This is a genomic window from Sporolactobacillus putidus, from assembly GCF_014647035.1.
In the GTDB taxonomy this organism is placed as follows: domain Bacteria; phylum Bacillota; class Bacilli; order Bacillales; family Sporolactobacillaceae; genus Sporolactobacillus; species Sporolactobacillus putidus.
This window is the reverse complement of sequence record NZ_BMOK01000003.1, coordinates 56,726-114,396: the sequence shown is the minus strand read 5'-3', so window position 1 is coordinate 114,396 and position 57,671 is coordinate 56,726. Positions and strand designations below refer to the sequence as shown.

General features: G+C 48.1%; 62 protein-coding genes and 1 riboswitch (2 of these 63 running past the window's edge). Of the genes, 6 read left to right on the top strand and 56 right to left on the bottom strand.

Features of this window, described 5'->3' with window-relative positions; genetic code table 11:
- Positions 1-170, bottom strand: the 5' end (the start) of a protein-coding gene (bcaP, locus tag IEX81_RS04700) for a branched-chain amino acid transporter BcaP (protein ID WP_188801914.1). Its footprint begins 1,261 nt before the window's first position; the window shows 170 of its 1,431 coding nt (coding positions 1-170); the start codon lies at positions 168-170; the stop codon falls past the left edge of the window.
- A 293-nt stretch (positions 171-463) separates the two neighbouring features.
- Positions 464-1,378: a 5'-3' exonuclease gene (locus IEX81_RS04695; RefSeq protein WP_188801913.1), complete on the bottom strand. Its 915-nt coding sequence runs from the start codon at positions 1,376-1,378 to the stop codon at positions 464-466.
- 343 nt (positions 1,379-1,721) lie between these two features.
- On the opposite strand from IEX81_RS04695, the gene IEX81_RS04690 reads away from it, so the two are divergent.
- Complete coding sequence (locus tag IEX81_RS04690) at positions 1,722-2,384, top strand: ABC transporter ATP-binding protein (protein ID WP_188801912.1); 663 nt, start codon at positions 1,722-1,724, stop codon at positions 2,382-2,384.
- Positions 2,371-3,150: an ABC transporter permease gene (locus IEX81_RS04685; protein ID WP_188801911.1), complete on the top strand. Its 780-nt coding sequence runs from the start codon at positions 2,371-2,373 to the stop codon at positions 3,148-3,150. Before IEX81_RS04690 ends, IEX81_RS04685 begins: the two co-directional genes overlap by 14 nt.
- Positions 3,151-3,214: 64 nt before the next feature.
- Here IEX81_RS04685 and IEX81_RS04680 read toward each other — a convergent pair whose 3' ends face one another.
- From IEX81_RS04680 to IEX81_RS04505, 36 genes are all read right to left on the bottom strand, one after another.
- Complete coding sequence (locus IEX81_RS04680) at positions 3,215-3,700, bottom strand: QueT transporter family protein (protein ID WP_188801910.1); 486 nt, start codon at positions 3,698-3,700, stop codon at positions 3,215-3,217.
- Positions 3,701-3,709: 9 nt separating this feature from the next.
- Positions 3,710-3,758, bottom strand: a riboswitch (PreQ1 riboswitch).
- Between the two features lie 124 nt (positions 3,759-3,882).
- The gene (locus tag IEX81_RS04675; protein ID WP_188801909.1) at positions 3,883-4,566 is read right to left on the bottom strand and encodes a zinc metallopeptidase; all 684 of its coding nucleotides are present in this window, start codon (positions 4,564-4,566) and stop codon (positions 3,883-3,885) included.
- A gap of 82 nt (positions 4,567-4,648) precedes the next feature.
- On the bottom strand, positions 4,649-5,431 hold the full coding sequence (locus tag IEX81_RS04670; RefSeq protein WP_188801908.1) for a sporulation protein YpjB: 783 nt from the start codon (positions 5,429-5,431) through the stop codon (positions 4,649-4,651).
- Positions 5,432-5,624: 193 nt separating this feature from the next.
- Positions 5,625-6,161 carry a YpiB family protein gene (locus tag IEX81_RS04665; protein ID WP_188801907.1) on the bottom strand — a complete coding sequence of 179 codons (537 nt, stop codon included), beginning with the start codon at positions 6,159-6,161 and terminating at the stop codon, positions 5,625-5,627.
- A gap of 72 nt (positions 6,162-6,233) precedes the next feature.
- Positions 6,234-7,484: a tetratricopeptide repeat protein gene (locus IEX81_RS04660; RefSeq protein WP_188801906.1), complete on the bottom strand. Its 1,251-nt coding sequence runs from the start codon at positions 7,482-7,484 to the stop codon at positions 6,234-6,236.
- Positions 7,485-7,644: 160 nt separating this feature from the next.
- Positions 7,645-8,940 (bottom strand): 3-phosphoshikimate 1-carboxyvinyltransferase, encoded by a 1,296-nt coding sequence (gene aroA, locus IEX81_RS04655; RefSeq protein WP_188802094.1) that lies wholly within the window; start codon positions 8,938-8,940, stop codon positions 7,645-7,647.
- Between the two features lie 12 nt (positions 8,941-8,952).
- Positions 8,953-10,056: a prephenate dehydrogenase gene (locus IEX81_RS04650; protein ID WP_188801905.1), complete on the bottom strand. Its 1,104-nt coding sequence runs from the start codon at positions 10,054-10,056 to the stop codon at positions 8,953-8,955.
- Positions 10,038-11,132 (bottom strand): histidinol-phosphate transaminase, encoded by a 1,095-nt coding sequence (hisC, locus tag IEX81_RS04645; RefSeq protein WP_188801904.1) that lies wholly within the window; start codon positions 11,130-11,132, stop codon positions 10,038-10,040. The genes IEX81_RS04650 and hisC overlap by 19 nt, the downstream gene beginning before the upstream one ends.
- Entirely contained in the window at positions 11,080-11,955 is an 876-nt protein-coding gene (gene trpA / locus IEX81_RS04640) for a tryptophan synthase subunit alpha (protein ID WP_188801903.1), read from the bottom strand. The genes hisC and trpA overlap by 53 nt, the downstream gene beginning before the upstream one ends.
- Positions 11,955-13,190 carry a tryptophan synthase subunit beta gene (gene trpB, locus IEX81_RS04635; protein WP_188801902.1) on the bottom strand — a complete coding sequence of 412 codons (1,236 nt, stop codon included), beginning with the start codon at positions 13,188-13,190 and terminating at the stop codon, positions 11,955-11,957. The genes trpA and trpB overlap by 1 nt, the downstream gene beginning before the upstream one ends.
- Positions 13,168-13,839 carry a phosphoribosylanthranilate isomerase gene (locus tag IEX81_RS04630; RefSeq protein WP_308424062.1) on the bottom strand — a complete coding sequence of 224 codons (672 nt, stop codon included), beginning with the start codon at positions 13,837-13,839 and terminating at the stop codon, positions 13,168-13,170. The genes trpB and IEX81_RS04630 overlap by 23 nt, the downstream gene beginning before the upstream one ends.
- The gene (gene trpC, locus IEX81_RS04625) at positions 13,817-14,611 is read right to left on the bottom strand and encodes an indole-3-glycerol phosphate synthase TrpC (RefSeq protein WP_188801901.1); all 795 of its coding nucleotides are present in this window, start codon (positions 14,609-14,611) and stop codon (positions 13,817-13,819) included. The genes IEX81_RS04630 and trpC overlap by 23 nt, the downstream gene beginning before the upstream one ends.
- Positions 14,604-15,629, bottom strand: a complete 1,026-nt coding sequence (gene trpD, locus IEX81_RS04620; RefSeq protein ID WP_188801900.1) for an anthranilate phosphoribosyltransferase — start codon at positions 15,627-15,629, stop codon at positions 14,604-14,606. Before trpD ends, trpC begins: the two co-directional genes overlap by 8 nt.
- Before the next feature lie 284 nt (positions 15,630-15,913).
- Positions 15,914-16,996 carry a 3-dehydroquinate synthase gene (aroB, locus tag IEX81_RS04615; protein WP_188801899.1) on the bottom strand — a complete coding sequence of 361 codons (1,083 nt, stop codon included), beginning with the start codon at positions 16,994-16,996 and terminating at the stop codon, positions 15,914-15,916.
- The gene (aroC, locus tag IEX81_RS04610; protein WP_188801898.1) at positions 16,996-18,162 is read right to left on the bottom strand and encodes a chorismate synthase; all 1,167 of its coding nucleotides are present in this window, start codon (positions 18,160-18,162) and stop codon (positions 16,996-16,998) included. Before aroC ends, aroB begins: the two co-directional genes overlap by 1 nt.
- A gap of 4 nt (positions 18,163-18,166) precedes the next feature.
- The gene (locus IEX81_RS04605) at positions 18,167-18,952 is read right to left on the bottom strand and encodes a CheR family methyltransferase (protein WP_229727472.1); all 786 of its coding nucleotides are present in this window, start codon (positions 18,950-18,952) and stop codon (positions 18,167-18,169) included.
- Positions 18,953-18,984: 32 nt separating this feature from the next.
- Positions 18,985-19,404, bottom strand: a complete 420-nt coding sequence (ndk, locus tag IEX81_RS04600; RefSeq protein ID WP_188801897.1) for a nucleoside-diphosphate kinase — start codon at positions 19,402-19,404, stop codon at positions 18,985-18,987.
- Between the two features lie 153 nt (positions 19,405-19,557).
- The gene (locus IEX81_RS04595) at positions 19,558-20,526 is read right to left on the bottom strand and encodes a polyprenyl synthetase family protein (RefSeq protein WP_188801896.1); all 969 of its coding nucleotides are present in this window, start codon (positions 20,524-20,526) and stop codon (positions 19,558-19,560) included.
- A 146-nt stretch (positions 20,527-20,672) separates the two neighbouring features.
- The gene (locus tag IEX81_RS04590; RefSeq protein WP_188802092.1) at positions 20,673-21,401 is read right to left on the bottom strand and encodes a demethylmenaquinone methyltransferase; all 729 of its coding nucleotides are present in this window, start codon (positions 21,399-21,401) and stop codon (positions 20,673-20,675) included.
- 7 nt (positions 21,402-21,408) lie between these two features.
- The gene (locus IEX81_RS04585) at positions 21,409-22,194 is read right to left on the bottom strand and encodes a heptaprenyl diphosphate synthase component 1 (RefSeq protein ID WP_188801895.1); all 786 of its coding nucleotides are present in this window, start codon (positions 22,192-22,194) and stop codon (positions 21,409-21,411) included.
- Between the two features lie 180 nt (positions 22,195-22,374).
- Positions 22,375-22,584: a trp RNA-binding attenuation protein MtrB gene (gene mtrB / locus IEX81_RS04580; protein ID WP_229727490.1), complete on the bottom strand. Its 210-nt coding sequence runs from the start codon at positions 22,582-22,584 to the stop codon at positions 22,375-22,377.
- A 49-nt stretch (positions 22,585-22,633) separates the two neighbouring features.
- Positions 22,634-23,200 (bottom strand): GTP cyclohydrolase I FolE, encoded by a 567-nt coding sequence (gene folE / locus IEX81_RS04575; protein ID WP_188801893.1) that lies wholly within the window; start codon positions 23,198-23,200, stop codon positions 22,634-22,636.
- Between the two features lie 201 nt (positions 23,201-23,401).
- Positions 23,402-23,674, bottom strand: a complete 273-nt coding sequence (hbs, locus tag IEX81_RS04570; RefSeq protein WP_188801892.1) for a non-specific DNA-binding protein Hbs — start codon at positions 23,672-23,674, stop codon at positions 23,402-23,404.
- A 216-nt stretch (positions 23,675-23,890) separates the two neighbouring features.
- Complete coding sequence (spoIVA, locus tag IEX81_RS04565) at positions 23,891-25,378, bottom strand: stage IV sporulation protein A (RefSeq protein WP_188801891.1); 1,488 nt, start codon at positions 25,376-25,378, stop codon at positions 23,891-23,893.
- 339 nt (positions 25,379-25,717) lie between these two features.
- A complete protein-coding gene (locus IEX81_RS04560) occupies positions 25,718-25,981 on the bottom strand; it encodes a stage VI sporulation protein F (protein WP_373292332.1) in 264 nt (87 codons plus the stop codon).
- Between the two features lie 69 nt (positions 25,982-26,050).
- Complete coding sequence (locus IEX81_RS04555) at positions 26,051-27,094, bottom strand: NAD(P)H-dependent glycerol-3-phosphate dehydrogenase (RefSeq protein WP_188801889.1); 1,044 nt, start codon at positions 27,092-27,094, stop codon at positions 26,051-26,053.
- Positions 27,095-27,186: 92 nt separating this feature from the next.
- A complete protein-coding gene (gene plsY / locus IEX81_RS04550) occupies positions 27,187-27,798 on the bottom strand; it encodes a glycerol-3-phosphate 1-O-acyltransferase PlsY (protein WP_188801888.1) in 612 nt (203 codons plus the stop codon).
- Positions 27,799-27,804: 6 nt separating this feature from the next.
- A complete protein-coding gene (der, locus tag IEX81_RS04545) occupies positions 27,805-29,121 on the bottom strand; it encodes a ribosome biogenesis GTPase Der (RefSeq protein ID WP_188801887.1) in 1,317 nt (438 codons plus the stop codon).
- Positions 29,122-29,467: 346 nt separating this feature from the next.
- Positions 29,468-30,628, bottom strand: a complete 1,161-nt coding sequence (gene rpsA / locus IEX81_RS04540; RefSeq protein WP_188801886.1) for a 30S ribosomal protein S1 — start codon at positions 30,626-30,628, stop codon at positions 29,468-29,470.
- A 96-nt stretch (positions 30,629-30,724) separates the two neighbouring features.
- On the bottom strand, positions 30,725-31,312 hold the full coding sequence (locus IEX81_RS04535; protein ID WP_188801885.1) for a lysophospholipid acyltransferase family protein: 588 nt from the start codon (positions 31,310-31,312) through the stop codon (positions 30,725-30,727).
- Positions 31,309-31,986 carry a (d)CMP kinase gene (gene cmk, locus IEX81_RS04530; RefSeq protein ID WP_188801884.1) on the bottom strand — a complete coding sequence of 226 codons (678 nt, stop codon included), beginning with the start codon at positions 31,984-31,986 and terminating at the stop codon, positions 31,309-31,311. The genes IEX81_RS04535 and cmk overlap by 4 nt, the downstream gene beginning before the upstream one ends.
- Before the next feature lie 87 nt (positions 31,987-32,073).
- Positions 32,074-32,760 carry a flagellar brake protein gene (locus IEX81_RS04525; protein WP_188801883.1) on the bottom strand — a complete coding sequence of 229 codons (687 nt, stop codon included), beginning with the start codon at positions 32,758-32,760 and terminating at the stop codon, positions 32,074-32,076.
- Positions 32,761-32,885: 125 nt separating this feature from the next.
- Positions 32,886-34,214: a germination protein YpeB gene (ypeB, locus tag IEX81_RS04520; RefSeq protein ID WP_188801882.1), complete on the bottom strand. Its 1,329-nt coding sequence runs from the start codon at positions 34,212-34,214 to the stop codon at positions 32,886-32,888.
- Between the two features lie 12 nt (positions 34,215-34,226).
- A complete protein-coding gene (sleB, locus tag IEX81_RS04515; RefSeq protein WP_188802091.1) occupies positions 34,227-35,015 on the bottom strand; it encodes a spore cortex-lytic enzyme in 789 nt (262 codons plus the stop codon).
- A gap of 339 nt (positions 35,016-35,354) precedes the next feature.
- Positions 35,355-36,635, bottom strand: a complete 1,281-nt coding sequence (locus IEX81_RS04510; protein WP_229727471.1) for a Glu/Leu/Phe/Val family dehydrogenase — start codon at positions 36,633-36,635, stop codon at positions 35,355-35,357.
- A gap of 147 nt (positions 36,636-36,782) precedes the next feature.
- Complete coding sequence (locus tag IEX81_RS04505) at positions 36,783-37,409, bottom strand: genetic competence negative regulator (protein WP_188801880.1); 627 nt, start codon at positions 37,407-37,409, stop codon at positions 36,783-36,785.
- A 525-nt stretch (positions 37,410-37,934) separates the two neighbouring features.
- On the opposite strand from IEX81_RS04505, the gene IEX81_RS04500 reads away from it, so the two are divergent.
- The 3 genes from IEX81_RS04500 to IEX81_RS04490 are packed head-to-tail and all read left to right on the top strand — an operon-like array spanning position 37,935 to position 39,037.
- Entirely contained in the window at positions 37,935-38,165 is a 231-nt protein-coding gene (locus tag IEX81_RS04500) for a spore coat associated protein CotJA (RefSeq protein ID WP_188801879.1), read from the top strand.
- Positions 38,162-38,431 carry a spore coat protein CotJB gene (locus IEX81_RS04495; protein ID WP_188801878.1) on the top strand — a complete coding sequence of 90 codons (270 nt, stop codon included), beginning with the start codon at positions 38,162-38,164 and terminating at the stop codon, positions 38,429-38,431. The genes IEX81_RS04500 and IEX81_RS04495 overlap by 4 nt, the downstream gene beginning before the upstream one ends.
- 36 nt (positions 38,432-38,467) lie before the next feature.
- Positions 38,468-39,037: a manganese catalase family protein gene (locus IEX81_RS04490; protein ID WP_188801877.1), complete on the top strand. Its 570-nt coding sequence runs from the start codon at positions 38,468-38,470 to the stop codon at positions 39,035-39,037.
- 84 nt (positions 39,038-39,121) lie between these two features.
- Here IEX81_RS04490 and IEX81_RS04485 read toward each other — a convergent pair whose 3' ends face one another.
- From IEX81_RS04485 to IEX81_RS04470, 4 genes are all read right to left on the bottom strand, one after another.
- Positions 39,122-39,568 (bottom strand): DUF2663 family protein, encoded by a 447-nt coding sequence (locus IEX81_RS04485; RefSeq protein ID WP_188801876.1) that lies wholly within the window; start codon positions 39,566-39,568, stop codon positions 39,122-39,124.
- A gap of 205 nt (positions 39,569-39,773) precedes the next feature.
- The gene (locus IEX81_RS04480) at positions 39,774-40,835 is read right to left on the bottom strand and encodes a helicase-related protein (protein WP_188801875.1); all 1,062 of its coding nucleotides are present in this window, start codon (positions 40,833-40,835) and stop codon (positions 39,774-39,776) included.
- A complete protein-coding gene (locus tag IEX81_RS04475) occupies positions 40,766-41,308 on the bottom strand; it encodes a DEAD/DEAH box helicase (protein WP_188801874.1) in 543 nt (180 codons plus the stop codon). The genes IEX81_RS04480 and IEX81_RS04475 overlap by 70 nt, the downstream gene beginning before the upstream one ends.
- Entirely contained in the window at positions 41,274-42,374 is a 1,101-nt protein-coding gene (locus tag IEX81_RS04470) for a YpbB family protein (protein WP_188801873.1), read from the bottom strand. Before IEX81_RS04470 ends, IEX81_RS04475 begins: the two co-directional genes overlap by 35 nt.
- Positions 42,375-42,549: 175 nt before the next feature.
- Here IEX81_RS04470 and IEX81_RS04465 point away from each other — a divergent pair, with 175 nt between their 5' ends.
- Positions 42,550-42,798: a ferredoxin gene (locus tag IEX81_RS04465; RefSeq protein WP_188801872.1), complete on the top strand. Its 249-nt coding sequence runs from the start codon at positions 42,550-42,552 to the stop codon at positions 42,796-42,798.
- Between the two features lie 235 nt (positions 42,799-43,033).
- Here the strand turns inward: IEX81_RS04465 and IEX81_RS04460 are convergent, their stop codons facing one another.
- From IEX81_RS04460 to IEX81_RS04395, 14 genes are all read right to left on the bottom strand, one after another.
- Positions 43,034-43,681 (bottom strand): bifunctional 2-keto-4-hydroxyglutarate aldolase/2-keto-3-deoxy-6-phosphogluconate aldolase, encoded by a 648-nt coding sequence (locus tag IEX81_RS04460; RefSeq protein ID WP_188801871.1) that lies wholly within the window; start codon positions 43,679-43,681, stop codon positions 43,034-43,036.
- A 16-nt stretch (positions 43,682-43,697) separates the two neighbouring features.
- Positions 43,698-45,335, bottom strand: a complete 1,638-nt coding sequence (gene ilvD, locus IEX81_RS04455; RefSeq protein ID WP_188801870.1) for a dihydroxy-acid dehydratase — start codon at positions 45,333-45,335, stop codon at positions 43,698-43,700.
- 51 nt (positions 45,336-45,386) lie between these two features.
- A complete protein-coding gene (gene gntK, locus IEX81_RS04450) occupies positions 45,387-46,931 on the bottom strand; it encodes a gluconokinase (RefSeq protein WP_188801869.1) in 1,545 nt (514 codons plus the stop codon).
- Positions 46,932-47,205: 274 nt separating this feature from the next.
- Positions 47,206-47,889, bottom strand: a complete 684-nt coding sequence (locus tag IEX81_RS04445; RefSeq protein WP_229727488.1) for a GntR family transcriptional regulator — start codon at positions 47,887-47,889, stop codon at positions 47,206-47,208.
- Between the two features lie 291 nt (positions 47,890-48,180).
- Complete coding sequence (locus IEX81_RS04440; RefSeq protein ID WP_188801867.1) at positions 48,181-48,894, bottom strand: transaldolase; 714 nt, start codon at positions 48,892-48,894, stop codon at positions 48,181-48,183.
- Between the two features lie 63 nt (positions 48,895-48,957).
- Positions 48,958-49,857, bottom strand: coding sequence for a phosphogluconate dehydrogenase (NAD(+)-dependent, decarboxylating) (gene gnd / locus IEX81_RS04435; RefSeq protein ID WP_188801866.1), 900 nt, complete (start codon positions 49,855-49,857; stop codon positions 48,958-48,960).
- A 334-nt stretch (positions 49,858-50,191) separates the two neighbouring features.
- Positions 50,192-51,985 (bottom strand): ATP-binding protein, encoded by a 1,794-nt coding sequence (locus IEX81_RS04430; protein WP_188801865.1) that lies wholly within the window; start codon positions 51,983-51,985, stop codon positions 50,192-50,194.
- Positions 51,982-52,704: a response regulator transcription factor gene (locus IEX81_RS04425; RefSeq protein ID WP_188801864.1), complete on the bottom strand. Its 723-nt coding sequence runs from the start codon at positions 52,702-52,704 to the stop codon at positions 51,982-51,984. The genes IEX81_RS04430 and IEX81_RS04425 overlap by 4 nt, the downstream gene beginning before the upstream one ends.
- A gap of 389 nt (positions 52,705-53,093) precedes the next feature.
- Positions 53,094-53,828, bottom strand: coding sequence for a pseudouridine synthase (locus tag IEX81_RS04420; protein WP_188801863.1), 735 nt, complete (start codon positions 53,826-53,828; stop codon positions 53,094-53,096).
- A 120-nt stretch (positions 53,829-53,948) separates the two neighbouring features.
- A complete protein-coding gene (locus tag IEX81_RS04415; protein WP_229727470.1) occupies positions 53,949-54,482 on the bottom strand; it encodes a spore maturation protein in 534 nt (177 codons plus the stop codon).
- Entirely contained in the window at positions 54,483-55,076 is a 594-nt protein-coding gene (locus IEX81_RS04410) for a nucleoside recognition domain-containing protein (protein ID WP_188801862.1), read from the bottom strand.
- On the bottom strand, positions 55,073-56,218 hold the full coding sequence (locus IEX81_RS04405) for a D-alanyl-D-alanine carboxypeptidase family protein (RefSeq protein ID WP_229727469.1): 1,146 nt from the start codon (positions 56,216-56,218) through the stop codon (positions 55,073-55,075). Before IEX81_RS04405 ends, IEX81_RS04410 begins: the two co-directional genes overlap by 4 nt.
- Positions 56,219-56,469: 251 nt before the next feature.
- Positions 56,470-57,072: an SMC-Scp complex subunit ScpB gene (gene scpB, locus IEX81_RS04400; protein ID WP_308424061.1), complete on the bottom strand. Its 603-nt coding sequence runs from the start codon at positions 57,070-57,072 to the stop codon at positions 56,470-56,472.
- A protein-coding gene (locus IEX81_RS04395; protein ID WP_188801860.1) for a segregation/condensation protein A crosses the window boundary here: on the bottom strand, positions 57,035-57,671 show its 3' portion. The gene runs 152 nt beyond the window's last position; only the last 637 of its 789 coding nucleotides appear in the window; its start codon lies beyond the right edge, outside the window; its stop codon occupies positions 57,035-57,037. The genes scpB and IEX81_RS04395 overlap by 38 nt, the downstream gene beginning before the upstream one ends.

Here is a 57,671-nt window from a genome sequence, read left to right as displayed (position 1 = left end):
CCCGCGTTCTTCGCGGCAACGACACCTGTCAGGACAAAAATACCCGTTCCGATCACAGCCCCCACGCCGAGCATCGTTAAATCGAACGCTCCTAACGCTTTCTGAAGACTTTTTTTGCCGCTTGCCTGCCGGATCATGTAATCCAGAGACTTCTTTCTGAACAATTCCATTTCTAAAATCTCCTTCTGAATAAAAATGCAGTCAACCCATCCACACTGGAGAAGCCATATATCACTGTTTGCTTTTTGAAGCAACAGTGAATTTTCTGATTTTATTTATGCTGTACCTCTTTTCAAGTTTAGGGATTCGCTTCATTGAGTTGTAACTGTCATTCTACATAAACAGACTTTTTTTGTAAAGGCCACTTGTAAAATCAGACCGAAATAAACGCCGCATGCCATTTATTCCGGTCTGAAGAAAAAGAAAGGGTCTATTCAATTCAATGATGTTACGAATATCCCGGTCAGTTCGTTCCGTCAAACAAACTGGTCTGCATTCCCCAGCGAATATCGACGAGGTCATGGCCGACCATCTTCATTCCCATCATCCTGACTTTCTCAATAAAAGCTCTTGGCACCCCGTGAAAGGACGCTTCGTCCATTGAAAAGGAAATAGGAGCGTCACATTGAATTTCAGCCAGTCTTCGTGATAGATGAAACATGTCCAGATCCGTGGCGATTTTCTTCTTCTGACCGGTCGGGAGCAGATCCAGATGATCGAGCAGCGCATCCATATTGCCAAACTGCTTGATTAATTTAAATGCGGTTTTCTCACCGATACCGCGGACACCCGGATATCCATCGCTTGAGTCCCCCATTAACGCTTTGACATCAATGAACTGGCGGGGGGAAATCCCGAATTTTTCAGTAAATGAGCGTTCCGAATAACTGCGATAATTGCCATAACCTTTTTGCAGGAGATGAACGCCGATATGATGATCAAGCAGCTGCAGAAGATCGCGGTCTCCGGTAATGATTGAGACGTCGGCATCATCCTGTAGCTTCTTGGCAATCGTTCCGATGCAGTCATCCGCTTCAAAACCTTCCAAACCGATGTTCGGGATTTTAAAAGCTATGGTCATTTCCTTGGCCAGATCAAACTGCGGAATCATTTCGACTGGGGGTGCGGCCCGATTAGCCTTATAACCGTCAAAAAGATCGTGCCGGAAAGTCTTTTTTCCCATGTCCCAGCAGACGGCTACATGTGTCGGTTTGCGGTTCTCTAACGCCAGGAGCAAATGGCGCAGAAACCCCTGTACACCATTCGTCGGTATCCCCTTCTCATTGATCATCAGTTGGCCGCTCGGCGCTGTCGCATAGAATGCTCTGAAAAGCAGGGCCATTCCGTCTACAAGCAGTAATCTTGGTCTTTCCGTCAAAAAATCTCCCCATTTCATTTTGCTCTTAGGCTATTATAACATAACAATATTTAAAAACAGGGAGCGTGCGTTAAGCAGACCGGAGAATGGTCACAATGGTGTCAACCGCTTCAGTGTGACCATTTGGGATATACAGAAAGCCGGCTGATTTTTGATCAATGGTTTCAAAACAGCTTCAAAAGCGTTATGATTTATGAGTGACCCTTTGAGTTCTTCTTATATGGTGCTCTCTGCTTTAATTTGAAAGAGATTGTGTTCATCGAATGGCAGACACCGGTAAAAATTTAAAATCGATTGTCCTGCAGATCCTATTTAAGGGACTTCAAAAGAAAAGGTGAGTCTGATGAACGAGAGTACATTCCATATTCATCAATTGCACTACAAAAATATCCTGTCGATCGACGATCTGTCGATCCCGTCCGGAATGATTACCTGTATTATCGGAGAAAGCGGGAGCGGAAAAACGACTCTGCTCAAAATGCTGAACCATATGATCAGTCCGGAATCAGGCGACATTGAAATTGAGGGCCGGTCGGTTTTTGAATGGAACCCGGTTGAACTTCGCCGCGAGGTTGTCATGATGGCCCAGACACCGGTCATGTTCGGAGGGACTGTAAAGGACAACCTCCTGATTGGTCTGCGTTTTTCAGAAAAACCTGCCGTTACGGATGCTCGTTTGAAAAAAGTGCTTAAGGATGTGCATCTGGACAAAGCGCTGGATGAGGAAAGTGATGCACTTTCCGGCGGAGAAAAACAGCGTGTCTCCCTTGCGAGGATCCTGCTTCTCGATCCTCCCGTTCTTCTCCTTGACGAACCTTCATCCGCTCTAGACGAAGAAACCACGCAGTTCATCATGAAAAAACTAGCCGAATTTGTGAAAAACAATAAGAAAACTCTTGTTATGATCACACATTCCACCGCCGTTGTCAGGGCATTTGCAGATCATATCATCGAAATAAATAAAGGACAAGTTGTGAGGGAGAGTGAACATATTGAGCAGCAATGATCTCACACTTTGGCAGCTCGTTTCCGCCTACATTTTCATTTTGATATTATTAATTATCGTGAAGGTTAAAGGGATTCAGCGAGAGAAAGAAATATTAATCTCTTCTGTCCGCATGACCATTCAGCTGATGATCGTCGGTTACATTCTCGCATATGTCTTCGGCAACGCCAATCCCGTTTTTACGCTCGTTATCCTTGCACTCATGTTAATCTTCGCTATTTACAACATTTACCAACGGGCTAAGATACCGTTGAATAAAGAACTGAAAAAGAAAATCGCTTTGTCAATGACCGTCGGTGTGATCGCGACGCTCATTTATTTTATCCTTGTAACCCTCAACGTGAAGCCGTGGTACAATCCAAGATATGTCATTCCCATTGCCGGTATGATTATCGGAAATACGATGACGGGTGTTTCGCTTGGCGTCAACACATTGCTCGAAGGCATGCATACGAAAAAACAAATGGTTGAATCCGCACTGATGCTCGGAGCTAAACCTAATGAAGCATCACGTCCGATTATCAACCAGGCCTTTGACAGTGCCATGCTGCCGACGATCAATTCCATGGTGGGTATGGGCATTGTCTTTCTTCCAGGGATGATGACCGGCCAGATCATCGGCGGGGCTTCCCCGATACAGGCCATTCGCTATCAAATCGCCGTTATGCTCGGCATCGTCGGGGGCGCATCCCTTACTGTTCTTCTGTTCGTTCAGATCGGGTATAAAGCCTTTTTCAACAGCCGCTGCCAGCTTCGCGAGAAATAAAAAACCATTCGGATCTATTGTACAAAAAGCGCCTTGCAGTAAGGCGCTTTTTGTTTAACGAATATCAAATGCGTTTGTCAAAGTGGATGCGCTGATTCACAGTATACATAATCGGTGCACCTACGAGCATGACGGAAAACTCACCGGCTGCCGCAGTCAGCCAGGTCCAGAAAAACGGAAGATGGAGAACAATGTTCAGTTCCCATGCAATAATACACATGGTCAGCGTAAAAACGCCTGTATTTATCAACAATCGTGACCAAATATGCCTGACATATTTTGAACAGATGATCGTCGTTAGAAGAGCGATCACCGACTGTCCCGTCCCGAAAATAAGATCGTAAGGCAATAGCGGCGAAAAAAGAAGATTTCCGATAAATACGCCGCAGACGATGCCAATGAAATATTTTTTATTAAACACGACCAGATGATTCAGCATTTCTGAAATTCGGAACTGGATAGCTGAAAAACTGATCGGCTGAAGAAAAAAGGTCAGCACAATGTAGAGAGCTGCCAATATCGCATTCACAATCAGTGTCCTGAGTTTCATCCAAGAACTTCCCCCTTAGTTTTTTGATAAACGTGGGATGGTTTCGAACCACGTGGGTCTATCATTGCTTTAATTTTTTGACCGTTAATTATCGATCTTTCTTTCAAACAAAATAAAAACTGCCGGACCTTGGCGAAAAGACAGGCAGTTGATTATAAAAACTGAATGTTCCCGTGTGAGCGTCAGTTTTCCCGGTTGTTTGAAAGAGCAATCATTAAAATGAAGCGAACAAGTTCCATTGCGGATACGAGTGCTGCAGCGACGTATGTCATTGCTGCAGCAGAAAGCACTTTTCTTGCCTGTTTCTGTTCGCCGTTCTGCACAATTCCCAGGTTCACGATTTGTTTCAGAGCACGGCCGGACGCATCAAATTCGACGGGAAGTGTGACAAGCTGGAAGAGAACCGCCGCAGCGAAAAAGATGACGCCGAGTGTCGCCAACTGCATAGCGCCAAAAAGAAAACCGGCTAAAATTAAAAAATAAGACAGATTCGACCCGATGTTTGCTACTGGAACAAGAGCACTTCTGATACGCATGAACGTGTAGTCATTTGCATCCTGAATCGCGTGACCCACTTCGTGAGCGGCAACAGCCGTTCCTGAAATCGTCGCGCTGTTATAGATGTCTGTCGACAGATTGACCGATTTGTCACGCGGGTCATAGTGATCTGTCAGCGTTCCATCCACTTCACGAACCGACACATCATAGAGTCCGTTGTCGTCCAGAATCTTCCTCGCTGTCTGCGCGCCGGTCATTCCGGTTGAATTCTCGACCTGGGCATATTTTGAATACGTTGATTTAACACGCATCTGCGCCCAAAGCGGAACCAGCATCAGAACGGCCATGTAAACCAAGAATTGTATCATGCTTATTCCTCCATATCATCTATACAGTCAATTTTAGTCAAATGTCGACTTTTTGTCAAAATTCGGGATATGCACTGTGCAGTCATCGTATTTCTTTTCTGCGTTTAAATCGTTCTCCAAAGTACTTGCGAAGCGAAACATAGATAAGCACAAACAACAGGAAACTGCCGACGGCCAGGATTAGCGGGGAAAGACTGTCGATCGTCGAAGCAGGTGATCTGTCGAAAACACCTGCCAGTTCCTTCTCGATCAAAGTCAGTTGTTGAATACGCATTTTGTCCTGAATCGTGCTCATGCGCTGATCGGCGAAAGCATTCACACTTTTGTTGACCACGATTACACCTTCGGGATTGCCGTCAATCATCATAGAAGGATAAATGAGTGCGTAACTGTCAAGAAACTGGTTCAGTTCTGCTTGAAAGCCTGGATAATCCTGATTTTTCAATGATGTTTGCATTCCCTTAATCGGCCCTAAAACCTGAGACCGCATGGCTTTCCACAGAGGACTGCCGCTTGTGGTCAGCGCATCAACACAAAGGCGCAGCGCAATGGCCGCATCCCTGATCTCGCTGGAATTACCCCCTGAATCAAGCAGAATTTTCAGCCGGAGCGCGACTGTGCCGACGATCCGTCCATCCTCGTCGGGATAAGCCGTCTCCGAAGTGCTCCAGGTTCGATCAAATTCACTTAATAGATTTTTCGCTGCATCCTCCTGATTTGCATCCGCATACTGGAAAATCCGATCGGACAGATTATTCAGTTCCTGCTCGTGAATATTCTTATCGGATGTCCGGGCATATCCATAATGAGGACCTATAAAAAAGAACATGAGGCAGAGTAGAACAGCCGCAAATTCAGTTTTCATCGCTTGCCCTCCCTTTCTTCCTTACGACATTATATGAAAAAAGGGACAAGAGTAGACCGGTGTTCATGGGACACCGGTCGTGAGGAGGCAATTTCAATGAACTGAATCAGAAATCAGACAATTTTGAACGCTAACCATCATAACTTCCTCATCCATAAGAGCGCAACGATTCGTTATGGAACAAAAGAAAAGTTTAACTTCTGAGTGCTCTTAGTCGTTCGGTCAGTTGATAAAATCGCTCGGCATCGCCCCGGTCGAGCGCATCATTGATCTCCTCATACAGTTTTTTTTCCGTGTAAGCTCTTTCGGCAGCTCCTGCAGCATCTTCAGCTGCCCGCCCATATTTTTTATGCACCGTTTCATCCATATTCGGATTTTCCTCAAGAACCGAAAAATACTCGGGATAATAACGCGCCGACGAAAGATCAACTTTGACATAAACCGCCTCATCCTGATTCAGTCTGAGGTCATGGAAGGCTTTTTCCGGATCACTTGTACGAACGGTCGCTTTAGCATATTCAAAGTCTTCAGGACCGTTCTTTTTTTCGGAAATCGTCATCGCCCGGTTGCATCCTGTTATGCTATCCACAAAATGGATCAGACCCAGCAGCTTTTCATTGCTCATCAGATAATTCAACAGCCAAATCGTCTCGCGATTCTTCAATTCGCGACGTTCCAACAGCCATTTTAAGAAAGCTTTCTTTTCTACATTCGACACGATCTGCTCCATTCTATCATCCCCTCTCCGGAATTCAAGAAACGTGTGCCTTCACTCTCTATATATCATATTCTCCGCTCACTCTCAATCATCCTGCTTTAATCGTTCAACAAATAAAGCCAAATCCTGATTTTCCGGGGCGAGGCGCGCCGCCTTCTCCAGCACTCCGAGAGCGTCTTTCCTTTTTCCCGTCTCTATCAAATATTCCCCATATTCCTGAAGAAATTCAGGGTTGTCTGAAAAGGCGGAATGGCATGCAGCATAATAAGCTCCGGCTTTACCGGGCTCATCCGTGCGATTGCAGGCAGTCGCCAAAAACCAGATCAGCATCGGATCGTCCGGATTTGTAGGACTAAGCAGATCGACTATGGATTCGTAGTTTTCATGCTGTGCATCAAGCTCAACCATGCGTGTCAGGGCTTCTATATTTTCCGGATCATGCTCATGCCATTTTTTAAAATAATAAGCCGCTTTTTCAGAATGGTGAACTTTAAGCGCAAGCTCCCCTGCTTCCTTGTAAAGACGATCATTGTATTCATCCGCAGCAAGCCCTTCCTCAACCGTCTTCAGTGCCAGATTAAGATCCCCTTCATGCTGGTAGGCGCGGGCAAGAACCGGATAGAGCGTGCTGTATCCGGGGTCGAGTTCCCGCAGCTCTTCAAGTGCCTTTATAGCCGTCTTGAAATGTCCGATCCGCGTTGCCGTCACGGCATAGCCAAATAATCCATCCAATGTCTTTTCTTTCTTCAGACCCAATCTGTACGCCTTGATGGACTGTTCAAATTCCCCGCAAAGACTCAGTGCTTCAGCCAGTTTCATGTCGACATTCTGATTGGCAAGTTCGCTATTCCCTCTGATTGTTTCGAAAAAATCAACCGCCTTTCTTGCCTGTCCGTTTGAAAGATAAAACTCACCGAGCGCCAGGAGCAGAACAGGTTCATGGGGTGCCATCTTTAGGGCTCCAAGAAGCCTTTTTTCGGCAGCCTCATCCAGGCCCTCTATCTGATACAGATCTGCGAGTGACACCTGCGCGCTCAAGTAGTTTTCGTCCAGGGGATGGATCTTCAAAAGATAATCAATGGCGCGATTTTCCTCATTCTTATCAATTAAAAGGTCGGAAATTTGGAGCAGAAGCCCGCTATCGTTCGGATATCTTCTGAGCAATGTCGCGTAAGCTTGCTCCGCTTCTTCGAGAAAGCCGAATTGCTGATAGATCGAAGCCGCACCATAAACGGTATCATCATCCGCATCCCTGAGCATTTCTTCAAGCAGTTTCAGCCCTTCTTTAGTTTGTCCGCTCGCCAGAAGCGCATTGGCCGTCTCCAAATGTTTCATTACTCTATTCCTCCCCAAATCACACCATCGTCTCATTTTTCTCTTCTACACTTATCTTAGTAAAAATAGTACGTCCCATCAAGAATTAAATCCCGGACGCGCAAAAGAACCCTAGCCTTAGAAGAATAGGGTTGATTCGCCTGCGTTTTTTGAATAATTTTTATCTCTGAATCTGAGCAAGCTGGTCGCGGAATGTCGGAAAAGAGACAGCGATGGCTTCTGCCTGACGGACTACTACCGGTGCATCGGATTTCTGAGAGGCAACGGCCAGCATCATGCCAATCCGATGATCGCCGGAACTATCGGCAGGCCCCCCTGAGAAGCGACGGCCGGGATGGCCATGAATGATCATGCCGTCTTCAGTTTCCTCGATATCCGCTCCGATCCTCTTCAATTCGTCAACAGTGGTCCGTATTCTGTTCGTTTCTTTGACTTTCAGCTCCGAAGCATCCCTGATTACTGTTGTTCCTTCAGCCTCCGTTGCAATAAGCGCCAATATCGGAATCTCGTCAATGAGTTGCGGGATCAGGGCTCCCCCGATTTCGGCTGCCCGAAGTTGTGCATGATCGATCACGATGTCGCAAACCGGCTCGCCGTTCCATTCCTTTTTATTGACTAAACTGACTTTAGCCCCCATTTTCTCCAGAACCACAATCATTCCCGTTCGTGTCGGATTCATGCCAACGGAACGCAGAACCAGATGACTGTCTGGTGTCAGCAGAGCTGCAGCGATAAAAAAGGCCGCGGAAGAGAAATCCCCAGGAACACGAATGTCGGTCCCTGTCAGATACTGGGGACCGACCAGTTCATGCACAAGTCCCTCTGTCCGGATCGTGCCTCCAAATGCTCTGAGCATGCGCTCAGTATGGTCACGCGATGCACCCGGCTCGGTCAGCGTTGTTTTTCCTTCTGTCTGTAACCCGGCCAGGATCAGAGCGCTTTTTACCTGGGCGCTGGCGACAGGCAAATGATAGTCAATAGGATGAAGCTTTCTTCCTTTAATCGAGATTGGCGCGTAACTGTCTCCGCTCCGTCCCCACAAATCGGCGCCCATTTCCATCAAAGGCCTGATCACCCGGCCCATAGGACGTCTGTGAATGGACACGTCGCCCGCAAGCACCGAATAAAAAGGCAGTGCGCTCAACAATCCGGAGAGCAGACGAATTGTTGTGCCGGAATTACCGACATCCAGAACACGATTCGGTTCGCTCAGGCCGTCAAAGCCTTGTCCATTGATCGTCAGATGGTCGCCGGATTCATCAATCTGCACCCCGAGTGCGCGCATACATTGAAGTGTGCTGATACAGTCGTTGCCGCGCAGGAAGCCCTCCACGGTCGTCACTCCATGGGCGATAGCCCCGAAAATGACAGCTCGGTGCGAGATCGATTTGTCGCCCGGCATTTTCAGTTCCCCGTTCAAAGGTTTTCCGCTGCCCTTAAATTCTAAGTCCGTCACATCAATCACCCGTTAATCATTCAGATATGTATGATAGCCCTTCTGCTGCAAAATGGCGCGGGCTTTATCCCGCTGATCCGCATCCTGGAACGTGAGCCGCATCACGCCCATGATATTTTCTCTTGCCTCGATAATCTCAATATTCGTCAAATTGATTCCTGCACCGCCTACATAACCGGTCACTGTTGATATCGTGTCCGGTTTGTCCGGGACGTCTATGAACAGATCGTAATAACCGGGAATCGCACCCTTCTCTTTTTTAGGAAAGCCGTCACGGAATAGCTTGGCTTTTCGAAAAAAATCATGAATGGACGGTCTGTTTCCTTCCATCAGTAAATTTTTCAATTGTTCCATGCTTCTGGTCCACTCATCCAGCAGATCGAGCAGATCATCGCGGTTGCTTATGACCGTATCTGTCCACATTGTCGGATCCGAGGACGCAATACGCGTAATATCGCGAAAACCGCCGGCGGCAAGAAGACGCAGATTAATCCCCTGTATCGGATGATTCTCCAGATGATGAACCAGCGCGGATGCAATCAAATGAGGAAAATGGCTGATCAGCCCGACGATCTGATCATGAATTTCCGGTGTCACACGAAAAAACTTTGCGTGAGTCCCGGACAATAAATTCTCAAGTTTCTGCATCGGTGCCGATTCCTGATCCTTTTCTGCAATCAGAAAGTAATAGGCATTTTCAAATAAATTGGCACGCGCCGCGGATACACCGCTCTTGTGAGAGCCCGCCATCGGATGTCCGCCTATGAAATGACAGCGTCCTTTTAAATAGTAATCAGCCTGAAGCTTGATCAAGCGTTTCGTGCTTCCGACATCGGTCACGATCGTTCCAGGTTTAAGTTCTGTTCTTCCCAGCTCCTCAATCATCGCAATAATTGCGGATACCGGAGCTGCAAGTATGATGATATCGGCCGCAGACGCACTTTTCGGAAAGCTCTCCGCAGACTCGTCGATGACGTGCCGGCGGATGCCCTCTTCCATTGTTTTTTTATTTTGATCAAAGCCGATAATTTTCACGTCGGAATGAGCGGAACGTATGGATTCGGCGATTGACCCACCGATAAGGCCCAAGCCGGCGATCAGGACGGTTGTTTGCATGAGACGTAATCCTTCAGCAATTTAATAATGGCGGCATTCTGCTCTTTTGTACCAATTGTGATCCGTACATACTCGGGGCAGCCCAAAGCGGATCCCGAACGGATGATATAACCATTTCGAACCATGTATTGGAAGACGTCTTCTCCGGAATCGCCGATTTCCATCAGAATAAAATTGGTGTCCGTCGGAAAATAGTGTATGCCGGTTTCTTTACAAAAATCATAATACTGTTTTTTTCCTTCAGCGTTCCGCTCGGCGCATTCACGGACAAAGTTCTGATCATCAAGCGCCGCCGCGGCTGCCGCCTGTGAGAGACGCGAGACGTTGAAAGGATCACGGACATGTTCAAGCTCGGAAATCAAAACTGAGTGAGCAACTCCGTACCCGATCCGGAGACCGGCCAATCCATAGATTTTTGAAAAAGTGTGTGTTGCTATTAGGTTTGGAAAGCGATCTATAAAATCAATCGTATTTGGATAGTTTTCTGATGTGACATATTCAGAATATGCTTCGTCCGATACGACAACAATATTTTTCGGAACCCGCTCCATAAAAGAAATAAATGTTTCACGGTCAATAGAACGGCCGGTCGGGTTATTCGGATTGCAGATCCAAATGACCCGAGTTCGATCATCAATCAATGAGAGCATCCGTTCAAGATCATGATTTCCTTCGCTATCGAGAGGAACTTCACGAGCCTCCCCGCCCTCAATGATCACATTGCGTTTATATTGGGAAAAAGTCGGATCCGCCATGATGCTGTTCGTTCCCGGCTCGATAAAAGCGCGGCTCACCATATGCAGAATCTCGTCACTGCCGTTGCCGAAGATCAGGCAATCAGGCCGGACATTCAGAAACCTGCTGACTTTTCCACGAAGATCAGCGGCATGCCCGTCAGGATAAATCATCAACTCAGTGAGGCCTTTTTCAATCGCCTGCTTCGCTCCGGGCGACGAACCAAAAGGGTTTTCATTTGACGCCAGTTTCTCGATTCTATCCAGTCCGTATTCTCTCCGTACTTCGTCAACCTGTTTTCCCGGTTGATAAGGTTTCAGCCTGCTGAGCTGTTCTTTCATGATTCTTACCCACCTTATGTTTGCCAAGCAATGTATTCAACAGATACTCGCGTATTTCTTCAACAGCGGGTGAAAGGGATTCTGATTTTTGAAGCCGATCCGCTCGCCTTTCAATTTGGGACACAATGGCGCTCCCGACAATAAAGCCGTCGGCATGCCCGCGCAGTTCATCCACTTGTTCGTTTGAAGAAATGCCAAATCCCACCGCGATCGGCAGTTCACATGCCGCACGAACCCGTTCGAGAAAAGGGAAAACGTCCGGATGGAACTTTTTTCGGACACCGGTCACGCCGAGTGAGGATACACAATACAGAAAACCTTGCGCAGATGCACCGATTTTTCCCATTCTTTGCTCAGAAGTAGTCGGCGCGACAAGTGAGATTAAGCTGATCCCGTGGTTAATGCACCGTTCTGCAAGACCTCTGCTTTCCTCGAATGGCAGATCAGGGACGAGCAGTCCGTCAATCTCGTTTTCCTTCGCTTCTCGAAAAAAGGTCTCTTCACCTAATTGTAACAGAAGGTTGCAGTATGTAAATATGATAACCGGAATTTTCACTCCCCTCAGCCGTATTTTTTTCACAAGCTGAAGTGCGCCGAGCAGTGACATTCCTTTTGAAAGCGCACGTTTGGATGCCCTCTGTATTACTGGTCCGTCGGCGAGCGGGTCGGAATAGGGAATACCCAGTTCAAGCGCACACGCTCCGACGGACTGCAGCATAAAAGCCAGCTCGACGGTTGCGTCCTCGGAAGGATCTCCCGCTGTTATAAATGGAATAAACATCATATCCTGCTTTTTGTTCATATAATTACTCATACGGTTCATCATTTCCTGCCTCCTTGATCTGTCTTTGCTTCATCGAGTACATGCAGAATCGTATTGACGTCCTTGTCCCCGCGGCCGGAAAGGCAGACCAGTATCGACTGATCGGTCTGCATTGTTTTTGCTTTTTTCATCGCCAGTGCAAGACCGTGCGCGCTCTCCAGCGCCGGCAGAATACCCTCTTTTTCGCTCAGAGTCATCAGTGCGTCTATGGCCTCTTGATCTGTGACGGCTTCATAGCAGGCCCGGCCCGATTTAGCAAGATGAGCATGTTCCGGACCGATACCCGGATAGTCAAGGCCGGCGGATATTGAATAGGGCTCAATAATCTGCCCGTTTTGATCCTGAAGCAGATAAGTCATCGCGCCGTGAATGACCCCCGGACGCCCTTTGGTAAGCGTCGCGGCGTGTTCCGGCGTGTCCGTTCCTTTTCCTCCGGCTTCGGCCCCATAAAGAGCCACAGGATCATTTAGAAAAGCAGTAAACAGCCCCATTGCATTGCTTCCGCCGCCGACACAGGCGCAGGCGGCATCAGGAAGCTTCCCCGTTTTTTCAATCATCTGCGCGCGCGCCTCGTCGCCGATGATCCGCTGAAAATCGCGAACAATCATTGGATAGGGATGCGGCCCGACAACCGATCCGTCAATGTATGCCGTGTCCTCAACATTTGCCGCCCAGTACCGCAGCGCTTCGTTGATCGCGTCTTTCAGCGTTCCGTTTCCGCTTGAAACCGGAACAACCTCCGCTCCGAGAAGTCTCATTCGGAACACATTGAGTGCCTGCCGTTCAACATCCACCACGCCCATAAATACTTTGCACGGCATACCGAAATAAGCCGCAACAGTTGCCGTAGCGACACCATGCTGACCTGCACCGGTTTCAGCGATCATCCGTTTCTTCCCCATCCGTCGCGCGAGAAGAGCCTGGCCCACCGCGTTGTTAATTTTATGAGCCCCGGTATGGTTCAAGTCTTCACGTTTCAGATAAATCTGCGCCCCGCCGATCCTCTGACTGAGCCGTTCGCAATACGTCACCGGGGTAGGGCGGCCGGAATAGTCATGAAGAATCTCGCGATATTCTTTTAAGAATGAAGTGTCGTGAATCGCTTCATCGAACCCTTTTTCAAGCTCAAGCAAGGCGTGCATCAGCGTTTCGGGTACATATTGGCCTCCGAACTCGCCGTAGCGCCCTTTCCCGCCGTCCTCTTTTATATTTTCAATCTGTGGCTGCCTGATCATTTTGCATCCTCACCTTTTCTTCAATTTTCCGGATAAGTCTGCCATCTTTTCGAAAGTTCGTCTCTATTCCCGACGCAATGTCGATGCCAACCGGATTCTGACTGAGCAGACTTTCAATATTTTCAGGCGATATCCCGCCTGCAATCAGACACTCCGCATGCTGACGGGTTGATTCCGCCATGTAGCCGGGCACACTGTCCCAGTCAAATGAAACGCCCGTCCCGCCAATGGCGCCTTTAACTTTTGTATCAATGACATACCCATCGGCAAGACCTGCATACCAGCGCATCTTTTCAGGTGTCCCCTTTTCATGGTGAAGCGCCTTCCAAACCGTTTTGCCTGTTCTTGACTTGACTTGCTCCACGTACGGGGGCTGTTCTTCACCGTGCAGTTGAATCACGTGAAGGGGAACGATTTGCAAAACTTTCTCAATCAGCTCGATGGAATCATCCGCAAAGACACCGACAAGCTTTTTTTTCTTTATCCCACCGACATCTTCCAACCATTCCGCGACCTGATCCGGCCGCACAGTCCGTTTACTTCTTGGAGTAAAAATAAAACCGAGGTAATCTGCTTGGCTCGCCATTGTTACCTTAATATCGGACAGCGAGTGGTTGCCGCAGTATTTAAGCACGGGCCGCATGCTCATTCACTTCCCTGCCGAACAGTTCCCGCACTTTCTCTCTCGGTGAATGCGCACGAATCAATACTTCACCGACGAGCGCCGCATCTGCCCCGTGATTCTTCAAGTACATCACATCTGCCGCCGACTGAACACCTGATTCACTGACTAAGACGACGTCTTCGGGAATTGTTCCCTGTAGCGCTGCAGTGACTTCCAGTTTCGTCTCAAACGTTTTCAGATCCCGGTTGTTCACGCCCATAATTTCAGGTGTAAATTTGGACAGAACAGCTTCAGCCTCCTCGATCCGGTGCACTTCAACGAGTGATTCAAGTCCCCTCTCCCGTGCTGCAAGATAAAGTTCGTACAGAAGATCCGGCTCAAGTGCGGCAGCAATCAGCAGGACAGCGTCCGCACCGATCCGGAAGGCTTCCTCAATCTGGCGCTCGTCAATGATAAAATCCTTTCGAAGTACGGGAAGCCTGACAGACTTTCTGACCTTAATCAAGTTCTCTGCCGATCCGTGAAAATAAGTCCTGTCTGTCAGAACACTGACAGCATCCGCACCGGCATGTTCGTAAGACTCCGCGATGGCCGGTACATTCATTTTCTCCCGGAAAAGGCCCTTCGATGGCGACGCCTGCTTAACTTCGGCTATCAGTCCGAGCGCGTGATGCGGGCGACTCAGCGCCTCTCTGAGTGAATACTTTTCACTTCTCGGCATCGGTTCCGGCATCTGAAATCCATCCAATTCCTCTTTCTTTGTTTCTAAGATCCGATCAAGAATATTATTATACATGGGAAACTTCCTTCGCTTGTGCCCGGAGGAGATTAAGTTGTTTCAGGGCTCTTCCATCATCAACGGCCTGGTTGGCCTCGTGGACGCCTTCGGCTATAGAATCCGTCCTTCCGGCAACGTACAGGCCGGCACCGGCGTTTAGCAGCACTGCATTGACAGCGGTGCGGTTTTGCGTGTCGCCTGAGAAGATCGCTTCGATCATAACGGCGCTTTCTTCAGGGTTCTCAACTTGAATTTCTTCCAGTCTGCCCGCGCTCAGCCCGACATCTTCAGGGACAAGCGAAAAAGATTTTATTTTATGATCTTCAATGAGATACGCTTCGGTACGGCCGGCAATGGTCAGCTCATCCATTCCGTCATCACCGGTGACGACAAGCGACCTTCGTGTGCCAAGTTTCACAATGGCGTTTGCGTAGGCTTCAGCTGCTTCCTTGCTGTAGACACCCAGAAGCTGGCGTTCCGCTCCCGCCGGATTGGTCAAGGGCCCAAGCATGTTGAAGATCGTTCTGAACCCGAGTGCTTTTCGGGGTGCAATCGCATATTTCATGGATGCGTGGTACAACGGGGCAAACAAGAAGCACATGTGCGCGCGGTCAAGAAGAGACGCAGCCTGTTCAGGAGTCGACTGAATGGGAATCCTGAGCGCTTCCAGCACATCGGCGGCACCGCTTGTTGATGAAACCGACCGATTGCCGTGTTTGGCCACGTTAACACCAAGACCGGATAGCAGAATGGCACTGGCGGTCGAAATATTGAACGTCGCCGTGCCGTCGCCGCCTGTTCCGACAATGTCCAGCAATTCTTTATCATAGCGTATCGGCTTTGCGTGCGCCCTCATGCTCCGAACGCATCCCGTCAGTTCATCTACCGTTTCGCCCCTCATGCTCAGGAGCGACAGGAAGGCGGCAATCTGACATGGATCGGCCTTCCCTTCCATGATTTCATCCATCAATTCCGCAGCTTCCTGCTCAGTTAAAGTCTTCCCTTTTACTAATTCTTTCAACTTTTCCTGAAACATTTCTCCCACTCCTCTTTTTTGAGGAATGAGCGTGGTGAGGTTAAGAGAGGGGAGCGTGACGCTCAATGCTCAGCAAAGAGGCCATCAGAAGTTAATAAAAACCCGCAGGCGAAGTCCTGCGGGATCATTTTTCAAGTTCAATCTTTCAGCCCTCAGCTCTTCTCAACTCAGCTCATTCTGTTTTCTCAACTCTCAATCCATGCCGACCGTATCCTGTGACACAATCCGGCTGACTCTCTGGCGACTGTTCCCCAAAGATGTAGTTTAATAATAGCCAACTCATTTTAATCTGTCAACATATGATTCATGAACGAGAAAAGCGTCCCCCTGACCAAACTTTCCGGAACCTGCCTTGTTTCAGGCCTTCCAATGGATTTCATCAGAACAAAATGATAGTGTCCGTCCCTGTTTTTCTTATCATACTTCATTTGTTCCATAAGCCCCTCTGCCGTCAGCCCATCGGGAACTTTGGTCGGCAGACCGAGCCTGACATACCATTCAGCCAACTCTTTAACAGGCAGCGGGTGACCGTAATAGGCTTCGCTCAGTTTCAGTGCAAAGAGCGAGCCGACGGCCACGCCCTCTCCATGAGTCAGCGTGCCGAAACCAAGTTCCTTTTCAAGTGCATGACCAAGCGTGTGGCCGAAATTGAGAAACTTGCGCGGTCCGCTTTCATGTTCGTCAAGCTCGACAATTTTAGCTTTTACAGATATTCCGCGTATGAGAAAAGATCCGACTGCATCTGGTGTCAGCATAGATCGCTCAGGTATCGCCTTTTTCAGCTCTTGATAAAAATCTGGAGAACTGATCAGGCTGTGCTTAATCAGTTCGGCAAAACCGGACTGCAGCTCCCTAAACGGCAATGTTTCAAGTGTTGCCGTGTCGTAAATGACGGCTGCGGGCGGGTAGAAGGCACCGATCAGGTTCTTTCCCAAAGCGTGATCAATGCCTACTTTTCCCCCGACACTGCTGTCATGGGCGAGCAGCGTTGTCGGCATTTGCAGAAAAGCGACGCCTCTCAGATAAGTCGCGGCCACGAAACCGGCAAGATCTCCGACCACTCCGCCGCCTAGTGCAATGACGCAAGTATTCCTGTCCAGTTTTTTTTCAAGCATATCGGTAATAATCCGATTATATTCGGCAAGATTTTTAGACTGCTCCCCTGCTTCGGCAATGTAATGAAAAACTTGCCTGTTCCGGAGCGTCTTCTCCAGCTCGTTCAGATATCTTGGTGCGACATGACTGTCCGTAATAATATAACTGCTTGAATAAACATCTTTTATCAGTTCATCCGCCCTCGGCAAAAGCCCCTTCCCGACAAAAATCGGATAACTGCCGGTCTGCGTCCTGATCATCAGCGTTTCCATCAGAAAGCCTCCGCACGTTTTCGATAGGCGGCGTACCCCGCCATCATATCGGTCAGGCAGTCTCCGCCAAATTTTTCAGAAACCGCGTTTGCCAGTTCCCAGGCGACAACGGCTTCACAGACCACGCTCGCCGCCGGCACCGCGCAATTATCCGATCGTTCGATGCTGGCGCTGAACGGTTCCTTCGTGTTAATATCTACGCTCTGAAGCGGTTTATAAAGTGTGGGAATCGGCTTCATGACGCCGCGCACGATGATCGGCATTCCGTTCGTCATACCGCCTTCGAATCCGCCTAGACGATTGGTTCGCCGCGTATAGCCCGCCTCTTCCGACCAAAGAATCTCATCGTGAACATCGCTGCCGGGACGGTGTGCCATTTCAAAACCGATACCGAACTCAACTCCCTTAAAAGCATTGATACTGAGCACCGCACCGGCGATTCTCGCGTCAAGCTTCCGGTCATAGTGGACATGACTTCCGAGTCCGATCGGTGCTCCCGTTGCCACAACCTCGACGATACCGCCCAGCGAGTCTCCATTTTCCTTCGCGCGGTCGATCGCTTCGATCATTTTCCGGGCCGCTTCGGGATCGAGACAGCGTACCGGCGAAGCCTCTGTTGTTTTTTTAATCTCTTCAATGTTGTCCGGCAGCGGCGTACCATCAGCGACACCGCCGATTTCCGTGACGCGACCGGCTATGTCGATACCGAACGGTTTCAGAAACTGCTTCGCTATGGCGCCGACCGCCACACGAATCGCTGTTTCGCGGGCTGATGATCGTTCAAGAACATTGCGCATATCTCTGTGATTGTATTTAATGCCCCCGTTCAGATCGGCATGACCCGGGCGGGGCTTGGTCACCTGTTTTTTTATTTCCTCCGTATCCTCCGGAACCTGGGTGCCCATTATATCCTGCCAGTGCGCCCAGTCGCGATTTTCAATGACCAGAGTCACGGGCGCACCCGTCGTTTTTCCGTGGCGGACACCTGAGAGAATCTGCACCTGATCGGATTCGATGATCATGCGGCGGCCGCGGCCGTGGCCGCCCTGCCGCCTTTTCAGTTCGCGGTTGATTTCTGAAATGTCAATAGCCACCTCTGAGGGAAGCCCCTCGATAATGGCTGTCAATTGCGGACCGTGTGATTCACCTGCAGTCAAAAATCTCATGTGATTACCCCTCAATATCCGATTTTTCATAAAAAAATGTTTCTGCCGAGCGCAGTTGATACGTTTCAGGATGAAAAATTTGTTCCGTGCTCCCTACAAACAAAATTCCATTTTCTTTTAATGAATGGCTTAATTTATGGTAAATCCTTTTCTTGCCTTCCTCAGTAAAATAGATAAGGACGTTTCTGCAGACAACCAGATCAAACTTTCCCGGAGCCGGATCACTTAACAAATCATGTCGGATGAACCGAATCGATTGTTTCAGCTTTGCATCGACGCAGTAAAAAAGCCCGTCTTTCCTGAAATAACGGCTCCTCTCTTCAGGAGTAAGCGATTCGACGGCTCTGCCCAAATAGCGCCCCTCCCTGGCCTTTTCCAGTACGGCTTGATCAATGTCACTTGCGGTTATGGAAAACCGGCCGTCAGGCAGAAATTTGCTAAGTATCATCGCCAGCGAATAAGCTTCCTCTCCTGTCGAACAGGCAGCACTCCAGACTTGCAGAGAGCGCCGATTAACACAATATTGGCGTATTTTATTTTCTAAAATATCCCATCTTTGCCTGTTCCGAAAAAATTCCGTAACATTGATGGTCATTTTGGCGAGAAACTCACTGAACATGGGTTCGGATTTTCTCATCTCCTGGAAAAAGGTAACAAAGGAAGGCATCCCCTTACGGACTCTCAGCGTATTGAGGCGCCGTTTCATCTGTTCTTCTTTGTAGAGGGACAGATCAATCCCTGTGAGCTGAAAGAATAGATTTTTAAATTGTTCGTAATCCTGATCCGCCAACTTAAGGTTCTCTCCCCTCCGCCATCAGGCAATCAGCACTTGACAAGTTCGTGATCATCAAAAAAGAGATGAATTTCCCGGTCCGCGCTTTCAGGAGAATCGGATCCATGAATCACATTGCGGTTGACAAGGTTTGCAAAGTCGCCGCGGATTGTACCTGGAAGTGCTTTTTGGGGATCCGTTGAACCCATCATCATTCTTGAAAGATCGATAATGTCATTGCCTTCCCAGACCATGGCGAAGACAGGACCCGATGTCATAAAAGAAATCAAGTCTTTATAAAAAGGCTTGCCTTCATGTTCGCTGTAGTGTTTCCTGGCAAGTTCTTCGGGAATCACCATCAGTTTGCCCGCGACCATTTGAAATCCCTTTTCCTCGAATCGCGACACGATTCGCCCGATCAGGCCTCTCCTCACGGCATCCGGTTTTACCATTAAAAAAGTTTGCTGCATGACCTTACCTCCTTAAGAGCCTGAAGCCCTTGTTTTCCTGTTTTCCTTATTCAAAAATAAAGCTTTTAACAGTCTGTTCAGCTATGTATTCAGCTTATACCGTATAGCCGCCACCCTGCTTCTCAAGAATCCGGATGATCGTGACACCTAATTTCAGTATCGTCTCTTTCCGACATATTCGGCAATTTCCATGAGCGAACGTGTCGCCTTTTTAACAGGTAGTTCATCCAATATGTTTTTTGCTTTCTGAAGATAGCGGTCGCTCAGCCTTTCCGAAGCCTGAATGGCTCCGGACTCCTTAATCAAGCTGATGACTCTCTTCCAATCGTCCTCTGATGGATTTTCAGATTTCAGAATACCGACAATCCGATCATGGAGTTCATTTTTCTGAAGGGCATAATAAGTCGGCAGCGTAACGTTTCCGTTTCTCAGATCACTGCCCGCGGGTTTTCCCAGTTGCTTCTCGGTTCCGACAAAGTCCAGAATATCGTCGGTGATCTGATAGCTCATGCCAAGAAAATATCCGTAGTAATAAAGCCTGCGGGAAACGGCCAGTGTGCAGCCCGATGAAAGTGCTCCCAATTGACAGCTAAGCGCCATCAGAATGGCTGTTTTCCGTTTGATTCGCAATAAATAACAGCGCAGATTCTGTTTCCAGTTATAGAGCTCTTTAATCTGATCAATTTCCCCGAGGCTGAGGTCGCGGATCACACGGGAAAGAATCCGATGGGCTTCTGGACGGTCGAATCCGGAAATCAGTTCAATCGCTCTGGCAAAGATAAAGTCGCCGGTGTACATAGCGACCCGGTTGTCCCACTGAGCCTTGACCGTAGGCTTTCCGCGGCGCAAATCAGAATCATCAATGACGTCGTCGTGTACTAGGGATGCCATATGGATCAGTTCAAGAGTCGCCGCTGAATCAATAATCTCCGGCCGCTTCGGATCACCGTATTGAGCTGAGATAAGTGCGAGCAGCGGACGGATTCTTTTCCCCCCCGCTCTGAGCAAATTCATGGAAGCTTCGTGAAGAATCGGGTGCGGCGCTTCCAGTGCTTTTTCAAGCCTGCTCTCAATCGCCTTCATATTGTTTTTTTGTTCTGCATAGATCCCCGCTAGTGTCATTTATTTCACCCTTCATCGCAATCCTGCACTCATTTCATGTCTCGCGAACCCCGGAACGAAAAGTCTTCGTCAGGCTTTTCTAAAGCTTTTCTCCGGTTTGCAGCACCCGAGATCTCCGGAAAAATACGTTCGCTTCCCGGTCGTTTTCAGTCCGCGGCTTTCCTAAGAGGTTTGTCCGCATGGTGAATGGCAGCGATGCCCCCCATAAACGATCGGACGCTCACTTTTTCAAAGCCGGCCGCATGAAATAGCTGAACCAGTTTTTCACGGTCGGGAAACTTCTGCGTAGATTCGTTCAGCCAGGCATATTCTTTGTAGCTGCCGGCAAACAATTTACCCAGGAGCGGCATAATAAAACGGAAATAGAAGAAATAAAGCTGCCTGTAAACCGGAATCTTTGGCTGGGAAGTCTCGAGACAGACGATCCTCCCTCCCGGTTTCAGCACGCGAAACATTTCTTTCAGGACCGTCAAATAATCAGGGACATTCCGCAAACCGAACCCGATCGTCACCCGATCGAATGACGCCTCGCTGAATGGAATGTTCATTGCATCTCCGTTCACCAGTGCGACATTTTTCAGCGGTGTCACATCAAGCTTCGCTCTGGCGACCTTTAACATATTATCGCTAAAATCCAGTCCGACAACTTTTCCGGTGGTGCCGACAGCCTTTGCAAGAGACAATGTCCAGTCTCCCGTGCCACAGCAGACATCAAGTATTTGTTCGCCTTCTCTGGCACCGACAGTTTCGTCGGCTTTTCGACGCCAGGCCTTATGGCGGTTAAAACTGATTAGCGAGTTCATTGAATCGTATTTTTTATAAATTGTCTGAAAAACCTGATGCACCTTTTCATGTTTTTCTTCCCGTTCGTTCATTTCCAATTTATCCTTCCTCCACTGTGAGGCGGCAGAAAGCGTTCATTTTTTCAGTCAGATAAGGGAGAAGCTCGAAAAGTGTACCGGAGTTTTCTTCAGCCTGCCTTATACTATCAAAAAAGCGCGCTTTTGTTTTCTTTATTTCTGCTTCCAGTCGTTCTCTGAATGACACGGAATCATGGGTCAGGCTTTCAATCAAATAATTGCACAGAAAAGAACGCGAGTCGTTCTGCGCCTGCAGTTCGTATTCAGAAACCAGTTTCTTGCCCAAAAAAAAGGCGTTAAGAAAAGGCACCCAGTGTTTAAGACCAAGCCTGTCTGCAATCTTTGCCACAAGGGCACTTTCAATCGTTTCCAATGCGGCTACTGCCTGGGTCCAGCTTAATGTGTGCTTCGGATAGAACAGCAGGCATTTATTTACGTTAAATGTCTGAATGGCTTCAGCCACCCATTTCACCATTTCAATATCTTTTTTTCGAGAAAGATAATAATAATAGAGTGCGCTGTAAAAATCGCCGGACAGCGCGGTCAGTTGCCTCTTTTTAATTTCCTTTTTCCCGTTAAGCCTTTCCGTGGTCATCGACTCATGAGTGGAAAGTCCGATTTCGGCGACCATCAAACTTTCCACGTAGACTTCTGTCCGTTTGCCTGATCGCTTCTGAAACAAATAATAGTATACGAGCAGTTTATCTTTATCAATCTCAGGAATCGGCAGGTATTTACTGACATACGGGTGGCTCAGGTCGCGCCTTAAATTTGCGTAAATGCTTTCAATCTCTTCTCTTACTGTCATGGCAACGCCCCTAAACATTGCTTTTTTTCTAATTCCCGATCTGAGCAGACAGCGGTAAACCGAACAGATCAGCGGATGCCGTCATCGGCGTCAGGGGCAGTGAATCATAGGAACTCCTGCTCCCGATTGTCCCACAAAATTTCTGCTCCCATTATATCATACCGGCAGGTGTCACCGGCTTTACTCAGACATGATCGTCCCGTGTTTCGTCTGAATCGTCGCCTTGCCATGCACTTTAATTGCTGAAGTATGTTCTGTAAACTGAGCGATCATCACTTCGCCCTTATCAAGCTTCTCAGTGTGAAAAAAACGTGTTTCCGCACCACGCGTCAGGCCGATGACGTTTACGCCGTCCTCTTCAGCCTTGATAACAAAATAGTCGCCCAGCACCTCTTCGTTTCTTGGTTCCACTTTAACCAACCTGCTTTCAAGCCTAAGATTATTGACGGTTGATCAGCGATAATGCCTCCGCTCTCGCCGCTCGATCCGTCTGAAAAATTCCGCGTACGGCGGACGTTATGGTTTTCGCCCCTGGTTTCTTGATGCCGCGCATGGTCATACACATGTGTTCCGCCTCAATAACAACGATTACTCCATAAGGACGAAGGGTCTCAACAATGCTGTTTGCCACCGTGGTCGTCAGACGCTCCTGCAGCTGCGGTCTCTTTGCTACCGCTTCCACTGCCCGGGCCAGTTTGCTGAGTCCGGTCACCCGTCCTCCTCTTGGTATGTAGCCGACGTGTGCTTTGCCGAAAAAGGGAACCAAATGATGTTCACACATGGAATAAAAAGGAATATCCTTAACGAGAACCAATTCTTCATGAGCCTCGTCAAACGTTTTCGACAAATACGTCTTCGGATCCTGCCTCATTCCCTGAAAGATCTCTTCATACATTCTGGCAACCCTCTGAGGCGTCTCTACCAGCCCCTGACGATCCGGATCTTCGCCGATCGCTTCTAGAATCATCCGGACTGCCCGTTCTATTTTCTCATGATTCACGTTCAAAGCTGAACCTCCAATTTAAACCAAGCCAGAAAAGAAAAACTTGTTTCACTGTAAAAATTCTAGCATAGAAAAACGCTAAAAGTAAAGAAAACAAGGAAAGAGACCTGTTTCATAATTGAAAAAGAGAAAAATTCGTCTCTATCAAAAAAGAGCCACCACATGGATGGCTCTCGCGTTCTTACGTCCTATGTATCAATTCGATCATTGGACGGCTTCTTTTAATGCTTTGCCGGGTTTGAAAGCCGGAACTTTGCTTGCCTGGATTTCAATTTCCTCGCCGGTTTGCGGATTGCGGCCCTTGCGAGCAGAGCGCTCACGCACCTCAAAGTTTCCGAAACCGATTAATTGGACTTTGCTTCCGCTTTTCAACGCGTCAGCAATCGTTGAAAGGACGGAATCAACCGCCTTTGTAGCATCTTTTTTTGACAGTTCAGCAGATTCTGCAACTGCAGTAATCAATTCAGTCTTATTCAACACCTTCACCTCCTTAAAAAGGAATTCCTCCTTTTTGCGCTGGAAGAAACATTAACAACGCTTATAATATACGATGTGATGGAAGAATTCAACAGCTTTGATAAAAATATTGCCAATTTCGCTCTTTTTAAACCTCTTTGTTAAAAAAGAACTTCCGAAAATTCGATTCAACAAAAAAAGACCCCGGGCGGAGTCTTTCCGACTGCTATGAATAACCTAGAGAATGATCGCAATTAAACCGCCCGAGCCTTCGTTAATGATCCTTTCGAGAGTTTCTTTTAGTTTGTAGCGGGCATTTTCCGGCATGAGCGCAAGTTTTGCAGATATGCCCTCTCTGACAATTGAATTGAGCGAACGGCCGAAAATATCGGAATTCCAGATCGAAAGCGGATCATCTTCGAAATCCTGCATCAGATAACGGACCAATTCCTCACTCTGTTTTTCCGTCCCGATAATCGGCGCGAATTCCGATTCAACGTCGACTTTGATCATGTGTATGGACGGAGCAACCGCCTTAAGCCGAACGCCAAAGCGCGATCCCTGGCGAATGATTTCCGGTTCATCGAGACTCATGTCGCTGATTGTCGGCGCAGCAATGCCATAACCGGTCTGTTTGACCATTTTCAACGCCTCTTCGACCTGATCATACTCCCTTTTTGCATGAGCAAAGTCCTGCATCAGTTGCAGAAGATGATCCTTGCCCCTGATTTCAACCCCCACAACCTCCTTCAAAACCTGATCGTATAGATTATCCGGCGCGTAGAGATCGATCTCTGCCGTTCCTTTGCCCATTTCGATACCCGAAAGTTGCGCGTTCTCAATAAAATCATACTCACCGAACGTGCCGACCACCCGGTCCACGTCGCGCAGCCGCTTGATGTCTTTCACTGTCTCCTTAACCGCTTCCTCGTAACTTTTTCTCAGCCAGTGATCTTCTTTCAGGACCATAACCCAGCTTGGTAGATTAACATTGACTTCCAGCACCGGAAATTCATAGAGCGTTTCACGCAAAATATTGTTAATGTCATGTTCTGTCATGTTCTCAACGCTCTGTGTCAAAACAGGAATATCATATTTATCGGCGAGATTTTTCCTGAGTGCCTCCGTTTCCGGATGGTACGGGTGCGACGAATTAACGATCAGAATAAATGGCTTCCCGACTTCTTTCAGTTCGTCGACAATCCGTTCCTCTGCTTCCACATAGTCTTCCCGGCCGATCTCGCCGATCGATCCATCGGTCGTGATCACAACCCCCAGTGTGGAGTGCTCCTGAATGACTTTGCGCGTCCCGATCTCCGCGGCTTCCTGAAACGGAATCGGTTCGTCATACCAAGGGGTGTGAACCATACGCGGACCGTTCTCATCTTCGAAGCCCTTAGCGCCTTTGACGGCGTAACCGACGCAATCCACCACGCGGATGTTGACTTCCAGTCCCTCCTCTACGGTCACCGTGACTGCATGATTCGGAACGAATTTTGGTTCGGTAGTCATGATCTGTTTTCCCGCGGCACTCTGAGGCAGCTCATCCTGTGCCCGGACGCGGTCCGCTTCATTTTCGATATTGGGCAGCACGATGAGTTCCATGAATTTCTTTATAAACGTCGATTTTCCGGTACGAACAGCTCCGACCACACCCAGATAGATATCTCCGCCTGTTCTTTCCGCAATGTCCTTAAAAATGTCCACCCGCTCAAGTTTTTCCAAAGTTTGCACCCTCCCGCTCCTCCATTCTATCGATGACGCTCGGTGATAGTTCTATGCATATGACTTTGTCCATTGAATATGCCAATGAATTGGCGTCTTCTGACGCGCCGTTCTATGGCCGGGAGGCCCGGCAGTCAGAAATTAGGCGGCCTTTCCCTATTTAAAAATATTGTCCGAATGTTGTTTTATGCCTATTGTTTATAAAAAAGCGGGAGAAAACAGATTGTTTTCTCCCGGCATGACTAAATCCTTCCACGCCACTCAGCTCTTGCAGAATGATTGACGCACGCTATAACGTATGCTATTCCTATGCATTTTGCCGCTGACGACGGCCCAATGTTACTTCTTTGGGCCGAACATTTTTGACAGGGACGAGAAATTGCTAGGCATATTGCCCGACGTAATCGCTTTGACAATAGCCTCTTCCTTCTCTTTTGAAACCGGGACACCGGCTGTCCTTCCAATTCGGGCGATGAGCTTTCTGACTACTTCGGGATCGCTGAAATCAGCGTTTGACACAGATTCAGCGATTGCAAAAATGTCCTCTTTCTTCACATGCGTCTTCTTCTCGATGTTATCAAAAAAAGGATTTTTTGAATCCAATGAACGTCCTCCTTTTCCCTGCATTCCTTACATCCTATGCGAGAAAAAAAATGAGGTGCGAGCAAAGGATCAATCGTGCGGAGCTGGGTCAGAAAGGCTTTCCGATAATGCGGCGATTTCATCCTTTTTATCCCGCCCCATCAATTCATCGACCGCTTCTTTCGGGTTCTTGTTTTCAAACAGCACTTGATAGATCGCCTCTGTAATCGGCATCTCGACTTTTTCACGTTTTGATAAGGCATAAGCCGCCTCGGCCGTCCGCACGCCTTCAACTACCATTCCCATTTCGCTGAGAACTTCGCTGAGTTTCCGCCCCTTGCCGAGAAGGTTTCCCGCACGCCAGTTCCGGCTGTGGACGCTCGTACACGTCACAATCAGATCCCCCATACCGGTGAGGCCGATGAAAGTGAGCGGGCGCGCGCCCAATTTCGTTCCGAGCCGCGAGATTTCCGCCAATCCGCGTGTAATCAGAGCGGCTTTCGCATTATCGCCGTATCCAAGGCCGTCGGATATGCCGGCTCCCAGCGCGATGATATTTTTCAATGCGCCGCCAATTTCAACGCCAACGATGTCTTCATTTGTGTACACACGAAAATAGTGATTAAAGAATAGATCCTGAGCCTTTTTCGCGGCCGCTGTATTGACTGACGCGACGGCCACCGTTGTAGGGTGACGCAGAGAAACTTCTTCAGCGTGGCTCGGGCCGGAAAGAACAACCACAGCTTTCCTGAACTTCTTCGGAATTTCTTCTTCAATGACTTCCGACATCCGCTTGAATGTTCCCGGTTCGATGCCTTTGACGCCGTGGATAAAGAGCATCGGTCCGGCCAGGTGCTCGCGAACCCTGCCCAGCACTTCTCTCATTGCCTTTGCCGGAACAACAAGAAGTACAGCGTTCGCCCCGTCAAGCGCAGCTTCAAGGTCATGTGTTCCCGCCACGTTTTTGGGAAGCATGATACCCGGAAGATACTTCCCGTTTATATGTCTCTCGTTGATTTCATCCGCCTGCTCACGGCGATGGCTCCACAAGCGGACAGAATAACCGTTATCCGCCAAAACCATGGAGAGGGCCGTTCCCCAGCTTCCCGCACCAATTACGGCAATATTTCTCATTTCAGCTGCCTCCCCTTTTTAACCCTGATCCGTTCGCTGCCGTTTCTAAAAACTTTTGAATCATACCTCTTGCCTGTGCGGTGCAAAGGCTCTCAGGCCTGTGACTTTTTTCGGCCAATCTTATTTTCTTTCCCATGCAGGAGACGGGTAATATTTCCTCTGTGCTGATAATAACCCAGCGCTGTGATCAGAAAAACTGCGGCCAGGACAGCTGGCGAATAGTTACCGAGAATACAGCCGAGCACAGGCGTGAAAAGAAGGAAAAAAAGTGAACCGACGGACACAAAACGGCTGATCACGATGATCAGAATCGTAATGATTCCCGCCATAAGCGCGTCAAACGGCATAATCATGAAAAACACGCCGATCGTAGTGGCGACGCCTTTTCCGCCTTTGAATCCGTAATATACAGGAAAGTCGTGGCCAATGACGGCAAACAGCCCTGAGAGCGCAACCGCCCAGTCTGTAAGGCCGAACGACCTGGCGATTAATACGGCAGCGACTCCCTTCATGACGTCCAGAATCAGAACTCCGATCGCTGGACCCACACCGAGAACACGCAGTGTATTTGTCGCTCCCGCATTGCCGCTTCCCGTCTTTCTAATATCGATCTTTTTAATCTTCTTCGTAATCAGATAGCTGAAACTAATTGCTCCGATGAGATAAGAAACGATAACCGACACAACCGTCAACACTGGATGCATCCCTCTCTATTGTTCGTTTTTTTTGCGGGACAAAATTTTAATAGGCGTTCCGACAAAACCAAATGTTTCTCTGATTCGGTTTTCGATATGACGGATGTATGAAAAATGAAGAAGCTCCGGATCGTTCACAAATAAAATAAATACCGGCGGCCGGACAGCTACCTGTGTGGCATAATAAATTTTCAAGCGTCTGCCCTTGTCGGAAGGCGGCGGTGTCATCGCTACCGTATCCATGATACAGTCATTCAGAAGGCTTGTCTGTACGCGAAGGCTATGATTTTCGGCAACCTGCTGAATCATCGGAAGAAGCTGTGGAAGACGCTGTTTTGTCAAGGCGGACAGAAAAACGATCGGCGCGTAGCTAATAAACTGGAACTCGTCCCGAATTTTTTTTCTGAACTTGTCCATGGTCTTATCATCTTTATTCACGGCGTCCCATTTGTTGACCACGATAATGACCGCACGTCCCGCGTCATGCGCGATGCCCGCAATTTTCTTATCCTGTTCAATGATGCCTTCTTCTCCATTTATCAGGACGAGAACGACGTCCGATTCTTCGATCGCACGCTGCGCGCGCAGCACGCTGTATTTTTCCGTCTTCTCATAAATTTTTCCGCGGCGGCGAATGCCGGCCGTATCCACGATGACATAGGTCTGACCGTCCCGGGAAAACGGAGTGTCAATCGCATCGCGTGTCGTCCCGGCAAGGTCGCTGACAATGACACGTTCTTTCCCGAGAATCGCATTAACAAGCGAAGATTTCCCAACATTCGGACGGCCGATCAGTGTAAATCGAATGGCATTTTCGTCTTCCGGTGCGTCTTTTTCATCAGGAAAATCTTTGATGACCTGATCCAGCAGATCGCCTAGTCCAAGCCCGTGTGCACCGGAAATACCATAAGGGTCGCCCAGTCCAAGCGAATAAAATTCATACTTCTGATCCCGGATCTTGGTATTGTCCAATTTGTTGACACCAAGCACTACAGGCTTTTGGGATCGTCTTAAAATACGTGCCACTTCTTCGTCGGCTTCAGTCAGACCCGTTTTGCCGTCTACGATAAAAAGAATGACATCCGACTCTTCAATCGCAATTTCAGCCTGTGCTTTCATTTGCATGAGCAACGGTTCATCACCGATATCTATGCCGCCCGTATCAATCACATGAAATTCATGGTCCAGCCACGTCCCGTTACCGTAAAGCCGGTCACGTGTCACGCCGGGCCTGTCCTCAACAATAGCCGTCCGTCCGCCGACAATCCGGTTGAATATCGTTGACTTCCCGACATTCGGGCGCCCGACTATGGCCACAGTTGGTTTTGACATAAATTTCCTCCTTAATGGAATGCGCTTTACTTTTTTCATAAAAGAAACCCTTCCTTCTAAAGTTAAAGGAGAGGCTCCTGTTCTCTGCTCCCACGTGTCGTTAGCTGCTTCTGGATAAAACATGGGAGCACAACGTCCAAAATGGAAATAACTTATCGTTAATCTGCAAGCGTGCGGATCCTGTTCGCTTATCCATATTACCAAAAAAACAGATGGCGCTCAATGTGGGCCGTTCGGAATCCTGAAACATCGTATCGGGCCGCACTGTTGAAAACGCGTTAAAAAAGCGGAAAAAGAAGGAATCAGCAGATACCCCTCTTTTTCCGCTCTTTATTTCACTTGAAAATTATTTGTACTTCTTGAGCTGATCGCCGATCATATCGCCGAGCGAAAAACCGGATGTCGATTCATCAATATCTCTCGCCGTCTCTTGCTGAGTCTCAGTATGCTTCTCTTCAGCCGCTTCGTTTTCAAGAGCCTTGATGCTGAGCGATACACGCTGATCCCCAAAATTAACATCAAGTACTTTGACCTTGATTGTCTGGTTTTCAGACAGTACCTCATCCGGTGTTCCGATATGGGTATGCGAAATCTCGGAAATATGCACAAGACCTTCAACTCCCGGAACAAGCTCTACAAATGCGCCGAACGGAACGAGACGTTTGACTTTGCCTTCCAGCACATCACCCGTATGGATTTTTTCTTTGGCCGTTTCCCACGGTCCCGGTTGAGTCGCCTTGATTGACAAGGAAATACGTTCGTTCTCAGGATCAACTGAGAGCACTTTGACCTTGACTTTGTCCCCTTCGGAAACAACCTCGGACGGAGTTTCAACACGGTAGTGTGCGAGTTGTGAAATATGAACCAGCCCATCGACACCGCCTATATCGACAAACGCGCCGAAATCCGTCAGACGCTGAACAGTTCCTTCGATGATGTCGCCTTCTTTAATGCTTTCAAGCGTCCTTTCCTTTTTCTTATCCGCTTCGTCGTCCAGAACAGCGCGGTGTGACAGGATCACTTTCCTCTTTTCGCGGTCAAGTTCGACTATTTTTACGTCAAGCGGTTTGCCCTTATAATCACTGAAGTCCTCTACAAAGTGCCGTTCAACAAGTGACGCAGGAATAAAACCGCGCACACCAAGATCAACGACGAGCCCGCCTTTAACAACGTCTGCTATTTCAACGGAAAAAGTTGTTTTATCCTGAAACTTCTGTTCCAGATCGCCCCACGCATTGTCGGCGTCAACTTCCCGCTTGGACAGAACGAGTTCATCATCCTCAAGCTTCGTCACTTTAACGGTCACTTCATCGCCTTCATGAAGCAAATCCGTCACTTTCTCCACATGCAGGCTGGACAGCTCACTGATAGGCAAAATGCCGTCGACTTTATATCCTACATCTATTAATGCATGTTTTTCTTCTGCTTTGGTAACTTTACCGCTGACTACGTCTCCTACTTTCAATGCATCAAAAGATGCCATTTCATTATTAACTTCCTCAACCATCCTCAGGGACCCCCTTTAATTACAAAACACGAATATCTTACTCTTAACTTCTTACAAATAGACTGTTTTGTCAAGCAGATGTACTCGCAGGAATCGTCACTTTCCATGTTGATCCAGCAGCTGCAGGATATGTTCCATGATAACAGCGGATGCCTCCGTCGATCTTAGTTTCTCGGACTTCATGGAGGCAGTATCGATCGGCGGACCGAATACGACTTTTATCTTCCCGCGGAATTTATATTGCCCGATTATCGCGCAGGGAATAACGACCGCGTCGGTCTTAAGAGCAAAAAACCCTGCGCCGGACAGCCCTTTTTGCAAACGATTGCTGCTGCGGTTGCGCGTGCCTTCCGGAAAAATAAGAAGCGTGTGTCCTTCTCCGAGCAGCCGTACGGCTACGCGAAGTGCGCCGCGATCGCCTGTACCGCGCCGGATCGGAAAAGCATGCAGATGCCTCAAAAGTCTGCCGAATAAAGGAATTTCAAACAGCTCTTCCTTTGCGACAAAACTTAAATCCCTGGCAATTGAAATACCGATAAGCGGAGGATCAAAATTGGATCTGTGATTGCAACAGAAAAGTACGCTCCCGCGATCAGGAATATTTTCCTGCCCTTCTACAGTAACTCGAAAGTAAAGTTTATAAAAAAGAGCAACTAACGGCTTGCCGATTGAATAAATGCTCAACGCCGAATCCTCTCCTTGGCTATATTGAGAATTCGATCAACAACCTCGTCAACGGACAGAGAAGTTGTATCCAGCTCAATCGCATCTTTGGCTTTAACCAGTGGGGAAATCGTGCGTTCCATATCCTTCTTGTCTCTGAGGGCAATCGCTTCCCTCAAGGCTTGAATCGAAGGATGCAACCCCTTCAGTTCTTCTTCTCTGAAACGCCGGACCGCCCGTTCGTCGACGGAAGCTTTCAGAAATATTTTAACCTGTGCCCTGGGAAGAACGTGCGTCCCTATATCGCGACCGTCCATAACGACGCTGCAGTGTTCCGCCAGTTTTCTCTGGCGGCGGACCATCTCGGTACGGACTTTTCCGAACGAAGAAACGAGCGAAACCTGGGCCGTCACATCCGGATACCGAATTCTTTCGCTGACATCTTCTCCGTCAACAAAAACTCTTTGTCCGATCTCACTATGTTTTAGAACGATATCCGTAACGTCCAGTAATTCTTTTAACTTAATACCGTTTTTCATATCGGTACCCGTTTTCAGCGCCTTATAAGTCAGCGAGCGATACATGGCACCCGTATCGATATACACAAAACCCAGAGCTTTCGCCACAATCTTTGCGACCGTGCTCTTCCCCGCGGCGGCAGGGCCGTCAATCGCGATTTGAAATAGCCTCTCCATTTCCAAACTGACTCCAATCTCTCTGATCTGTTGCCTTTTTATGTTTCTAACTATAACACAGCCGTGAGTGAAAATCCGGCGCTTCAATTAACCGCGGGAGTGGTTCATCGTCCACTCAATCATTTTTTTCCTGTTCTCCAGCTGTTTTTCAAAACAGAAGCGGATAATCGGCTGCCGTTCCCGGTCCCCGGAAAGCATAAACTGAATTGAAGCTCTGTCTGTATGGGTTCTCTTATCAGTAAAAATACGGACGACTTTCCCCTTTAATCTCAGATATACATTCTCTCCGGATGCCATAGGAAGACAAAGCCAGATCTTAACCTCATCTCCTTCAATGATTTCAAGATGTTCCGGCAGGATGATCAACGTACCGCCGCCGCCGATGTCGCTCGTGAGTGTGGAAAAAGGCCGGAATCCCCCATTAACGGAATGAATGGCAATATCCAGGTTGGCATCCACACGGACAAAGTCCCTCCGCTGAATCTTTTCTAGGCTATCTTCTCCTCCGAATTTTAAAAGCATCATCGGTATTTTACCGTGGACCCTGTGGAGAAAGACTGCCTTGAAGCTATAAACGCGGCCGTTCTCCACATAGTTCGCCGTAAATTTTGTTCCATTCATAAACACCGGTGTTCTGCCGCTTTTCTCATCGACAGGATAATCAATGGTTAGAGCATCCTGCGAAACATCAGCAATTCTGCACCTGTAGCGTTTGACCGGACCGGAACTGTCCGTGTGTTCCAAGATTAAAGTTTCCCCCGCCTTTAATTCCATCTGCGCCTTCCCCCCTGCTCCTGACGTTGCAGCTGTCCCAAAATGCGGATAGTCCTCCGATCAAACATTTTCTACGCATTATTATACATGAAAAAGAGGAAAGAAAAAATCTTGTCTTCTCTCCCCTAGTTTCTCAACAATTCAACTTTTTCCTGATCTCCATTTTCGGCATTCAGCAGCACGCGATAGGTGTCCTGCCCCCTTGTAGCAAAAAATTCATAGCAAAGTACGTTTTGTAAAAGAGGGTTCTGAAACACGACAAGATGAGACTCCTGAACAACCAGTTTCGGATTCAACTGCTTCATGACTGCTTTTGCCGACAATTTAGGTGTCATCGGTATCTGATCATACTTATTGAATAAATAGTCCGTTTCATCAAAAGCGATCACCTCTCCATTATCCAGCGTTACTTTAAGTCTCAGCGAGGCAGGGTAGATACGGATGTTATTCCTTTTCAGGACATACGTAAAAATAGCAGTGCGATCATAACGTTCCTTTTTTGTCAGCTCCATTCCGGTCAGCCCATGCTTTTTTAAAAAAGCACCGGCCCTGTTTGCGGCTTCATAGAGACTGATTTTTTCTTTTCCGACAGGACGGTCGGCAAAGAACCAGATCACATGTCCCCCTTTTCTGGTCACCGACGCTTCAATTGGTATACGGTCTTTGTTTTGCAAGGTTACTTCGTAGGCGTCCATATTTGAGCCCTTTCCCGTTTCACTGATTTTTGAAGTCCGGGCATCGGTGAGGTTCATCCATTTTTTTAAAGCGGAAGCAGCTTCTTTTTTATTCATCACCGGACCTTCCAGTTTCTTTAAGCTTTTCTTCTTCAGCGCAGCATTGCTCGGGTTTTCAGGGCTGAAGCTCTGGGTGTAGCTGGTCGCCTGACCGTCGACTTGTTTCAATCCGTCAATCACCTGGTTGTCCTGATTCTGTTTTTTCGTTTTAAGCGCCCATTCTACGTCCATCCAGCGCAGGTGCCGTGCCATCACATTCTCCTGAATATCCCTGAGACCCTGACGTATGCCCATCGATTCCCGATAAAGTTTTTGCAGGCTCGCATACTCTTTGTCGGAAAGCGGACGGTCATTCGTTGCCTTTACCCCCGTTTTATAGCTGAACGCCCCGACATGAGAAAGAAATTCATTGGTCTTGTTAAAAGGCAGCAGCGTCAGCGGAAGCTGGTTTGCTGCTCCGTGTGCTAGTGTGCTTAATCTCCATGTTTCGACCAGCTGCGGTCTCATTGTTTCACGGGTATGCATGGCAAGCGACATACCAAGAGACTTTTCAAGCGAATCAACATAGTAGGTCAGTTCATGAAAAGACTGCTGATATTGATTTTCTGCCTGAATCATCACTGCGTCTTTAGCCATGCGCTCCTGATCGCCCCAGATTCCGAAGGCAATCATGGCTGCTGCAAATACAGAACTGAGGATGATCCAGAATCGACTTTTCATACGAGTCCCCCCTTATTTGCAGAAGATATGTTTTCCAATTTTCTCGATCTGCGGACGGCTCCAGATCCACGCAGAAGTTGCCGTTTCCGGATTAAAGTAATAGAGCGCCCCATGAGTCGGATCCCAGCCATTAATCGCGTCAAGAACCGCCCGTTTTGCTGTTTCATTGGGTGTCAGCCATATCTGTCCGTCAGAAACGGCTGTAAAAGCTCCCGGCTGGAAGATGACATCTGGAATATTTTTGGGGAAGCGCGGATCGGCCACCCGATTGAGAATGACGGCCGAAACAGCGACTTGTCCGATGTAGGGTTCACCGCGCGCCTCACCATAAACGGCATTCGCCATCAGGTTGATATCAGCTTTCGAATAACCCTGGGGCAGATTGTCCATCGTGTATCTTCCTTGCGACACGCGGTTTTCTTTCGTCGCATTCGGGGTACCTGTTTTTTTTCTCACCTGCTGATCCAGCGGCACCCCGCCAAAATAAGTGAATTCGTTGCCTGCCTCAAGATTCTGGTGAACAAAAGCAGCATCGAAATTGGATGCTTTCACCAGTTTCTGTTTGGTTAAATCCCCCGCCTGCCCGTCAACGTTAAGACCGTATTTCTGCTGGAAATCCCGAAGCGCCCAATAGGTGCCATATCCGAATCGTCCGTCTATCTTTCCCTTAAAAAAGCCGATATATTGCAGACGCGCCTGAAGCTCAATCACATCATCTCCCGATTCACCTTGTGTGATCACTTGATCTGAAAAAGCGGTCACCCAGCCGTCATTTGGAAGAATGCCTGTCAAAACAAGCATTGCAGCCAGAACTCCTGGAGTCAGACATTTTCTCAATTGCCTATTCCTCCTCACTAGAAAACTTGGCTTCGCTAAGCCTTTGGCGCGGGCGTTGCCTTAGTTGTGCTTATACTATAATCTTTAAAAAATTTTGTATTTATAGTATAAAATGGAACATTCAAGGCAGGGGTTTAGACCGTGCCGGTCAAATTTCATTAATCATCATTAGATTTCCAAGAAAACGGCGGTTTATGCGGACTTGGCTTCTTCGGTTTAATCGCGAAAAAAAAAACAGGTATGATGGGAGTTATCCCTCATACCTGTCTGCCTAAAACCCTTTTAGTAAAAACGTGCATCTGGTCAAATCCATCCGCGATAGCGTACGGATTCAGCCAGTTTTTGTACACCAACTAAATAAGCGGCTGTCCTCATGGTGGTTTTTCGATCTCCGGCCATCTCACGGACCTGTTCAAAAGCCGAACTGAGAACTTCCCGCAGCCTTTCTTCCACTTCTTTCTCCGTCCAAGTGATTCCCTGGTTATTCTGTACCCATTCAAAATAAGATACGGTGACATCGGCCGCACACGATAAAACTTCCGGTACAAAAAGAATATTTCTGTCTGCTAAAATAATTGCCGCCTGATCTGAAACCGCGTTTTCCGCCGCTTCGACCACCACTTTTGCGCGAATATCGGCCGCGTTATTTTCTGTAATCTGATTTTCAATCGCAGCAAGGACTAAAATATCGCAAGGTTTTTCGAGAAGTTCCTGGTTGGTAAACGTATGCTGAAAAAGTTTTGTTACAGTACCGAAGCTGTCGCGGCAATTCAGCAGCTCTTCAACATCAAGTCCGGAAGGATTATAGAGCGCACCGTAGGCATCGGAAATTCCGACCACTCTGGCTCCTGATTCAAACAGCGTTTTTGCGACATAGCTTCCGGCGCTGCCGAAACCCTGAATGATCGCCTCCGCACCATTAAGCTCAATCCCTTTGCTGCTGGCCGCTTCATGGACAAACCTCGATATACTGCGTGCCACGGCATATTCCCTTCCCCGCAGGCCGCCCAGTACGATCGGTTTTCCGGTAATAAACCCGGGCGATTCAGTACCTGAAAACCGGCCGTACTCGTCCATCATCCAGGCCATAATCTGGGTGTTTGTGAAGACGTCAAGCGCAAGTATATCTTTGCGGGGACCGATGATTGAGCGAATCGCGCGAATGTAGCCGCGGCTCAGTCCCTCCAGCTCCCGAAATGACAGCTCCCGAGGGTCACAAATTACCCCGCCTTTTGCCCCGCCGCATGGGAGGCCCAGAATGGCCGACTTAATGCCGTTCAGAACCGACAGCGCTTTAACTTGAGTGAGACTCACGTCCGGATGAAAAAGCACCCCCCCCTTTGTCGGACCGATTGCGTCACTGTGCTGAACGCGATAGCCCGTAAAAATCCTGATTTTTCCATTATCCATTCGGACCGGAATTTTCACTTCCAGAGCGCACTTCGGCTCTTTCAGCAGTTCGATCATTTCCTCTGAATAGCCAAGTTCCTCCAATGAGTGCCGCACAATGGCCTGAACGGAACGAAGAAGATAATGATGCTTCTCATCGCGGCTGCGGCTTCCGGATCCCTGATTGACGGACACTCTAATCTCTCCTTCGTTATTTGCACCTTGCCCACGTAGCCCCATTAAACGAATATGAAATCTTACGATAAATAATCAAACCAATCATGAATGCTGTTACACAGACATACATAAATAATAACGGCAGACAATGCAAAGCTCCGTGCGCTAAGCGTGCGGAGCTTCGATAAAATACCGGTAAATTACAGCGACGGCTTCGCCCTCAATCAGGCATTTGCCATATTCGTCAAGACGATGGATCGTAATGGTCGATGTGTCGCCAAACTCGGCCAGAACCGCCACGAGCGTCTCCAGATCCACTTCCGAATCCAACTGGTCTTCATCAAAATGCAAATAATATTTATTTTCGAATAGATACAGGCTTCCTTTTGCAACACCTAAATCATGCAGCGTCTTCGTCAATGTTATGACGTCTTCAAACTGTTCAAACTGATAAAGGACATCCTGACTTTCATCAAGCGTTACCTGCATCTGAATAAAATCATCTTCATCTTCTTCATCGAAATCCTGCCGGTCATCACTGTCGTCCGATGCTCTTCCCTTGGAGACAATCACAACCATTCCTTGAGCAGGCAGGGAAAACACTTCAACATCAATTGGACCGTTTGCCTCGAAGCCAAGTTCATCATCTGCCTCAAGCATCATCTCTCGAAAAAGCTGTTCCACTCTGGGCAAGTCATGCCACATGTCTTCTTTTGTAATGCCCCGCTCTTTGAGATCGTCAAAAGTCAGGAAAATTTTTATCCTGTCGCCATTCAAACGTTCCAATCGCATCGCCAACATCCTCCTTGCCGTCCAGCCAATTCTCTCTGCGCCGCAGACCTTTTTCTTTTATAATATGTTCGCGACACTTTTTCGGTGTCTCCCACGGGTTGCAGCCAAACTTACCTTCAATTGATGATGAAAATTTCAAACAGCCTGTACGTCTTAAAAAGCAGTTGACTTGAGTGTAGTATACAACGCCCGCCGAAAAATGTACATGCTTTTCATCTTCATACCGGCCGGTTCAGCTTTCTTAAGTATTCATCAGACACCGCTCCCGATTTCCGAAGGCAACAGGCACTCGGTGCCAGCAAACGACCCAAAAAACATTATTCCGTCAGAACAGGACAAGAAATAGAATAGTTCTTACTTGTCCTTATACTTAAGTTCCACAATAAGGTGCAGGTTTCCTCTTTTTTAAGGATAAGAAAAGCATGACAAAAATTTTCCTACAAAACATTGCGGGTCTATTGACAAGCCTGCACTGCATATAAGAGTAGCGGCACAATCTTTGTGCAATGAAAGGAGGTTTTCGCTTTGCCTACCTACAGAAAATGGTTCCAGCCTTATGTCGGCCCTTACGACCCTTGCCCGCCGCTTGGAGCTGTCGCCTATGAGACACCCGTTCAGCTGTATCTCGGTTTTCAGCCTGCCGGCATGGAACAGTATTCCCCTGTTCAGGCGCTTTCTTACGGCACCCTCTGGCCAGGCCTTTACACACCTTATACCAATCCATTCAACCCGGTGAATAAGGGGGCCGATTCATGATTCAGCCAAATCAGCCGCCGGAAAACTACTATACGGACTTGCAGGCGCTGCAGGCAATTGATTTCACGCTTGTCGAACTAACCCTTTATTTGGACACACACCCAAACGACCTGGACGCGCTCAGACAGTTTAATTCGACAGCACAAAAAAGTGAAGAGCTGCGTATTTCATTTGAAAAAAAATACGGACCGCTTAGACAATTCGGACACAGTTACTCATCTTATCCGTGGCAATGGAGCAAGCCGCCATGGCCATGGCAAGTGTGAATCGGCGGAAATTCCAAGGAGAGAGGAAGGGGACGCATGTGGTATTATGAAAAAAAGCTTCAGTACCCCGTACGAGTCAGTACATGCAATCCAAAACTTGCCAGATTTCTTATTGAGCAATACGGGGGTGCCGACGGTGAACTCGCTGCCGCCCTCCGGTACCTCAATCAGCGTTATACCATTCCCGACCGCGTCATCGGTCTGCTGAACGACATTGGCACCGAGGAATTCGCCCATCTTGAAATGATCGCGACAATGGTTTATAAACTGACGAAAGACGCAACACCCATTCAGCTGAAAGAGGCAGGACTCGGATCGCATTATGTCAATCATGGCAAATCGCTCTATTATGAAAATGCCGGGGGCGAGAGTTTTACTGTGGCTTATATTCAGTCGAAAGGCGATCCGATTGCTGATCTTTATGAAGATATTGCTGCTGAAGAAAAGGCGAGGTCGACCTATCAATGGATCATCAATGTCTCGGATGATCCGGCGTTGAACGATTCCCTCGGTTTCCTGCGCGAGCGCGAAATTGTCCATTCACAACGTTTTCGTGAAGCAGTGGAACTGATTAAAGAAGAACAAGGCCAGAAAAAGGCATACTGAACGAATGACGGACGGCTGCTTCCGCAAATACAAGAACGGGACAGCTTTTTTCATCAAATCCGTTAAATTTCTTAATCGGCGATCCTACTTATAAAAAAGATTGATTCCTTTTTTTTTAAGGAGAAACTGCATGACCGTGTACCGCGTCGATCCGTCCGGTTCCTTAGGCCATAATTCTTCTCCGCGATCGATCACTTCCTTCCTCAGTTCATCGAAATCATCTTCAGCACTCTCAGATTCACGATGCGTTCTTAAAAAGACAAAAGCCGCAACGAAACTGGCACCTCCGAGCACCCATGAAACAGGGTTATTCAGAAACTGAATAAGTCCGGACAGCGATTCAATTCGGCCCTTCTGAAAAAAGAACATAAACAGGATCAGCCCGCTGGAGCTTAGGATCAGGCACAAACCGTAAAGAGATTCCTTTTTCTTCCAGATCTTCTCCTTTTCTTTCCGCTTCACTAATTCGGTGAGAATCTCGTAAGTCATTCCGGGCAGTGTTCCGATATCCCGAAGTTTCTCAAGTGTCAAAACAGATCACCCCTCCCGCATACTAAACTATGAAAAAAGAAAGCAACTTAGGACATTTCCTCCCTGATTGCCTTTCATTCGTCCGTATACAGGTTTCTCTGCACCATTGCTTCCTAAGATTATAGTTGCCGCAAGGATGTTTTTTTGGAAAGATAAAGAACCTTTCTGATTCTTTGCCGGATGGTTTAGCAGTCATCGGACGGTTTCAATCTCTCGGTCTTCCGACAAGCAGCGTGCTGAGACGTTTCTCCCAATTCAATTCCGGACCGGGGGAGCGCATCTCCGACTGATCCCGCTGAAAATCATCGATGCCAGCTCCGCACCGATCGCAGCACAATGGCGGCTTGTCAGAAAGTTTTTCATCAAAGAACCGCAGATAGGATGCCCGGCGGCACTCTTTTCCGGACATCCAGCTGCGCATTTTACCGAGATCCTCTAGCTGTTCTGTCCGCCTTATACGAATCAGCTGCAGGCACTGGTCCATCAGAGACAGATAGGCCGTACCTTCCCGTTTTGTCCTGACCTGCTCCAGAATAAAGCGGGACGCCGTTTCACCGGCCCCCGCACTTGTCATAATTTCCATAAAACGTTCTTCATCGTCAGGTCGCAGCCGTTCACGGTCCATCCGGCTCAGAACAGTGCGGAGCAAGGCGGCTGTCGGGTAATTACTCTCGATAAAAGCGGCGGGAAGACGGTCGTCCTCCTCAGAATAATACAGCACGGCCAGCCCCTGTCCGCCGTCGCGCGCCGCTCTCCCGATTTCCTGAAGATAGCTATTCAGGCTGCGCGGATAGTGAAAATGAACAACCAGACGCACGTCCGGCTTATTGATCCCCATTCCAAATGCATTTGTACAGCATAAGACATCCAGTTCATGATCAAGAAACTGATTCTGAATTTTTCTCCGATCTTCCGCCAACATGCCTCCATGGTAAAAAGCCGCGCGAACATTCAGTCTCGTTCGGATGATTTCCGCAATTTTTTCGGTCCAGTCCCGACTTGAACAGTAAACAATACCCGGCAGACTGACCTTTTCAATCAGCCGGAGCAGTTGTTCTATTTTTTCTTTACTGCCTTCAACCTTCCGGACAATAAGCGCTATGTTCCGACGATCAACACTCTGCAGCAGCTGCTCGCTCTCATGAAGATGGAGATGACGAATGATATCTTGTCTTACTCTGAAGTCTGCGGTTGCTGTCAGGGCGAGCCGAGCCTTGCCCTGACATCCGAAAGATGAAGATAATCCGGACGAAACTCGTGTCCCCACTGCGAGATGCAGTGAGCCTCGTCCACCACAAACAGTGAAATGCGCACCCGCTCAAGTGCATCAAGAACCGCAGGGCGCCTCAGCATCTCCGGCGAGACAAAGAGAAAACGCAGTCCTGTCAAATGCTCGAGCAGATACTTTTTTTCTTTAGGATGGAGCATGCTGTTCAGGGCACGTACTTTTTTTTCTCCGGCTCGGCGAAGTGAATCTACCTGATCTTCCATTAAGGAAAGAAGAGGAGACACAATCAACACCATTCCCGATAAGATGTAGCCGGGCACCTGATAGCAAAGCGATTTTCCGCTTCCTGTCGGCATCATGGCAAAGACGTCCCGATGATTCAGCAATGCCTGTATCACCTGCTTCTGACCCGGGCGAAAGCTTTTATAACCGAAAATTCTGTACAGAACATCTTCAGCCTGGCGCATTGCGCCCGTTTTATTTTTCATTTGTCCGGGTTTTTCCTTTTCCACCTGCGTCTTCCCCCCATTTCGCCGCATCCTGTGCCAATGCAAGCCGGATTTGGAAGTAACTGGCACGGTCGTGTAGAAGTTCCTTTATTGGTTTTAGCTGCCGTGTCTTTGTCAAGGATATGGCCTCATGAATCAGACGGTTCACCGGTTCAGGCAGATATCGGGCAGTACTGAAACCCGGAACCTTGAGCGCAATTTCGACAATATGATCCTCAATTGTCCCGGAAGACAGTTTTCTCTTTGCTGCTATCATTTTGACCGGCATACCCTCTTTCAAATAGCGGAAAGTCTGTCCTGCCGTCGCAGAAAGCGTACCCCTTCTCGCGTCCTGCAGGCGGCAAAGGTTTGGAAAGTACCCTGGGCTTTCTGACATCCGATGCAGAAGGCGCCTCAGGGCCGATTTAAACAAGAGCTGGCACTCAAAAGCGTCCCGTCTGAGACAATCGGAAAGCTGATTGATCGTCAGCCCGGCCATGCCAAAGCCCGTCATTTGACCAACCAGCATGTCTGCCTCGTCTTTCGGTATTCCTGATAAAAAACCGTGCAGCTCCTCAAATACGCGTTTTGCCAGCATACAGCGATCCAAAGCAGAATTTTTCAGAAAGCGGCGGACGCTTTCGGTTACCGCTCCCTGGCGGGTTACTGGAAGAAAAGCAGATTGCCGGTGTGTCAGTTCGGAGAGAGTCTGGACAGCCAGCTGAAGCTTCAGCCAGAAATCGGTTTCACTGTTTACAGTTTCCGTGAATAAGAGACCGCCTGGGAAGGAGCAGGTTTTTTCCAGCCGCGTCAGTACCTTATGTCCGTCTGAAGTCAGCACATACTTATCCTGACTGCCCTCTTTAGGAGAAATCCATTCTTTTTGCCTGCTTTCTTCTGTCAAACGATTGAAAATCCGGCGATCCATGCTGTCAATTGAGTGGAAAAAAGGTTCTGCATGAAAGAGAAAACTATCCTGAATCGTCTGGGCCGATTTTTTTCCTTTTAATAAATGAAAAATGCCGGATAGCGTTCGTTCACCATTGAATTGCCGAATGAGATAGAGAAACAGATAATAGCGGTACGACAAAGGATTTCCTCCGTTTCCACTCACCCGTGCAGAGTGTTCTTTTTCTCTTATTTTATTCCTTTTCTTTTTCATTTTCGACAATCGTTCAAAATATTCACGTGCCCGTCTCTTGAAAAAAAGACCTGCCTTTCTTACAATAAAGGCTGTATTAAATGTAAGAAGGGATGTTTTACAAGTGGCAAAATATACTATGGTGGATAGAGAAACCTGCATTTCGTGCGGAGCTTGCGGAGCGTCGGCACCCGACTTATTTGATTATGACGATGACGGGCTTGCCTTTTCACTTTTAGATAATAACATGGGGAAACGCTCAGTACCTGATGAATTGCTGGATGATCTGGCTGACGCCTTTGAGGGGTGTCCTACCGAATCGATCCGGATTTCGGACAATCCGTTCACTCTGGAAAAAAGCGGAAAAGCTTGAAATGCGTTCTCTCCGTCCGAATTTTTCTGGGTCTGAACCGGTCATTTTTCCGGAAGTAAACTGTTTTCAATATCTTGTCCGGATTCTTTTAAAAATGGCTTATGCAGCCTGCGACAGACAAACATGAAAAGTCTCAAAAACGGCCGATCGGTCTGTTTTTGAGACTTTTATACTTTCTGATATGATCGTGCTGCCGTCCTGATCAGCATCAGCCTTATCTTTTCTTCAGCAAAGGTCAGACGGCCGAACCGCTTAATACGGAAACTTTCTCAACAAACTTCCTGGCATTCTCTTCTACCACCTTGTAGTCTTCGCCGTTCATTGCTTTCGTCAGCACACTTCCGACGCCCACTGCGAAACTCCCTTCATCTAACCATCGGACAACATTGTCTAAACCCACACCCCCTGTCGGCATCAGGTTGATATTGGGTAGCGGTCCCTTAACACTCTTAATATAATCCGGGCCGGCGACACTTCCCGGAAACACTTTAATCACGTCGGCTCCCGCTCTCAATGCGGAAACCATCTCCGTAATCGTAAAACATCCGGGCAGATAGGGCACCGAGTAGAGGTTGCACGTCTCACAGATTTCCTTCGAAAAATTGGGGCTGACGACAAAAGCCGCTCCGTTCATGATCGCAAGTCTGGCCGTCTCAGCATCAAGCACGGTGCCTGCTCCGATCAATGCATGAACGTCTTCGTTTGAGAGCTTCTGAAGCACGCGCAAACTGTTCGGTGTTGTAAATGTCACTTCTATGGCTTTAATTCCGCCCCTGATACACGCTCTGGAAATTTCACAAGCCTCTTCAGCACTGCGGCCGCGAATAACGGCAACAATTTTGCTGCTTTTAATCTCCTGAAGAACTTCATACTTTTTTAACACGGAAAAGCCTCCCTTTTTATATCGTACGCACGGCGCCTTGAGCGGCTGATGCTGTGCTGGATGAGTACAGTTTTAAAAATCGGCTCGCTTCTTTTGTCAATTGAGCGAGATGTTCTTTTCTTTTCCGAAGCTCATCTTCAGGTACATCGAGGGAAATTGAGCGCGCTGGTACATCGATATGAATCACGTCCCCATCTCTGACCAGAGCCAGAATCCCTCCCTCCGCTGCTTCCGGGCTCATATACCCAATGGACAATCCAGCTGAGGCGCCTGAAAAACGGCCGTCCGTGATTAAAGCGATCCGCTTATACCTGGCGAGTATTTCTGTGCATCGGTGCAGTTCCCGCATACCCGGTCCGCCTTTAGGTCCTTCGTAGCGAATGACGACGGCATCGTTCTCGGCAATTCTGCCGGCCGTATAGGCTTCCTGAAATTCTTCTTCCGAATTGAAAACGCGTGCCGGACCAGAAAACACCATTAATTCTTCCGGCACCGCGGACTGTTTGATTAGTGCACCCTGACTGGCCAGATTACCTTTCAATACGGCAATCCCCCCCTCCCTTTCCAGAGGGAGATTCAGAGAATGAATAATTTCGCGGTCCAGAACTTTCGCGCCGGCAATGTTTTCAGAGACGGACCTGCCCGTCACAGTAAGCGCATCCATTTTTAGAAGAGGGGAAAGTTCTTTCATCAGTGCCGGCATTCCCCCGGCACGCTGCAGGTCATTTGTCGTATAGTCATTGTTGTTCGGCGTAACACCTGCAATAAATGGAACACGGCGGCTGATCTGATCAAAGAGATCGAGCGGAAGATCGACCCCTGCTTCACGGGCGATCGCCGGAAGATGCAGGCAGGCATTCAGTGAACCGCCCATGGCCAGCAAAACGGAAATCGCGTTGCTGAACGCGTCCGGCGTCATAATGTCACGCGGCCTGATTCCTGAGTCAACCAGCTGTACAATCTGCCTTCCCGCTTCTTCAGCCGAGTCCAGCTGTTCATCGGAAAGCGCTCTCATCCATGATGTGTTTGGAAGAGCCATGCCAAGCGCTTCAGACAGTCCCTGCATTGTATTTGCCGTGCCGAGAAACGGACAGGCGCCTGCGCATGGATAATATTTATTTGTCGTTTCGACAAGCCCTTTTTCGTCAAGCTTGCCCGCCAAAAATTGCTGCCTCGCCGCCTTGGATTCTTTCGGTTTGATATAGTTCGGCATGACTCCGCCGAGGACGGTCAGGCTCGGAAGGTTCAGACGCGCGGCTGCCATCAGCATGCCGGGCACGATTTTATCACATGAGCTGAGCACCACCATCCCATCAAAAATTTCATGGGCTTTCACCATTGTTTCAACGCTGTCGGCAATAATGTCCCGGCTTGGAAGTGAATATTTCATTCCGTCATGGCCTTGGGCGATTCCGTCGCAAACGGCGATCGTATTAAATTCAAGCGGAAGGCCGCCCGCCTCTCTGACACCTTTCTTTACCCGGTCGGCCAATTGTCTGAGATGAACATGGCCCGGCACGATTTCATTCCATGAATTGGCGATCGCTATAATCGGACGATCCATTTTATCGTAATCCACACCGCACGAGCAAAGATGTCCCTTCAAAATAGCTCTTGTATAAGGCTTAATTGTTGATAAGTGATTTTGTTTCATTGTTTCCACCGCTTCCCTTTTTTTCTTAGACCACCGGCACTGAAGCTCTTATTATTCTTTGAATAAGGCCCGCTGAAATGCCGCGATATCGCTCCATTCCTCCTCCAGTTTCCGTGAAAGACGAATAAAGATTGGGAAAAGCTGTTCATAAATCACGACGTTTTCCTTGATCGGCACATGCCGATGAATGGCGCCTACCATATCAGAAACCACCGAGAGCGAGTCCGCTTCTCCCGTTGCATGCAGCCCCAGCACTGCGGCTCCGAGGCAGGAACTTTCGAAGCTTTCCGGCACACTGACTGGCTGATTGAAAATATCGGCCATCATCTGGCGCCAGAGCGGGGAACGGGCAAATCCCCCTGTTGCCTGTATTTTTCTGGGTTCACCGGTTTGCTCCCGCATGGCAAGCAGCACACTGTACAAGTTGAAAATAATCCCCTCAAGTACAGAGCGAATCATATGCTGTTTTTGATGGTGCAAAGTCAGTCCGAAAAAAGCGCCGCGGGCATTCGGATTCCAGAGAGGCGCACGTTCGCCGCTGAAATAAGGCTGAAAAATCAGACCGTCCGACCCTGGGCTGACGCGTTCGGCCATCTTGGTCAGCACGTCATAAGGATTGATTCCGAGCCGCTTTGCTGTTTCAACTTCAGAAGCGGCAAATTCGTCCTTCGCCCACCGCAGAACACCGCCGCCATTATTTACGGGGCCGCCAACCACCCACATTTTGTCGGTAAGCTCGTAGCAAAAAAGTCTTCCCTTTGGATCGGTCTTCGGCTGATCGATGACGGTTCGTATCGCTCCGCTTGTTCCAATTGTCACCGCCACGACTCCGGGCTGTATGGCGTCTACGCCCAGGTTGGAAAGCACCCCGTCACTCGCTCCGATCACGAACGGAGTATCGGTCTTAAGATTCATCTGCTCCGAAAATGTCCGATCCATGCCTGTCAGGATATAAGTGGTCGGAACAAGTTCGGACAGACGCTCCGGTGTAATCCCGGCTATTTCCAGCGCTTCCCGGTCCCAGTCCAGATGAGCCAGATTCAGCAGGCCGGTACATGAGGCGATCGAATAGTCAATGACATACCGGCCAAACAGCTTGTGAAAGACATATTCCTTTATAGAGATAAACTTGGCTGCCCTGGAAAAAATCTCAGGGTTCTCGTGACGCAGCCAAAGCAATTTGGTTATCGGAGACATCGGATGAATAGGCGTTCCTGTCCTCAAGTAAATCGCATGACCGCCCATTTCGTTTTTCAGCCGCCTGCTCCAGTCCACGCTGCGGTTATCCGCCCAGGTCATGCATCTCATCAGCGGTTTTCCGTCAGCATCCACCGGTATCACGCCGTGCATCGCGCAACTGAATGAAACAAACTTCACACTCTCAGAAGAAACCCCGGATTTGCTGATCGCATTTTTCACAGCGCTTAGCACAGCCTGAAAAATTTCTTCCGGATCCTGCTCGGCGATCAGAGCAGTCGGCGTATAAAGCGGATAACCCTGGTTATCATGCGACACAACTTTTCCGCTTGTTTCGTAGAGTACGGCCTTAGTACTCGTCGTTCCAATATCGACACCGATCATATAAGATTTTTTCATCGTAAACACCCTTTTTTATGAATTTATACTTAGTAAAATGTCTGCTCATTTCATTCAGATGATGAAAAAAGATTGATTTATAAGTCAATGCACGAAACCCTGCCGTCTTTTGCAAGCCCCAAAAGTAAAGCGCTTACGTAATTGTTATTAATGACAGCGGTTTCATAAATGATGAATTTTAGACCTTTCTTCTCTTTTGTCTACTTGTCGACAACTTTTTTTGTTTCAAATAAGCCCTTTGCATTAAAAACCATTTTTATGCGTGCTTCTCTATTTACTCACTCGGCGGAAAAGCCTTGTTTAGAGTCTGTTTTGAATCGGAGAAGTACTCTTGAACCGATTTTTCGATGGCGGCCTGCTGTTTCGTCTGCAACCCTCTTATGATCTTTCGATGTTTTTCGATCACCCATTCGACGTGATCATCTCCGTGTGAAAACACCTCTTCCGTCGTCACGAGAATAACCGCCATCACAAGATGCCGAAGGCCGTTCCAAAGATTCAATATTCGCATGTGATTGGTCTTGATAATGATCGTTTCATGGAATGTCAGATCCTGATAGGCAAACTCGCTTTGATTCTGATACTTGAGCGCCAGTTCCATTTGATCGACAATCTGATTCAGCGTCAATACAAGATTCTCAAGATTTTGCTCCGGAATTCGCTGTTGGGCGAAACTTTCGATGAGATAGCGTACATCATATAATTCCTGTATATCCTTCAAATCAAGGCCTAACACAACCGCCCCCATCCGTTCCAGATTAATCAGCCCGTCGGCAGACAGCGCCTTCATCGCATCGCGGACCGGCGACCTGCTGGTTCCAAAGTCTTTGGCGATCTTGTTTTCAGACAAAATACTGCCCGGTTTAATCTCGCCACTGACAATCCGCAGTCTAAGAACATTGGCGATACGCTCTCCTAGAGAAGCGCCTTTCATCCATAGTGGGGGAAATTGCATGATCAGGTCTCCTATTTCAAATGAATTCAGGGGGATGCTCTGCAGATGGAACAACACCTGTGTACATTTACCGTCGAAAGCGGTTTTTTTTAACAATAAGCCTGAATAAGCATTCGAGGGTACATGTTACATAATACAGTAAATTTACGTATGATGTAAGCATTTCCACCAAAAATTCACTTGTTTTTCGGAAAAAGACACCTGGAAACAATCTATTTTTAAAAGATCAAGCGTGCGGCTGCACTTTCAAAATAAGAAGGAAACAGCTGGATTTTAGAAAAAATTTTAATAAAATTACAGAATCGAATAGCCAAGCGCCTGAATGTCTTTATTGAAGCCTTTGACCGTGTCGAGCGACACCTGCTCGAGCGGCTTGCCGACTTTCTTCAGTTTCCCGACAATTTCCGGCGTGCAGGTGATGATGTCGACGCCGAGCCGGTCCGCCTCATAGACGTTGAACAGTTCGCGCGAGCTGGCCCAGAGCAGGTTTGCGCCTTTTTTCGACCGGCAGATCGCGACGGATTTTTTCATGTACGGAATCGGGTCGCGCCCTGTGTCGGCGATCCGGCCGGCAAAGACGGAGACAATGTTCTCCACTTCCGGGTTCAGTGCCTCGACCGTCGCCTCGACCTGCTCCGTCGTTAGAATCGCCGTTACATTCAGTGAATAGCCTTTGGCTTCCAGCTTGCGGATCAGTGGGATGGACGATTCGCCCTTCGTGTTCGTGATCGGAATCTTGATGAAGACATTCGGGCCGAAGGAATGGATTTTCTCCGCCTCTTTTTCCATCGTCTCGAAATCGTCCGCGAACACTTCAAAGGACAGCGGCAGATCAGGAATCTCTTCAACCACTTCCTGGGCGAAGGCGACATAGTCTGTGACGCCCGCCTTCTTCATCAGGCTCGGATTGGTCGTGAAGCCCGAGACAAAACCGGACTGATAGGCGGAGAGCATGTCGCTCAGCACGGCACCGTCCGCGTAGATTTTCACTTTCAGATTGTTATCCATTCGAAATCCCTCCATCTGCTTAATAATGAAATTGTGATGTGAGCTCTCTAAAAAATCTGTCCATTAAATTTTGACAACCGGATGGCCGCCAAATTCATTTCGCAAAGCCGCAACAACTTTACCGGTAAACGTATCGCTTTCAAGCGAGCGGTAACGCATAATCAACGCAAGAGCGATCACCGGTGTGGACGCTTTCAGATCAATCGCCGTCTCAACCGTCCACTGCCCTTCCCCTGACGATTCCATTACACCGCTGATATGTTCAAGGTTGTTATCTTTGGAAAAAGCATCTTCCAGTAATTCAACGAGCCAGCTCCTGATGACAGAACCATGGTTCCAGACTTTCGCGACCGCCTGATTGTCAAAGTTGAACCGGCTTTTATCCAGAACTTCGAAACCCTCCGCCAGGGATTCCATCATACCGTATTCAATGCCGTTGTGAACCATTTTCAGGAAATGGCCGCTCCCGGATTCCCCTGTATATAAATAGCCATCCGGAACGGTGACAGCTTTGAACAAAGGCTCGACAAAATCAAATGTTTTCCTATCGCCGCCCACCATCAGACACGCACCTTTTCTTGCTCCCTCCATACCGCCTGAAGTCCCGACATCCAAAAAAGATACGCCGATCTGCTGAAACAGCTTATAGTTCTTAATTGAGTCTGTGTACTTTGAATTGCCGCCGTCCAAAACAATATCACCTTCGTCAAGGCAACTCAGGAGCTTTTTTACCGTTTCTTCCGTCGGTTTTCCGGCCGGTACCATAAGCCAGAGAACTCTGGGTTTCTTTAAGTGACGAATCAATTCATCCAATTTAATAAAACAGGCAACATTTTCTTTGTCTTTTAATTGATGAACGGCTTGCTCGGAAATGTCGAAGGCTTTAACATGAAAACCATGTTCAGACATATTCAAAGTCAGATTCTGCCCCATTTTTCCTAAACCGATCATGCCTATTTCCATTTACAACACCCCATTCAAACAGCGATCTTTTAATCAATTTGTATACTTGTCGACAAGTTAAAACTGATTGACTCTTTGCAAACGTCCGCAAAATTCACTAATAAAACACACAACAACAGACAACTACAATTCTATCCGTTGAACGTTTTACGAAAACCTTATACGTTCAATTATAACTAGCATCGAACCGACATGAAAACCCTTACATTTTATTTACGACCTAATCATAATCAATGAAACGCGATCTGTCAAGAGACGGATTTAAAAAAGTGGGTGCGAACCAAGGTTTTTCGAAAGAACCAGCCTTATGACTGGAAACTCCGGAGATGGCGATTCAGGATAAGACATTTTGCGTGAAAGGAAGGGTAAAACGAAAAGTCGTTCCCTCCCCCTTCCTGCTGTTCACACTGATCTCGCCACCGTGTGCCTCAATAATATGTTTCGCAATCGAAAGTCCCAGTCCGGTTCCGGACTTTCCTCTCGTTCTCGCTTTATCTTCTTTGTAGAAGCGTTCGAAAACAAAAGGAAGATCCTTTTTAGAAATGCCTGTCCCTGTATCCCGCACACGAACAACCACCTGTTCCTCTTCCAGACTGACACCGACGTTAACCGCCCCGCCCTTTTTCGTATGCCGGATTGCGTTATCGATTAAGTTGGTTAAGACTTGTTCAATACGGTCGGGATCAAGCTCAAAACGCATACTCTCGCTAATCTTCGTCTCCATATTCAGGCTGATTCCCGTTTCTTTGGCCAGATTGTTGAACTTATACACTGCGTGGCCGAGAAAATCGGCAAGCGGAACTTCTTTCTTATCGAGCTGAAAGTGTCCGGCCTCAAGTTTGGCGAGATCCAGAAGTTCGCTTACGAGACGTCCCATCCGCTTTGATTCATCCAGAATAATCTGCGCCATATCTTTTTTTTCCTGTTCCGTCTGGGCGATATCATCAATGATCGCTTCGCTGTATCCTTGCATCATGGCAATCGGCGTGCGCAGTTCATGGCTGACATTGGCAATAAACCCTGTTTTCATTTGATCGATGTGGCGTTCTTCAGTCATGTCGCGAAGCACGGCAACTGCCCCGCGCACTCTGTCCTGATCATAGAGCGGTGTCATGATCACCACCCAGAAATAGCCTTGCGAGCTCACCTCATGAATTTTCTGCCTGCCTTCTGCGGCCACTTCCTGAAACAAGTTGGTCAGGACATCCGGTGCCTGCGTCGTGTTGTCTGTCTCAGCACTCTGTTCGAAGTTCCATGAGCGGAGAAAACGGTCGGCCGGCGGATTGCTCGTCAGAATCCTGCCCTGATCATCAAGCATCAGAACGCCGTCCGCCATATTATTTACAATTCCGGACAGCTGCTCCTTCTCCTGATTCAGTGCCGTCATATTGGTCTTCAGTTTTTTTCTCATATTATTGAAAGCAACGGCAAGTTCGCCGACTTCGTCACGCGTTACGACCGGAACATTGATGTCAAAGTTCCCAAGTGCGACCTGAAGAGCTGCTGTTCGCATTTTTCTGAGCGGCGCACCAATTCGTGTTGAAAGAAAGAATGCAAAGAAAGTGGTTAAAATAATCGCAATACCCACACTGATATAAATCAGCTTATCTGATTGATTCATAGTATTCTGAGCAACCTGCAGCGGCTGAAAGACGTAGACAGCCCCCCGGGCTCCGGACTTCATCTGAAGCGGGACTCCGACAATCATCAGCCGTTCGCTCGTTTCACGGCCATTAACGCTAACTGTGAAACTGCTTTGCCTGGCTACACGCTGGTTGCCGTTAAGTGCTTTTTTGAGAACTGTATCCGATTCCAAAAAACGGCGGCTCAAATTCGGAAGACCGTCAGCCTCAGGAGAATGCCAGTAACTGTTGCCGGAGATTACCGCACTTCCAGCCGAGTAGACATCGACAATGTCCGAAATCGATGACCACGCCGCCGAACCGCCGTTTGATTTTTCCACGATCTGCACAATTTTATTTCCTATTTTTTCCAATTGAAGTTCGGCTTGCAATAGGTTATTATTCTCAAAAAGCTGAAGCAGAAGAATCGTCAGAAAAAGCAGGACAATGGTTACAAGCGCAATGATTGTCGCCCATAATTTTCCAATAATGCTTCGCCAGATCATCCCTCTGTCTCTACCTCGATTTTATAGCCGACACCCCATACGGTCACAATCATGTTCGCCGCTTCCTCGGATATATGGTTTAGTTTTTCCCTCAAACGCTTGACGTGCGTATCTACGGTCCTCAAATCCCCGAAGAACTCATAATTCCAGACATCTTTAAGCAGCTGTTCCCGTGAGAAAACTTTGTCGGGATTTTGCGACAGATAATACAAAAGCTCATATTCCTTTGGTGTCAGATTGACCTCCTGATTATCAACCTTCACACGATGCGCATCGTGATCAATCATCAGGTGAGGAAAAACAATGATGTTTTTCGCCGTTGTGTCCGTTTCAAAAAATTTTGTCTTGGACGAGCGCCGCAAAAGAGCCTTTACCCTGAGTACAACTTCCCGGGGGCTGAAAGGCTTCACAATATAGTCATCGGAACCCACCTCAAAACCCTGGACGCGGTTGGCTTCTTCACCCTTCGCGGTAAGCATGATCACCGGTGTCGCCTTGGATTCACGAAGCTTTTCGCAAACCTCGATACCGTCCATACCCGGCAGCATAAGGTCAAGAATAATTAAGTCGTAATCTTTGTCCAGGGCTGATTTCAAGGCAAGTTCACCGTCGCCGGCTTCATCAATCTGATAACCTTCCCTTTCAAGATACATTTTTAAAAGTTTGCGTATTCTTTCCTCATCGTCAACGACTAAAATCGCCGCTTTCTTCTCTTCCATCCCATGATCCTCCCTTGTTCCGTCAACCGTGCTCTTTAGTCTCTATATTACTGTGGCCGCCAAAAAGCTAATGAATCAAAAAGGCTGTTCACCGCATCTCTATTTCACATGCATGTATCGGACAAGCATTAAATTCAATAAGACGATGCTGATCAAAGTGCCATTTTTTCAGCGAACCTGCACTTGAAAAGCTGCCTACTCCTGAAGTACCGGAAAAATCCGTTATTAATTTTTATATGTGTCAATCCTATGTCTTATTTTAAACAATTTCATTAAAAAAAACAGCCTTCCGGACCAAATAGTTTCTTCTACTGTTTCATATTCTTTTAAATCAAGCCGAAAAAAATGCATCTGTTCGCAAAAAAAGAAAAAAACAAGCGGCAGACAGTCTACAGAGGCTGCTGCTTCGTATTGACCAGATGGTACAGCGTTTTGATTTCATGCGGCTTCAGCGGCCTTCCATCCCCAGGGTGAAGCCCGTCCAAACTCAGAAACCCATAACGCTCTCTTTTTAATTTTTTGACTGTGATGTCCAACGCAGAAAACATTCGGCGCACCTGACGATTGCGCCCTTCGTGAATCGTCAGCCGTACCGAAGCCGATCCTTTTTCCCGGTCACTTGTTACCATTTGTACTTTGGCCTTCGCCGTCATGCCGTCCTCAAGAAGTACGCCTGAAACCAATAAACGCAATTGTTCGGCCGTTGGGACCGGACTGACTCTTGCTATGTATGTTTTGTCTATTTCAAAGCTGGGATGCATCAGTTTGTTGGCTAATGTTCCATCATTCGTCAGCAGTATGGCGCCGGACGTGTCATAGTCGAGACGGCCGACGGGAAACAGCCGCTGCGGAACCTGTTTAAAAAAGTCGACGACCGTAGTTCTGTTCCGGTCGTCTTTCACACTCGAAATAACGCCTGTCGGTTTGTAAAGCAAGAAATAGACGAGTTCTTCTTTATCAATGGGAATCCCGTCTATCGTAATTTCATCGCTGGCCGATACTTTCGTTCCAAGTACCGTCACTGTTTGCCCGTTGAGCTTGACTCGGCCGGCTGCAATCAACTGTTCCGCCTTTCTTCTTGACGCAGCGCCTGACTGAGCAATCACTTTCTGCAATCGTTCCATCATTTCACCTCAGCAATATCATAACGCCGGCGGAAACTTTTCTCAAGTTTCAATCTTTGTTCACTCTTTTGGACCGTATTTACTTTAGAATATGTTGTTGAGTGGAGCGTTCGAGTTCATTTACTTTCCGAAGACGAGCGTGACAATCAGGACGGAGCAGATCACACCTATTGCATCAGCAAGAAGTCCGACCTTAAGGGCATCTCCGATCTTTTGAACGCCCACCGCGCCGAAATAAACCGTTACTACATAAAAAGTCGTGTCCGTACTTCCCTGCATGACCGACGCCAGCCGCCCGATAAAAGAATCCGGTCCGTACGTTTTAATCAGATCACTCATCAAGCCAAGTGCACCGGTTCCTGAAATCGGGCGCAGTATCGCCAGCGGAACGACTTCGGGAGGCATACCGATGGCCGAGAGTAAAGGTCCGATTGAACGAATCAGGGCATCCATCGCTCCGGATGACCGAAATACAGCGATCGCTGTCAGCATGCCGACCAGAAACGGCATGATTGAGACGGCAAGAGAGAAACCTTCTTTTCCTCCCTCCACAAAAGCCTCGTATGATGGAATCCGCTTAAAGGTCCCGTATAAAAGAATCATCCCGATGAGAGACGGGATCAGCCAGATGGAAAGTGCGGTCACTGAGGCCAATTACTTCCTCTCCCTTCGCTTGCGACGATGATAGAAGAACCGGTCGATCAGGATGGCCGACAGTGTGGTACACAATGTTGCCAGCAGTGTCGGTCCGACAATATCTGTCGGGGAAGCGGACCCGTACTTCATCCTGATCGCGATGACAGTCGCCGGGACAAGGGTCAGGCCGGATGTATTCAGAGCAAGCAGCGTAATCATCGAACGGCTTGGCTTCGTACTTCCCCCGTTTAATTTTTTCAGCTCCTTCATCGCCTTGATCCCCATCGGTGTCGCCGCGTTTCCAAGTCCGAACAGATTAGCAATCGTGTTCGATAGAATGTAGCCCATAGCCGGATGGTCGGCAGGCACCTCGGGAAAGAGCAGCCTCATGACCGGTTTAAATAAGCGGCTTAATTTTTCCAGCAGTCCCGATTTTTCCGCAATCTTCATTAAGCCGAGCCAGAAAATAAGCACGCTGATCAGCCCGATACAGATCGCTACCGCGTCTGAAGCAGATTGAAAAACGGCCTGATTGACCGAGTTCATCGTCCCGTGAAACGCCGCGTACACCATGCCAATGACGAACAGAGCCACCCATATCACATTAATCATGGCAACTCACTCCCTGTAAACTCCGCCTTAAAAAAATCTGCGAAAAGGGGCCATAATCCCTTGGTTTTCTCTTTGGCTTTTTCGTAGAAAAGGGGAACTTCGGCAATTTCGCGGTTTCCGAGCAGGATCACGACACGCCCCGCCGGTGACGGAGGCGTCCAATTTTTATTTTGTACCGGCGGTCTGATCAGAATCAGTTTTTTGGTAAAGCTTCTTTGCTCGTCTTTGGTAAGCGGAAGGAAAAGTGACCTTGAAGCATAGAGATGTCCGCGATAAAAAGGATCCGCATTTGCCTCGAATTTCCCTTTTCTTACCACTTCTGTCTGCTGATATACAGAAAACGCCCATTCAAACAGATTTTTGTGATCCAGCCAATCATTGCCGTCATTTAGCGTCACGGCAATCAAATCAAGCTGATTCTTTGAAGCGGTGGAAATCAGTGTGCGTCCGGCCGTTCTTGTAAATCCCGTTTTCCCGCCTGTCGAAAACGGATATTGGGTGAGCATTTTATTTTTATTCCGCCAGAGGCGGACGCCCTCCTTGTTTGTTGCGGATGCCTTATAGACTTTGGTTTGAACGATTTTACGAAAAAGGGCGTGACTCATCGCATATTGAGTAAGAATAGCCATATCGTCCGCTGTTGAATAATGATCGGGATTATCGAGCCCGTTCGAGTTCGTAAAATGTGTATCCGTCATACCGAGCAGCCTGGCTTTCTCATTCATCAGGAACACAAAACCGGCTTCGCTTTGCGCAACTGCCTCGGCTATAGCCACGGCGGCATCGTTTCCTGAGCGAAGCATCAGTCCGTAGACCAGATCTGCGAGCCTGATCTTTTCCCCGGGCTTAAGATAGATTGAGGATCCTCCGGCTTTGATCGCTTGATCGCTTATCGTCACCATTTGGTTCATTTTCCCCGATTCAATGGCAAGGACTGCGGTCATGACTTTTGTGATACTTGCGATCGGAAGTTCTTCAGTACCGTTTTTTTCATATAAAATGCGCCCTGATGAACGATCCATCAACACGGCCGCCTGTGCGGAGACCCCCGGTCCCGCTCCGAAGGCCTGTCCAGGGAGAATAGAAAAACAGATTGCCGTACATAAGAAAACACAGGCCGCTTTTTTCAATGTGACCCTCATGACACCCATCCCCTGTCCTGATGTTAATACAAGCTTATGCCTGGACAGGTAGATTATGAGTTAATCTTTTTTTGTTTGTTTTAGAAAGAGCAGGCCTGAAACAGATGATGCGGAAAAGGAGGAAAAGCGGAGCAGAGGCCGGAAAACTTGAACGGAATCGGGGATGCAGACCTATTATCTGTACAAGGCCGCTGAAAAGATCGAGTCAATGAGGAACAGAACCTTCTCACATTCTTTCAAAGTACGGAGCATTATAAATCTTTCACTGTCTCTTTATATTTATCGTAAAAAAGGTCAAAAGCGTCAAGCTGCTCGTTCGGATGGATTGCCGCGTCCAGCAGCGGCGGCAGTTCATCGAGTGTGTGCAGTCCGAAATAATCCAGAAAAACGGATGTAATTCCGTAAAGAATTGCTCGTCCTGTCCCCTCTGCACGCCCTACCTCCTTAATTAAACCCTTTGTCATTAGCGTTTGGATGGCCCTCTCCGACTTGACACCCCGTACCTCCTCAATGGCGATCCGGGAAATGGGCTGCTTATAAGCGATAATCGCAACGGTCTCCAGTGCAGCCTGAGAAAGCGGTGCTGTTTTTGGAATGGCCGTGAATTTTTCGGCATATGCCGCCATAAAAGGCTTTGTTGTCAGCCGGTAGCCGCCAGGAAGGTCAACAATCATCAGGCCGGAAGACTCATTATCCAGATTATCCTTCTTCATTTTCTCAACCATGTTTCTGATTTCATGTTCGGAACAATCCGGAATGACCCCTTTGATCTGATCAACCATAAGACCTTCCTCACCGGTCAGGTAGAGAAGACCTTCAATAATTGAACGCATCTGTGCCTGCTTCAAACTCATCAGCTCCTTCCCCAAGCCCGATCATAATATCGGCAAAATTTGTTTTCTGGATACAATAAATCACATTTTTTTTCATCAGCTCCAATAGAGCAAGAAAGGTAACAACGACGCTTGTCCGATCCCGATACTGGAAAAAGGAATCAAAACTGACAGGACGGCCGGCGCGCCTCAGAGTGCCGATCATTTCATTCATTTGACGTCCGATTGGCAGGACCTGCCGGGCAATTTTCGTATCAAGGGGTGCTTCCAGTCTTTTTCTGATCATCATCCTTTGAAATGCCTTCAGCATATCGTGAATCGTTGCCCGTCCGGATACGGGGATCGGTGTTGTATCATTACTGGCGTAACGGCTCAGATCACTCGGAAGTTTCGAAAAGAGCTGCATCCGCTCCGTTTCATTTGTCCTCAATTCTTCTGCCGCCTCTTTATAACGCCGGTAGTCAATCAGCTGCTGCATCAGTGCCTCGCGAGTTTCTTCCGGATCCTCATAGGATTCGTCCGCATCTTCATCAGGCAATTCAGGTTTGGGAAGCAGCATTCGGCTTTTCATCGCAATGAGTGTCGCGGCCATCACCAGATACTCACTAGCAATATCCAGT

Bases quoted from the DNA above. Each gene is read 5' to 3' on its own strand.
- IEX81_RS04690 (WP_188801912.1), top strand. From the start codon at position 1,722: ATGAACGAGAGTACATTCCATATTCATCAATTGCACTACAAAAATATC.
- IEX81_RS04680 (WP_188801910.1), bottom strand. From the start codon at position 3,700: ATGAAACTCAGGACACTGATTGTGAATGCGATATTGGCAGCTCTCTAC.
- IEX81_RS04675 (WP_188801909.1), bottom strand. From the start codon at position 4,566: ATGATACAATTCTTGGTTTACATGGCCGTTCTGATGCTGGTTCCGCTT.
- IEX81_RS04670 (WP_188801908.1), bottom strand. From the start codon at position 5,431: ATGAAAACTGAATTTGCGGCTGTTCTACTCTGCCTCATGTTCTTTTTT.
- IEX81_RS04665 (WP_188801907.1), bottom strand. From the start codon at position 6,161: ATGGAGCAGATCGTGTCGAATGTAGAAAAGAAAGCTTTCTTAAAATGG.
- IEX81_RS04660 (WP_188801906.1), bottom strand. From the start codon at position 7,484: ATGAAACATTTGGAGACGGCCAATGCGCTTCTGGCGAGCGGACAAACT.
- IEX81_RS04650 (WP_188801905.1), bottom strand. From the start codon at position 10,056: ATGCAAACAACCGTCCTGATCGCCGGCTTGGGCCTTATCGGTGGGTCA.
- hisC (WP_188801904.1), bottom strand. From the start codon at position 11,132: ATGAAAGAACAGCTCAGCAGGCTGAAACCTTATCAACCGGGAAAACAG.
- trpA (WP_188801903.1), bottom strand. From the start codon at position 11,955: ATGAACCGTATGAGTAATTATATGAACAAAAAGCAGGATATGATGTTT.
- trpB (WP_188801902.1), bottom strand. From the start codon at position 13,190: ATGATCAGGCAGCCACAGATTGAAAATATAAAAGAGGACGGCGGGAAA.
- IEX81_RS04630 (WP_308424062.1), bottom strand. From the start codon at position 13,839: ATGAGCATGCGGCCCGTGCTTAAATACTGCGGCAACCACTCGCTGTCC.
- trpC (WP_188801901.1), bottom strand. From the start codon at position 14,611: ATGTATAATAATATTCTTGATCGGATCTTAGAAACAAAGAAAGAGGAA.
- trpD (WP_188801900.1), bottom strand. From the start codon at position 15,629: ATGTTTCAGGAAAAGTTGAAAGAATTAGTAAAAGGGAAGACTTTAACT.
- aroB (WP_188801899.1), bottom strand. From the start codon at position 16,996: ATGGAAACGCTGATGATCAGGACGCAGACCGGCAGTTATCCGATTTTT.
- aroC (WP_188801898.1), bottom strand. From the start codon at position 18,162: ATGAGATTTTTGACTGCAGGTGAATCACACGGTCCGCAATTGACAGCC.
- ndk (WP_188801897.1), bottom strand. From the start codon at position 19,404: ATGCAGCAAACTTTTTTAATGGTAAAACCGGATGCCGTGAGGAGAGGC.
- IEX81_RS04595 (WP_188801896.1), bottom strand. From the start codon at position 20,526: ATGACACTAGCGGGGATCTATGCAGAACAAAAAAACAATATGAAGGCG.
- IEX81_RS04590 (WP_188802092.1), bottom strand. From the start codon at position 21,401: ATGAACGAACGGGAAGAAAAACATGAAAAGGTGCATCAGGTTTTTCAG.
- IEX81_RS04585 (WP_188801895.1), bottom strand. From the start codon at position 22,194: ATGACAGTAAGAGAAGAGATTGAAAGCATTTACGCAAATTTAAGGCGC.
- IEX81_RS04555 (WP_188801889.1), bottom strand. From the start codon at position 27,094: ATGAGAAATATTGCCGTAATTGGTGCGGGAAGCTGGGGAACGGCCCTC.
- plsY (WP_188801888.1), bottom strand. From the start codon at position 27,798: ATGCATCCAGTGTTGACGGTTGTGTCGGTTATCGTTTCTTATCTCATC.
- der (WP_188801887.1), bottom strand. From the start codon at position 29,121: ATGTCAAAACCAACTGTGGCCATAGTCGGGCGCCCGAATGTCGGGAAG.
- rpsA (WP_188801886.1), bottom strand. From the start codon at position 30,628: ATGGTTGAGGAAGTTAATAATGAAATGGCATCTTTTGATGCATTGAAA.
- cmk (WP_188801884.1), bottom strand. From the start codon at position 31,986: ATGGAGAGGCTATTTCAAATCGCGATTGACGGCCCTGCCGCCGCGGGG.
- IEX81_RS04525 (WP_188801883.1), bottom strand. From the start codon at position 32,760: ATGGAATTAAAGGCGGGGGAAACTTTAATCTTGGAACACACGGACAGT.
- ypeB (WP_188801882.1), bottom strand. From the start codon at position 34,214: ATGAAAAGTCGATTCTGGATCATCCTCAGTTCTGTATTTGCAGCAGCC.
- sleB (WP_188802091.1), bottom strand. From the start codon at position 35,015: ATGCTTGTTTTGACAGGCATTCTTCCAAATGACGGCTGGGTGACCGCT.
- IEX81_RS04505 (WP_188801880.1), bottom strand. From the start codon at position 37,409: ATGCGATTGGAACGTTTGAATGGCGACAGGATAAAAATTTTCCTGACT.
- IEX81_RS04495 (WP_188801878.1), top strand. From the start codon at position 38,162: ATGATTCAGCCAAATCAGCCGCCGGAAAACTACTATACGGACTTGCAG.
- IEX81_RS04490 (WP_188801877.1), top strand. From the start codon at position 38,468: ATGTGGTATTATGAAAAAAAGCTTCAGTACCCCGTACGAGTCAGTACA.
- ilvD (WP_188801870.1), bottom strand. From the start codon at position 45,335: ATGAAACAAAATCACTTATCAACAATTAAGCCTTATACAAGAGCTATT.
- gntK (WP_188801869.1), bottom strand. From the start codon at position 46,931: ATGAAAAAATCTTATATGATCGGTGTCGATATTGGAACGACGAGTACT.
- IEX81_RS04440 (WP_188801867.1), bottom strand. From the start codon at position 48,894: ATGGATAACAATCTGAAAGTGAAAATCTACGCGGACGGTGCCGTGCTG.
- gnd (WP_188801866.1), bottom strand. From the start codon at position 49,857: ATGGAAATAGGCATGATCGGTTTAGGAAAAATGGGGCAGAATCTGACT.
- IEX81_RS04430 (WP_188801865.1), bottom strand. From the start codon at position 51,985: ATGATCTGGCGAAGCATTATTGGAAAATTATGGGCGACAATCATTGCG.
- IEX81_RS04425 (WP_188801864.1), bottom strand. From the start codon at position 52,704: ATGGAAGAGAAGAAAGCGGCGATTTTAGTCGTTGACGATGAGGAAAGA.
- IEX81_RS04420 (WP_188801863.1), bottom strand. From the start codon at position 53,828: ATGGAACGATTGCAGAAAGTGATTGCTCAGTCAGGCGCTGCGTCAAGA.
- IEX81_RS04410 (WP_188801862.1), bottom strand. From the start codon at position 55,076: ATGATTAATGTGATATGGGTGGCTCTGTTCGTCATTGGCATGGTGTAC.
- IEX81_RS04405 (WP_229727469.1), bottom strand. From the start codon at position 56,218: ATGAGGGTCACATTGAAAAAAGCGGCCTGTGTTTTCTTATGTACGGCA.
- scpB (WP_308424061.1), bottom strand. From the start codon at position 57,072: ATGAGTTTGAAGCAGGCACAGATGCGTTCAATTATTGAAGGTCTTCTC.